At 65.0% G+C, this 54,864-nt stretch carries 57 protein-coding genes and 1 tRNA gene (1 of these 58 cut by a window edge); 36 read left to right on the top strand and 22 right to left on the bottom strand.

From position 1 onward, the window contains the following. Positions 1-7 precede the first annotated feature (7 nt). The 10 genes from BM171_RS01380 (at position 8) to BM171_RS01335 (ending at position 10,003) form a co-directional block, all read left to right on the top strand. Positions 8-820: an ABC transporter ATP-binding protein gene (locus BM171_RS01380; protein WP_093008996.1), complete on the top strand. Its 813-nt coding sequence runs from the start codon at positions 8-10 to the stop codon at positions 818-820. A 112-nt stretch (positions 821-932) separates the two neighbouring features. Continuing rightward, the gene (locus BM171_RS01375; protein WP_093008995.1) at positions 933-1,886 is read left to right on the top strand and encodes a branched-chain amino acid ABC transporter permease; all 954 of its coding nucleotides are present in this window, start codon (positions 933-935) and stop codon (positions 1,884-1,886) included. Between the two features lie 102 nt (positions 1,887-1,988). Beyond that, entirely contained in the window at positions 1,989-2,306 is a 318-nt protein-coding gene (locus BM171_RS01370; protein ID WP_093008994.1) for a hypothetical protein, read from the top strand. Positions 2,307-2,397: 91 nt separating this feature from the next. Continuing rightward, a complete protein-coding gene (locus BM171_RS01365; protein WP_093008993.1) occupies positions 2,398-3,474 on the top strand; it encodes a branched-chain amino acid ABC transporter permease in 1,077 nt (358 codons plus the stop codon). 57 nt (positions 3,475-3,531) lie between these two features. Beyond that, positions 3,532-4,830, top strand: coding sequence for an ABC transporter substrate-binding protein (locus BM171_RS01360; protein ID WP_093008992.1), 1,299 nt, complete (start codon positions 3,532-3,534; stop codon positions 4,828-4,830). A gap of 82 nt (positions 4,831-4,912) precedes the next feature. Continuing rightward, positions 4,913-5,677: a polysaccharide lyase family 20 protein gene (locus BM171_RS01355; RefSeq protein WP_093008991.1), complete on the top strand. Its 765-nt coding sequence runs from the start codon at positions 4,913-4,915 to the stop codon at positions 5,675-5,677. A 2-nt stretch (positions 5,678-5,679) separates the two neighbouring features. Then, complete coding sequence (locus BM171_RS01350) at positions 5,680-6,504, top strand: ABC transporter ATP-binding protein (protein WP_093008990.1); 825 nt, start codon at positions 5,680-5,682, stop codon at positions 6,502-6,504. Positions 6,505-6,639: 135 nt separating this feature from the next. Next, entirely contained in the window at positions 6,640-6,915 is a 276-nt protein-coding gene (locus BM171_RS01345) for an HdeA/HdeB family chaperone (protein WP_093008989.1), read from the top strand. A 194-nt stretch (positions 6,916-7,109) separates the two neighbouring features. Further along, positions 7,110-8,321 carry a phenylacetate--CoA ligase family protein gene (locus tag BM171_RS01340; RefSeq protein ID WP_093008988.1) on the top strand — a complete coding sequence of 404 codons (1,212 nt, stop codon included), beginning with the start codon at positions 7,110-7,112 and terminating at the stop codon, positions 8,319-8,321. Positions 8,322-8,332: 11 nt separating this feature from the next. After that, positions 8,333-10,003, top strand: a complete 1,671-nt coding sequence (locus tag BM171_RS01335; RefSeq protein WP_093008987.1) for a peptidoglycan-binding domain-containing protein — start codon at positions 8,333-8,335, stop codon at positions 10,001-10,003. 58 nt (positions 10,004-10,061) lie between these two features. Here the strand turns inward: BM171_RS01335 and ykgO are convergent, their stop codons facing one another. Together ykgO and BM171_RS01325 are read right to left on the bottom strand one after the other, a co-directional pair. Next, positions 10,062-10,187 (bottom strand): type B 50S ribosomal protein L36, encoded by a 126-nt coding sequence (ykgO, locus tag BM171_RS01330; RefSeq protein ID WP_028287243.1) that lies wholly within the window; start codon positions 10,185-10,187, stop codon positions 10,062-10,064. A 92-nt stretch (positions 10,188-10,279) separates the two neighbouring features. After that, a tRNA-Val gene (locus BM171_RS01325) sits at positions 10,280-10,354 on the bottom strand. A gap of 161 nt (positions 10,355-10,515) precedes the next feature. Here BM171_RS01325 and BM171_RS01320 point away from each other — a divergent pair. Then, positions 10,516-11,379, top strand: coding sequence for an N-formylglutamate amidohydrolase (locus BM171_RS01320; RefSeq protein WP_093008986.1), 864 nt, complete (start codon positions 10,516-10,518; stop codon positions 11,377-11,379). Here BM171_RS01320 and lpxK read toward each other — a convergent pair whose 3' ends face one another. The 7 genes from lpxK to rbfA form a co-directional block, all read right to left on the bottom strand. After that, on the bottom strand, positions 11,380-12,366 hold the full coding sequence (gene lpxK, locus BM171_RS01315) for a tetraacyldisaccharide 4'-kinase (RefSeq protein ID WP_093009270.1): 987 nt from the start codon (positions 12,364-12,366) through the stop codon (positions 11,380-11,382). Next, positions 12,366-13,574 carry a 3-deoxy-D-manno-octulosonic acid transferase gene (locus tag BM171_RS01310; protein WP_093008985.1) on the bottom strand — a complete coding sequence of 403 codons (1,209 nt, stop codon included), beginning with the start codon at positions 13,572-13,574 and terminating at the stop codon, positions 12,366-12,368. The genes lpxK and BM171_RS01310 overlap by 1 nt, the downstream gene beginning before the upstream one ends. Before the next feature lie 17 nt (positions 13,575-13,591). Further along, entirely contained in the window at positions 13,592-13,831 is a 240-nt protein-coding gene (locus BM171_RS01305; RefSeq protein ID WP_093008984.1) for a DUF4170 domain-containing protein, read from the bottom strand. 86 nt (positions 13,832-13,917) lie between these two features. Further along, positions 13,918-14,706: an inositol monophosphatase family protein gene (locus BM171_RS01300; protein ID WP_093008983.1), complete on the bottom strand. Its 789-nt coding sequence runs from the start codon at positions 14,704-14,706 to the stop codon at positions 13,918-13,920. Then, positions 14,693-16,039 carry a TldD/PmbA family protein gene (locus BM171_RS01295; protein WP_093008982.1) on the bottom strand — a complete coding sequence of 449 codons (1,347 nt, stop codon included), beginning with the start codon at positions 16,037-16,039 and terminating at the stop codon, positions 14,693-14,695. The genes BM171_RS01300 and BM171_RS01295 overlap by 14 nt, the downstream gene beginning before the upstream one ends. Positions 16,040-16,107: 68 nt before the next feature. After that, a complete protein-coding gene (locus tag BM171_RS01290) occupies positions 16,108-16,854 on the bottom strand; it encodes a phosphodiester glycosidase family protein (protein ID WP_093009269.1) in 747 nt (248 codons plus the stop codon). A gap of 5 nt (positions 16,855-16,859) precedes the next feature. Next, positions 16,860-17,258 carry a 30S ribosome-binding factor RbfA gene (gene rbfA, locus BM171_RS01285; protein WP_093008981.1) on the bottom strand — a complete coding sequence of 133 codons (399 nt, stop codon included), beginning with the start codon at positions 17,256-17,258 and terminating at the stop codon, positions 16,860-16,862. A gap of 84 nt (positions 17,259-17,342) precedes the next feature. Here rbfA and dapB point away from each other — a divergent pair, with 84 nt between their 5' ends. Together dapB and BM171_RS01275 are read left to right on the top strand one after the other, a co-directional pair. Then, entirely contained in the window at positions 17,343-18,155 is an 813-nt protein-coding gene (gene dapB, locus BM171_RS01280; RefSeq protein WP_093008980.1) for a 4-hydroxy-tetrahydrodipicolinate reductase, read from the top strand. A 96-nt stretch (positions 18,156-18,251) separates the two neighbouring features. Next, positions 18,252-18,602 (top strand): dihydrodipicolinate reductase, encoded by a 351-nt coding sequence (locus BM171_RS01275; protein WP_093008979.1) that lies wholly within the window; start codon positions 18,252-18,254, stop codon positions 18,600-18,602. Between the two features lie 9 nt (positions 18,603-18,611). Here BM171_RS01275 and BM171_RS01270 read toward each other — a convergent pair whose 3' ends face one another. Next, positions 18,612-18,800, bottom strand: a complete 189-nt coding sequence (locus BM171_RS01270; RefSeq protein ID WP_093008978.1) for a DUF1674 domain-containing protein — start codon at positions 18,798-18,800, stop codon at positions 18,612-18,614. A 65-nt stretch (positions 18,801-18,865) separates the two neighbouring features. Here BM171_RS01270 and BM171_RS01265 point away from each other — a divergent pair, with 65 nt between their 5' ends. Genes BM171_RS01265 through BM171_RS01255 form a run of 3 tightly spaced genes read left to right on the top strand, consistent with a single transcriptional unit; the run spans position 18,866 to position 23,145 of the window. Next, positions 18,866-20,116: an RsmB/NOP family class I SAM-dependent RNA methyltransferase gene (locus tag BM171_RS01265; RefSeq protein WP_093008977.1), complete on the top strand. Its 1,251-nt coding sequence runs from the start codon at positions 18,866-18,868 to the stop codon at positions 20,114-20,116. A gap of 54 nt (positions 20,117-20,170) precedes the next feature. Next, complete coding sequence (locus BM171_RS01260) at positions 20,171-22,282, top strand: 4Fe-4S binding protein (protein WP_093008976.1); 2,112 nt, start codon at positions 20,171-20,173, stop codon at positions 22,280-22,282. Then, positions 22,279-23,145: an FAD:protein FMN transferase gene (locus BM171_RS01255; RefSeq protein ID WP_093008975.1), complete on the top strand. Its 867-nt coding sequence runs from the start codon at positions 22,279-22,281 to the stop codon at positions 23,143-23,145. Before BM171_RS01260 ends, BM171_RS01255 begins: the two co-directional genes overlap by 4 nt. 38 nt (positions 23,146-23,183) lie before the next feature. Here the strand turns inward: BM171_RS01255 and BM171_RS01250 are convergent, their stop codons facing one another. Both BM171_RS01250 and rnhA read right to left on the bottom strand, forming a co-directional pair. Next, the gene (locus BM171_RS01250; RefSeq protein ID WP_093008974.1) at positions 23,184-23,810 is read right to left on the bottom strand and encodes a trimeric intracellular cation channel family protein; all 627 of its coding nucleotides are present in this window, start codon (positions 23,808-23,810) and stop codon (positions 23,184-23,186) included. Continuing rightward, positions 23,807-24,265, bottom strand: a complete 459-nt coding sequence (gene rnhA, locus BM171_RS01245) for a ribonuclease HI (RefSeq protein ID WP_093008973.1) — start codon at positions 24,263-24,265, stop codon at positions 23,807-23,809. The genes BM171_RS01250 and rnhA overlap by 4 nt, the downstream gene beginning before the upstream one ends. 171 nt (positions 24,266-24,436) lie before the next feature. Between rnhA and BM171_RS01240 the strand changes: the two genes are divergently transcribed. Together BM171_RS01240 and BM171_RS01235 are read left to right on the top strand one after the other, a co-directional pair. After that, positions 24,437-24,997, top strand: coding sequence for a type 1 glutamine amidotransferase domain-containing protein (locus BM171_RS01240; protein WP_093008972.1), 561 nt, complete (start codon positions 24,437-24,439; stop codon positions 24,995-24,997). A 237-nt stretch (positions 24,998-25,234) separates the two neighbouring features. Continuing rightward, complete coding sequence (locus BM171_RS01235) at positions 25,235-26,140, top strand: LysR family transcriptional regulator (protein WP_093008971.1); 906 nt, start codon at positions 25,235-25,237, stop codon at positions 26,138-26,140. 61 nt (positions 26,141-26,201) lie between these two features. On the opposite strand, the gene BM171_RS01230 is transcribed toward BM171_RS01235, so the two are convergent. The 4 genes from BM171_RS01230 to BM171_RS01215 all read right to left on the bottom strand — a co-directional run bounded on the left by BM171_RS01230 (position 26,202) and on the right by BM171_RS01215 (position 29,530). Beyond that, positions 26,202-27,092 carry a DMT family transporter gene (locus BM171_RS01230; protein ID WP_093008970.1) on the bottom strand — a complete coding sequence of 297 codons (891 nt, stop codon included), beginning with the start codon at positions 27,090-27,092 and terminating at the stop codon, positions 26,202-26,204. Between the two features lie 67 nt (positions 27,093-27,159). Further along, positions 27,160-27,558: a DUF2306 domain-containing protein gene (locus tag BM171_RS01225; RefSeq protein ID WP_093008969.1), complete on the bottom strand. Its 399-nt coding sequence runs from the start codon at positions 27,556-27,558 to the stop codon at positions 27,160-27,162. A gap of 133 nt (positions 27,559-27,691) precedes the next feature. Continuing rightward, the gene (rlmN, locus tag BM171_RS01220; RefSeq protein WP_093008968.1) at positions 27,692-28,876 is read right to left on the bottom strand and encodes a dual-specificity RNA methyltransferase RlmN; all 1,185 of its coding nucleotides are present in this window, start codon (positions 28,874-28,876) and stop codon (positions 27,692-27,694) included. A gap of 126 nt (positions 28,877-29,002) precedes the next feature. Beyond that, a complete protein-coding gene (locus BM171_RS01215) occupies positions 29,003-29,530 on the bottom strand; it encodes an invasion associated locus B family protein (RefSeq protein WP_175497466.1) in 528 nt (175 codons plus the stop codon). Between the two features lie 168 nt (positions 29,531-29,698). Between BM171_RS01215 and BM171_RS01210 the strand changes: the two genes are divergently transcribed. Then, positions 29,699-30,700 carry an asparaginase gene (locus BM171_RS01210; RefSeq protein WP_093008967.1) on the top strand — a complete coding sequence of 334 codons (1,002 nt, stop codon included), beginning with the start codon at positions 29,699-29,701 and terminating at the stop codon, positions 30,698-30,700. Here BM171_RS01210 and serB read toward each other — a convergent pair. Next, the gene (gene serB, locus BM171_RS01205) at positions 30,697-31,575 is read right to left on the bottom strand and encodes a phosphoserine phosphatase SerB (protein WP_093008966.1); all 879 of its coding nucleotides are present in this window, start codon (positions 31,573-31,575) and stop codon (positions 30,697-30,699) included. The two genes, BM171_RS01210 and serB, sit on opposite strands and share 4 nt — an antisense overlap. A 225-nt stretch (positions 31,576-31,800) precedes the next feature. Here serB and BM171_RS01200 point away from each other — a divergent pair, with 225 nt between their 5' ends. The 10 genes from BM171_RS01200 (at position 31,801) to dxs (ending at position 42,209) form a co-directional block, all read left to right on the top strand. After that, positions 31,801-32,955 (top strand): phosphoserine transaminase, encoded by a 1,155-nt coding sequence (locus BM171_RS01200; protein WP_093008965.1) that lies wholly within the window; start codon positions 31,801-31,803, stop codon positions 32,953-32,955. A gap of 113 nt (positions 32,956-33,068) precedes the next feature. After that, positions 33,069-34,664, top strand: coding sequence for a phosphoglycerate dehydrogenase (serA, locus tag BM171_RS01195; protein WP_093008964.1), 1,596 nt, complete (start codon positions 33,069-33,071; stop codon positions 34,662-34,664). A gap of 173 nt (positions 34,665-34,837) precedes the next feature. After that, on the top strand, positions 34,838-35,272 hold the full coding sequence (locus BM171_RS01190) for a universal stress protein (RefSeq protein WP_093008963.1): 435 nt from the start codon (positions 34,838-34,840) through the stop codon (positions 35,270-35,272). Between the two features lie 12 nt (positions 35,273-35,284). After that, entirely contained in the window at positions 35,285-36,817 is a 1,533-nt protein-coding gene (locus BM171_RS01185; protein WP_093008962.1) for an alanine/glycine:cation symporter family protein, read from the top strand. A 68-nt stretch (positions 36,818-36,885) separates the two neighbouring features. Further along, complete coding sequence (fmt, locus tag BM171_RS01180; protein ID WP_093008961.1) at positions 36,886-37,803, top strand: methionyl-tRNA formyltransferase; 918 nt, start codon at positions 36,886-36,888, stop codon at positions 37,801-37,803. A 6-nt stretch (positions 37,804-37,809) separates the two neighbouring features. Further along, complete coding sequence (locus BM171_RS01175; RefSeq protein WP_093008960.1) at positions 37,810-38,046, top strand: hypothetical protein; 237 nt, start codon at positions 37,810-37,812, stop codon at positions 38,044-38,046. Positions 38,047-38,205: 159 nt separating this feature from the next. Further along, the gene (locus BM171_RS01170) at positions 38,206-39,132 is read left to right on the top strand and encodes a histone deacetylase family protein (protein WP_093008959.1); all 927 of its coding nucleotides are present in this window, start codon (positions 38,206-38,208) and stop codon (positions 39,130-39,132) included. Continuing rightward, positions 39,129-39,377, top strand: a complete 249-nt coding sequence (locus BM171_RS01165; protein ID WP_093008958.1) for an exodeoxyribonuclease VII small subunit — start codon at positions 39,129-39,131, stop codon at positions 39,375-39,377. Before BM171_RS01170 ends, BM171_RS01165 begins: the two co-directional genes overlap by 4 nt. 6 nt (positions 39,378-39,383) lie before the next feature. Next, complete coding sequence (locus tag BM171_RS01160; protein WP_093008957.1) at positions 39,384-40,247, top strand: polyprenyl synthetase family protein; 864 nt, start codon at positions 39,384-39,386, stop codon at positions 40,245-40,247. Between the two features lie 36 nt (positions 40,248-40,283). Then, on the top strand, positions 40,284-42,209 hold the full coding sequence (gene dxs / locus BM171_RS01155) for a 1-deoxy-D-xylulose-5-phosphate synthase (RefSeq protein ID WP_093008956.1): 1,926 nt from the start codon (positions 40,284-40,286) through the stop codon (positions 42,207-42,209). Between the two features lie 139 nt (positions 42,210-42,348). Here the strand turns inward: dxs and BM171_RS01150 are convergent, their stop codons facing one another. Continuing rightward, a complete protein-coding gene (locus BM171_RS01150) occupies positions 42,349-43,221 on the bottom strand; it encodes an SDR family oxidoreductase (RefSeq protein ID WP_093008955.1) in 873 nt (290 codons plus the stop codon). Positions 43,222-43,346: 125 nt separating this feature from the next. On the opposite strand from BM171_RS01150, the gene BM171_RS01145 reads away from it, so the two are divergent. Continuing rightward, positions 43,347-43,856 carry a lytic transglycosylase domain-containing protein gene (locus tag BM171_RS01145; RefSeq protein ID WP_093008954.1) on the top strand — a complete coding sequence of 170 codons (510 nt, stop codon included), beginning with the start codon at positions 43,347-43,349 and terminating at the stop codon, positions 43,854-43,856. A gap of 3 nt (positions 43,857-43,859) precedes the next feature. Here the strand turns inward: BM171_RS01145 and BM171_RS01140 are convergent, their stop codons facing one another. Then, positions 43,860-45,119 (bottom strand): FAD-dependent monooxygenase, encoded by a 1,260-nt coding sequence (locus BM171_RS01140; RefSeq protein WP_093008953.1) that lies wholly within the window; start codon positions 45,117-45,119, stop codon positions 43,860-43,862. 45 nt (positions 45,120-45,164) lie between these two features. Here BM171_RS01140 and BM171_RS01135 point away from each other — a divergent pair, with 45 nt between their 5' ends. From BM171_RS01135 to BM171_RS01115, 5 genes are all read left to right on the top strand, one after another. Further along, positions 45,165-46,496 (top strand): amidase, encoded by a 1,332-nt coding sequence (locus tag BM171_RS01135; RefSeq protein ID WP_093008952.1) that lies wholly within the window; start codon positions 45,165-45,167, stop codon positions 46,494-46,496. 135 nt (positions 46,497-46,631) lie between these two features. Further along, positions 46,632-47,810 carry an aminotransferase class I/II-fold pyridoxal phosphate-dependent enzyme gene (locus tag BM171_RS01130; protein WP_093008951.1) on the top strand — a complete coding sequence of 393 codons (1,179 nt, stop codon included), beginning with the start codon at positions 46,632-46,634 and terminating at the stop codon, positions 47,808-47,810. A 36-nt stretch (positions 47,811-47,846) separates the two neighbouring features. Beyond that, positions 47,847-50,849 (top strand): DNA translocase FtsK, encoded by a 3,003-nt coding sequence (locus tag BM171_RS01125; RefSeq protein ID WP_093008950.1) that lies wholly within the window; start codon positions 47,847-47,849, stop codon positions 50,847-50,849. Between the two features lie 59 nt (positions 50,850-50,908). Further along, positions 50,909-51,550, top strand: a complete 642-nt coding sequence (locus tag BM171_RS01120) for an exopolysaccharide biosynthesis protein (RefSeq protein ID WP_093008949.1) — start codon at positions 50,909-50,911, stop codon at positions 51,548-51,550. A gap of 80 nt (positions 51,551-51,630) precedes the next feature. Beyond that, positions 51,631-52,227 (top strand): LolA family protein, encoded by a 597-nt coding sequence (locus tag BM171_RS01115; protein WP_093008948.1) that lies wholly within the window; start codon positions 51,631-51,633, stop codon positions 52,225-52,227. A gap of 60 nt (positions 52,228-52,287) precedes the next feature. Here the strand turns inward: BM171_RS01115 and BM171_RS01110 are convergent, their stop codons facing one another. Next, a complete protein-coding gene (locus BM171_RS01110; RefSeq protein WP_093008947.1) occupies positions 52,288-52,878 on the bottom strand; it encodes a transglycosylase SLT domain-containing protein in 591 nt (196 codons plus the stop codon). 253 nt (positions 52,879-53,131) lie between these two features. Between BM171_RS01110 and hspQ the strand changes: the two genes are divergently transcribed. Continuing rightward, on the top strand, positions 53,132-53,458 hold the full coding sequence (gene hspQ / locus BM171_RS01105) for a heat shock protein HspQ (RefSeq protein ID WP_093008946.1): 327 nt from the start codon (positions 53,132-53,134) through the stop codon (positions 53,456-53,458). Between the two features lie 7 nt (positions 53,459-53,465). On the opposite strand, the gene BM171_RS01100 is transcribed toward hspQ, so the two are convergent. Then, a complete protein-coding gene (locus BM171_RS01100) occupies positions 53,466-54,500 on the bottom strand; it encodes a threonine aldolase family protein (protein ID WP_093008945.1) in 1,035 nt (344 codons plus the stop codon). Between the two features lie 13 nt (positions 54,501-54,513). Further along, a protein-coding gene (locus tag BM171_RS01095) for a YcgN family cysteine cluster protein (protein ID WP_093008944.1) crosses the window boundary here: on the bottom strand, positions 54,514-54,864 show its 3' portion. It continues 126 nt past the right edge of the window; only the last 351 of its 477 coding nucleotides appear in the window; its start codon lies beyond the right edge, outside the window; it ends in the stop codon at positions 54,514-54,516.

The following is a 54,864-nucleotide window of genomic DNA, read 5'->3' as shown; positions in this document are numbered from 1 at the left end:
GGGCAGCATGAAAGACGCGCAAGGCTACGTCACCGCGGATGGCCGCCAGATCGGCGGCGTTCTGATGGAGATGAAGAACATCACCCTGCGCTTCGGCGGCGTGGTGGCGATCAACGACATCTCCTTCGACATCCGCGAGGGCGAGATCCGCGCCATCATCGGTCCGAACGGCGCTGGTAAATCCTCGATGCTTAACATCATCTCGGGCTTCTACACGCCAACCGAGGGCGAGGTCTTCTATAAAGGCGAGATACGCCCACAGATGAAGCCTTACGAGGTCGCCCGGATGGGCGTTGCGCGCACCTTCCAGAACATCGCGCTCTTCGAGGGGATGACGGTGCTCGACAACGTGATGACGGGGCGGCTCACCCACATGAATGCCGGGCTCTTTTCCCAGGCGCTGTGGTGGGGCCGTGCGCGCGACGAGGAAATGGACAACCGCGAACACGTGGAGCGGGTGATCGACTTCCTCGAGATCCAGAACATCCGCAAGACGCCGGTTGGCCGACTGCCCTATGGCCTCAAGAAGCGGGTGGAGCTGGCCCGCGCGCTTGCCGCCGAGCCGTCGCTGCTGCTGCTTGACGAGCCGATGGCGGGCATGAATGTCGAGGAGAAGGAGGACATGTCCCGCTTCATCCTCGACGTGAACGATGAGTTCGGCACCACGATCGCGTTGATCGAGCACGACATGGGCGTCGTGATGGACCTGTCGGACCGCGTCGTGGTGATGGATTACGGCAAGAAGATCGGTGACGGCACGCCGGACGAAGTGCGCGGCAACCAGGCGGTGATCGACGCCTATCTCGGGGTGGCGCATTGAGCCGGAGCGCCGCGTACCGCGGCGCCGGGGCTCTGCCCCGGACCCCGCGGTATTGTCGCCAACCCAAAGAACAGGATCCCGCGGGATCCAAGGGCAGGATGAAGGACGCTAAATGCTTTACGACTACCTGATCGCCCCCTTCGTGGACATGGCCGCCGCGCCGGACTTCCTGTTGCAGGTGCTCTGGGAGGGGCTCGTCTCGGGCATCCTCTATGCGCTGATCGCGCTTGGCTTCGTGCTGATCTTCCGCTCGAGCCGGATCTTCAACTTCGCGCAGGGCATCATGGTGGTCTTCGCCGCGCTGACCTTGGTGGGACTTCACGCGATGGGGATCCCGGCGTGGATCAGCGTCGGCCTCACGCTGGCGGTGATGTTCGTGCTGGCGGTCACGATCGAACGGGTCGTGCTGCGCCCGCTTGTCGGACAGCCCGACATAATCCTCTTCATGGCGACGATCGGGATCACGCTCTTCCTGATCGGCTTCGGGGAGATCATCTTCGGCGGCGAGAACAAGGTGATGATCTCCGACGAGCTAGGTATCCCGACGGGCGATACGGTGCTGGAGCCGTTCGGCGGGCTTTTGATCCTGCAGCATCTCGACATCACCGTCGTCGTCGTGGCGACGCTGCTGGTCGCGGCGCTTCTGGCATTTCTCAACTACACGCAGATGGGCCGGGCGATCCGCGCGCTTGGCGACGACCACCAGGCGGCGCTGTCGGTCGGGATTTCGCTTCAGACGATCTGGGTTCTGGTATGGTTCATCGCAGGCATTATCGCGCTCGTGACCGGCATTGCCTGGGGCGCGCGGGCGGGCGTGTCCTTCGCGCTCGAGGTGATCGCCTACAAGGCGCTGCCCGTTCTGATGCTGGGCGGGCTCGAGAGCATCACCGGCGCGATCGTGGGCGGTCTGATGATCGGGATGCTGGAAAAGCTTTTCGAGATCTACTGGGGCCAGCCCTTCCTCGGCGGTAATACCGAGACCTGGTTCGCCTTCGTGCTCGCGCTGATCGTGCTTCTCTTCCGGCCCCAGGGGCTCTTCGGGGAAAGGATCATCGAGCGTGTTTAGCGTGCATCGGGCCACATATTCCGCGCAGCAGGCCGTTGACCCGGCGGCCGCTCCGCGCGCTGATACAGAGGCGCAGTGCGGCTTTGGGCCTGAGGGTGCGGGATGGACAACGACAAGAAGCCAGGCCGGAGTTCTGATCGCGCCGATGTCCTGTCCTATCTCAAGGCCGGTACCTGGTACTGGATCCTGTGCGGCGTTGCCGGTCTTTGGGCTGCAGGCTTCCTGGCCTATGCGATCGCGCTTCTCATCGACTGGGGCGCTGACGACTGGCGGCTGCACGACGGGTTCGGAAAGGTCATCGGGATCGTTTTTGTCCTCATGCTCGCAGCGGCCGGCACGTCCGTCTCGGTCTGGGCCTATCTCGTCGCGGTGCCGCCGCGTGCATCGCGAGAGGATCGCAGGGCGGACCGGGTCGACTGAGCCCGCCAGCCAGTTCTTTCTTATACTTCACTCACCATCCTTGCGCTCCGGGCTTTCGGCCCGGATGCGGCAGGCCGTCTGAGGATCCGATATGCTCTACCGCACCGCTGGCCAGTTCAAGACAAGCTATACCGCCGACCAAGCGCTGTTCCCGGTCCGCCAGGATGCGGTGCTTCTGGGCGTGATCCTGCTCTTTGCTTACGTGATCTTCCCGCTGACCGCGTCGGAATTCGCCTACCAGACGTTGCTGATCCCGATCCTGATCTACGCGCTGGCGGCGATGGGTCTCAATATCCTGACGGGGTATGCTGGTCAGCTATCTCTCGGGACGGGCGCGTTCATGGGTGTCGGAGCCTATGCCTGTTACAAGCTCATCACGATCTTTCCGTGGATGAACCCGGTTGTCGCGATCCTTCTGTCGGGGGTGTTTTCTGCCGGCGTCGGGGTGGTGTTCGGTATCCCCTCGCTTCGGATCAAGGGATTCTACCTCGCCATCGCGACGCTGGCCGCACAGTTCTTCCTGGTCTGGCTATTCGAGAAATGGGCCTGGCTATACAATTACAACGCCTCAGGCGCGATCCAGGTGCCGAACCTCGAGATGTTCGGCGTCTATGTCTCGGGTCCGCAGGCCGGGAGCACGACGCAATACTATCTCGTTCTCGGGATCGTCACGCTGATGACGCTGCTCTGCATCAACCTCACGCGCGGGAACCTGGGGCGGACGTGGAAAGCGACGCGCGACATGGACATCGCGGCGGAGCTCATCGGCATCAACCTGATGAAATCGAAGCTCATCGCCTTCGCGGTCTCGTCGTATGTCGTCGGCGTCGCGGGCGCGCTCTACGTCTTCATGTGGAAGGGCGCGGCGGAGCCGAACGTCTTCGACATCCCGCTCAGCTTCCAGGTTCTGTTCATCGCGATCATCGGCGGGCTCGGTTCGATCCTCGGAAACTACCTGGGCGCCATCCTGATCGTCGGGCTGCCGGTGGTTTTGAACCTCGTGCCCGCTGCCGTCGGACTATCGATCTCTTCGGCGACGGTGGAACACCTCAACGTCATGATCGTCGGCGGGCTCATCATCTTCTTTCTGATCGTGGAGCCGCATGGCCTCGCGCAACTTTGGCGTCTCATTCGTGAGAAGCTCATCATCTGGCCGTTCCCGCATTGAGACCGGCCCAAAGGCAATAACCTGACGAACAGGGACTTCACCCAAGGGAGGAAAGACATGAAACACTTTACCAAAACGGCCGCGGCCGCCGTGCTGGGCCTCGGCCTCGGCACCGCTGCCGTCGCACAGGAGCTCTACGTTCCGAACCTCGCCTACCGGACCGGCCCCTTCGCCGCGACCGGCATTCCGCTGATGAACGGACAGGCCGATTATTTCACCATGCTCAACGAGCGCGATGGTGGCATCGGCGGCGTTCCGGTCAATGCGGCCGAATGCGAGACCGGCTATTCGACCGAGAAGGGTGTCGAATGCTACGAGAAGGTGAAGAGCGATGCGCTCGTCACGCAGCCCTGGTCGACCGGCATCACGCTCCAGGTTCTGCCCAAAACCAACGTGGACGAGATCCCGATCCTCGCGCCGGGCTACGGCTTCTCGCCGATGGCGGACGGCACGGTATTCCAGTGGGCCTTCAATATGCCTGCCGGTTACTGGGATGCGGCCTCCATGATCGTCCAGCACATGGAGAGCGAAGGCGATCTCGACGGCAAGAAGGTCGCGTTCCTGCATCTCGACCACCCATTCGGCAAGGAACCTCTTCCGATCCTCGAGAAACTCGCGGGCGAGAAGGGCTTCGAGCTACTGCCGATCCCGGTCGGCCTGAAGGAAATGCAGAACCAGTCCGCGCAATGGCTGCAGATCCGCCGCGAGCGTCCCGATTATGTCGTGATGTGGGGCTGGGGCGCGATGAACGCCGGCGCCATCACCGAAGCGGTGAAGACGAAGTACCCGATGGAGAACTTCATCGGCGTCTGGTGGGCCGGTCACGATGCGGACCTGCGTCTCGTTGGTGAGGACGGCGCGGGCTACAAGTCGATTTCCTGGTCCTTCCCGAACGCCGATGCGCCAGTGATGCGGGACATCCAGGAACTCGTGATCGATGCGGGCCTGTCCGAAACCAATCCCGAAGAGGCGTCCGGCGTGTTCTACTCTCGCGGCGTCGTCATCTCTGCGATCCTAGGCGAGGCGATCCGCACCGCCCAGGAAGAGTATGGCACGGCCGAGATCAGCGCGCCGCAGCTGCGTTGGGGCCTCGAGAACATCAACATGACCGAAGAGCGTATCACCGAGCTCGGTCTTGACGGGATGGTGCCGCCGTTCTCCACCTCCTGCGCCAATCATACCGGCCATTCAGGCGGCTGGATGCTGGAGTGGGACGGTGAGAAGTTCATCAAGGCGTCCGATCTCATGACCGCCAATCAGGATGACTACCAGGACCTGATTGCGGAGAAGGCCCAGGAATACGCGTCCTCGAACGCTCCCTGGCCGACGAACGAGGAATGCTCGGCCACGAACTGAGCCTGACGAACGCCGGTGGCGGCGCGGATATGCCGCCGCCGGTTTTCCACGACTTTCGGACCTGCCATCGGGTTTTCACTTCATGCGTTTTCTCGTCTTTGCAGCTCTCGTTCTTGCTCTGACCGGCTTCGCTCAGGACGCCGCCGCGCAGCGCAGCCTGTCGACCGGCGGGCAGATGGAAATCCAGTCGCCGAAGAAGCCCCACAGCTATGCGAGGGTCAATTTCAGCGACGGCACCAGCGGCGAGCGGTTTTCCTTGAAGGCGGGGGATTGCGTGAAGAACAACAACGATTGCCGCGACGACCGCGAAAGGGTCGAGTTCTTCGACAAGCGGCAATCTATCCGGCCGGGCGATGAGCATTGGTATGCCTGGTCCTTCTACCTGCCGCCCGACGCATTTCCGCGTCTCTCTGGCGCAGGTCCGGCCTATACGTTCGGTCAGGTACATCAGCGCGGAAGCAGCGGTCCGGAAATCCTGTTTCAGCTGTTTTCCGACGGGTTCTTCGTGAACCTTTCGAACCCCTACCGTCTCGACGACGACCCGATGAACCCGATCGGACCGTATCGACAGGTCCGTATCGCGCGCCAAAGCGATCTGACCAATCGTTGGACGCGCATTACGCTGCAGGCGAGATGGTCGCGGAATGAGGATGGGTTCATCAATGTCTGGATGAATGGCCGGCCGGTCTGGTCCTATACCGGCGCGACCACGAACGCCGACGATCCCTTGTATTTCAAATACGGTCTCTACCGGGCGTTCGTGTCCCGCTGTGGCGGACCGTGCCCCGATGCCACCGTCTTCTACCGAAATGTCCGCCAGGGACGCACGCAAGCCGAGGTACAATAGCCATGCTCGACGCCGCGAAAACCGACGAGGCCCTGATCGAGGTCAACAATGTCGAGGTGATCTACAATCACGTGATCCTCGTTCTTAAGGGCGTGTCGCTGACGGTGAAGAAGGGCGGCATCACCGCGCTTCTCGGCGGCAACGGAGCGGGCAAGACGACGACGCTCAAGGCGATCTCGAACCTTCTGCATTCCGAGCGCGGGGAAGTGACCAAGGGCTCGATCCTCTACAAGGGCGAGCGCGTGCAGCATCTCGATCCTTCCGCGCTGGTAAAGCGCGGGGTGATCCAGGTCATGGAAGGTCGGCACTGCTTCGAGCACCTGACCGTCGAAGAGAACCTTCGCACCGGCGCCTATACCCGCAAAGACGGGAAGGCTGCGATCGAGGCGGATCTCGAGATGGTCTATTCCTATTTCCCGCGCCTCAAGGAGCGCCGCAAAAGCCAGGCGGGCTATACCTCGGGCGGCGAGCAACAGATGTGCGCGATCGGCCGGGCGCTGATGTCCAGACCCGAGACGATCCTTCTCGACGAGCCCTCGATGGGCCTGGCGCCGCAGCTGGTGGAGCAGATCTTCGAGATCGTGAAAGCGGTGAACGAAGGCGAGGGCGTGTCTTTTCTGCTTGCCGAGCAGAACACAAACGTCGCGCTGCGCTATGCCCATACCGGCTACATCTTGGAATCAGGGCGCGTCGTGATGGAAGGCTCCGCCGATGGGCTTCGGGAGAACCCGGACGTGAAGGAATTCTATCTGGGTATGTCGGATGAGGGGCGGCGGTCCTTCCGCGATGTACGCTCCTACCGCCGTCGGAAGCGCTGGCTGGCTTAGATCGTTGCGAGGCAAGTTCCACTCACAAATACGTAAAAAGGCGGCATATTTTTTCGAAAGAGGGGGAACGTAACAAATCTCCAAAAGTTGGTGAGCCAGCGTTGCACTAGTGACGTAAGACGAAGGAGATTTATTATGAAACGTTCCACCACTCTTCTCGCCGCGTTCGGTATTGCTGTCACCGGCTCCGCCGCTTTCGCGCAGGACATGATGGCACCCGCCGAAATCACCTGTGATGACTTTGCCGGCATGGATGAAGCCGGTCAGATGGCTGTCGCAGAAGCTGTTGTCGCCGAGCTGGAATCTACCGCAGCTCCGGATGCGATGATGATTGAGATCGAGGCTGCATGCGAAGCCAACACCGAAGCTGCATCCGTACTGACTGCTGCAACGGTTGGCTCTACCGACTGATCGTTCGCAACAGAACGGCACGTATCAATCCGGCCCGCGTTCCGCGCGGCCGGATTTTTCTTTGTCAGTCTTTTATCGGCCATGTCAGGCCGACCATCTCCTCCGGCCTGTCGTGGCCCGTGTTATCTGATAGCGTCGGCCCGGTAATGGCATGACGGGCCTGTGCGGCCCATGTCCGACAGGAGGAGCAAGACATGACCGATCCCGATCAACTGGAAGCCCGAAGCCCCGAAGAGCGCGCAAGTGACCTTGCCGACGCGTTGCCGCACCAGATCGCACGCGCGCAGGCCCTCGAAGGCTTTGCAGCACTGCGGGAATTCGAGGCGAGCGAGATCACCTCGCTTGCCGATCTCGCTCGGCTGCCGGTCTTGCGGAAATCGGATCTTGTCGCGGCGCAGACCGATGCACCGCCCTTCGGTGGGCTGGCGGGCCCTCTTTCGACATTCAGCCACGTTTTTCAGAGCCCCGGTCCGATCTATGAACCCGGCCGGATCGATGACGACTGGTTCCGCCTTGGCCGCTTCCTGCGCGCCGCTGGCTTTCACGGCGGTGATGTCGTGCAGAACTGCTTCGGCTATCACCTGACGCCCGCCGGCATGATGTTCGAATCCGCCGCGCGAGCGGTCGGAGCGACGGTCCTGCCTGCCGGCACCGGCCAGACCGAGCTGCAGGCGCGCGCGGCTGCTGACATCGGCACTACCGCCTATGCCGGGACGCCCGATTACCTGAAGGTCATTCTGGAGAAAGCCGACGAGATGGGTCTGACGCTCTCCATCGCCAAGGCTGCCGTTTCCGGCGGGGCGCTCTTTCCGTCACTCAGAGACTTTTATGAGAGCCGCGGCATCGACTGCCTGCAATGTTACGCGACGGCCGATCTCGGGCTCATCGCCTATGAAAGCCCTGCCAAGGAAGGGATGATCGTCGATGAGAACGTCATCGTCGAGATCGTGACACCCGGCACCGGCGATCCGGTGGCCGAAGGCGAAGTCGGCGAGGTCGTTGTCACCACGCTCAATGCAGATTACCCGCTCATTCGCTTCGCAACCGGCGACATGTCCGCCATGATGCCGGGTCAAAGTCCGTGCGGGCGCACCAATATGCGGATCAAGGGCTGGATGGGCCGTGCCGATCAGACGACCAAGATCAAGGGCATGTTCGTCCGTCCCGAACAGGTCGCGGACCTCGTCGCCCGCCATCCCGAGATAGAGCGTGCCCGCGTTGTCGCCGCGCGCGAGGATGAGAACGACACGATGATCGTGCGGATCGAGAGCACGGCCAGCGATGCCGCACCATTCGAGGCCAGCGTCGCGGATGTGCTGAAGCTCAAGGGCCGGGTCGAGATCGTCGCGCCCGGCTCTCTGCCCCGCGATGGTCTCGTGATCGAGGATACGCGAAGTTACGACTGAAAGGAGCCGCCATGCGCCGCCTGACCCTCACCCTCGCCGCTTGTCTCTGGACCACGAGCGCGCTCGCCGACAGCGCAGCGCTGCTCGTCGAGAACGCGGCGCCCTCGGTGCTCGACCGACTGCGCGGCAGCGATGGTGTTGCCGCGGCGGTCACGCCGCTTCGCGAGGCGGGTGTCGATGTGCTGGCGTTGCGCGGCGCAGATGGGGCAGAGATGCGCGAAGGGCTCGGCCGTTTCATCGAGACGCTCGATCCCGAAACGGACCGCGTGGCCATCGTGCTTTCGGGGCGCTTCGTGAATACAGGCCGCGAAACCTATCTTCTGCCCGCCGATGGAGAGGCCGACGCGGGCGCGATCTTCGCCGATGCCATGCCGCTGTCGCCGCTCCTTGCGATCCTCGCGGACTATCCCGGTCAAGCCGTGCTGATGCTGGCCGAGGGCGCGCCGAACGCGCTCGATGCACGGTTTCTCAAGGATGGCGCGGGCCGGTTCGAGCTGCCGCAAGGCGTGACGCTGATCCGAGGTGCGCCGGACATGATCGCCCGCCTCGCGCGGCAGGATCTCGCAACCCCTGCCCGCACGATCGTCGCCACCGCCCGCGAGGAAAATCTCGGCGTGGAAGGCTTCGCGCCGTCGAGTTTCGCCTTTCTTCCGGCCGCGAGACCGCCGGAGACCGAGCCCGACCGCCCGGAAGAGCCTCAAGACCTCCCGCAGGTGTCAGACGCAGAGGCGGAGCTGCGTCTTTGGGAGGACGTCTCGGCGCGTGACGACGCGGACGCTTATGAGCTTTATCTCAAAGCTTTTCCCTCGGGTCCGAACGCGGGAGCCGCGCGTGATCGTCTGGCTGCCATAGAGGCGGAGCCGGGCCGCGAAGCGCGTCTGACCGAAGAGACCCTCGAGCTGACGCGCGAGGAGCGTTCAGAGATCCAGCGCGATCTGTCGCTGCTCGACTACAACACGCGCGGCATCGACGGCATCTTCGGTCCCGGCACGCGCAGCGCCATCGAGGCTTGGCAGGAGGATCGCGGCTTCGAAGTAACAAGCTATCTGACCGGCGCGCAGATCGACCGGCTGGACGATCAGGCGGCCGAGCGGGCTGAAGAGCTGGAGCGTGAAGCCGCCGCCCGCGAGGCCGAACGGGCGCGCAATGATCGCGCCTATTGGCAACAGACGGGCGCTTCGGGCGAAGAAGCGGATCTGCGCGCCTATCTGGAGCGCTACCCCGATGGCGATTATGCGGATCTCGCGGAAGACGAGCTTGGAGAGATCGAAGCCGCGCGCGCCGAGGCAGCGGCGCGTCAGGACCGGCAGGCCTGGGCCACCGCCGAGGAGACCGACACGACGGGCGCTTATCGCCAATACCTGTCGGACTATCCCGACGGAGCCTTCGCCGAGCAGGCCGAACGCCGTCTGTCGCAGCTCGAACAGCCAAGCGAAGAGCGGCAGGCCGAGGCACAGGCACAGGCGGAAGAAGCCGCGCTCAACCTCTCCCCGATGGCGCGGCGGCTTGCCGAGGCCAAGCTCGCCTCGCTCGATCTCGGTCCGGGGCGGATCGATGGATCTTTCGATGGCGACACCCGCCGGGCGATCCGGCGCTACCAGGATTCTCGTGGGCTGGGTGTCACGGGCTATCTCGATCAGCCGACGGTCGTGCGGCTTCTGGCTGACTCGATCCTGAGATGAGCCGAACGAAAAAGGCCGCACCCGAAGGTGCGGCCCTTTGCATCGAAACCTAGGCGGCTCAGCCCTGACGGGCTTTGAACCGACGCTGGGTCTTGTTGATGACGTAAACTCGGCCCTTCCGGCGCACAACGCGGCAATCGCGATGGCGGGACTTGAGCGAGCGGAGCGAATTCCGAACCTTCATGGCTGGTCTCCTCGTGTCGCGGCGCCAGGCGCGCCTTGGGGTTGCGTGTCACCCCTGGCAGCGCGCGCGGCACCCCGGGGGCAGTGAATTCATGGTGGGCGGTACTGGGATCGAACCAGTGACCCCTACGATGTCAACGTAGTGCTCTACCGCTGAGCTAACCGCCCACACCGGCCCGAGTTCCATCCGATTGCACCCCATTAACGAAATGGGGCGCGGATCTCACCGCGCCGGTGGACGGGTCTTTAAAAGGAGTCGGAACGGAGATCAAGGGCTTTTGGCCCGAGAATAATTCGGGCTATCTTACGCGCATCGTTGGGGAGCCAAAATGCCGAAATCGGCCTATCACCTTTACCGTCCGCAGGCGCTGACAAGCTGCGTCGTGTTCGCGTCGCCGCATTCGTCGCGCGATTATCCGTGGTCGTTCCTGCGGCACACGGTTCTCGACGAACACGCGATCCGCTCGTCCGAGGATGCCTACGTGGACCGGCTCTTCGAATGCGTGACGGATTACGGTGCGAGCTTTCTCAAGGCGGGTGCGCCGCGCGCCTTCGTCGATCTCAATCGCGCCTCCGACGAGCTCGACCCGGCCTTGATAGAGGGGGTGCGCCGCATCGGCCACAACCCCCGCGTGGCCTCGGGGCTCGGGGTCGTGCCGCGCGTCGTCGCCAACGGGCGGGCCATTTATCGCGGCAAGCTTCCCATGGCCGAGGCGGAACGCCGGATCGCCGGGTATTGGCGGCCCTATCACGACCGGCTGCAAACTCTGCTCGACGAGGCACGCGCCGCGTTCGGCACGTCGATCCTCATCGATTGTCATTCGATGCCGCACGAGGCAGCCGAAGGCGCGGCTCGTTCGGGCGGGATTCGCCCCGAGATCGTCATCGGTGATCGGTTTGGCGCGTCGGCAGACGGCGAGATCGTCGACAGGATCGAAGCCGCCTTCACCTCTGCGGGCCTCGCTGTCACGCGCAACACACCCTTCGCGGGTGCCTACAGCACGCAGCATTACGGGCGCCCGTCGCGGTCCCAGAATGCCGTGCAGATCGAGATCGATCGCGCCATCTACATGGATGAGCGCACGATCCGCCCCAGCGCCAATTTCCACGCCTTCCGCAAGGTGCTGCGCGGGATTATCGCGGATATCGCCGCGATCCGGCCCGGCGAGCCCTCGTCTCTCGCCGCTGAGTGATCAGAACAATCGGGAGAGTGCGGCCTCGAGCGGCGCGTCGTCCTTGAACTTCAGTCGCACCGGCAGGGTCAGCACCTTCATGCGGAAATCGGCTGGCAGACGCACTGCGTCCTTCTCCGTCGTCACGAGCTGTGCGTTGCGCGCCCGCGCTTCTGTTTCGATCCGGGTCATCAGGGCGGCGGTCAAGGGCTGATGATCGTCGAGCGCTTCGGCCCGGATCACCTCCGCGCCGAGACCGCGCAGGGTGCGGAAGAACTTCTCGGGATAGCCGATACCGGCGAAGGCGAGGGCGCGTAGGCCTTCCCACGACATGCCCGTCTGAAGAGGTTCGAGCGCGCCCCGAAGCCGCGGCAGTTCCGCGGGCAGCGGCCAGTTGCTGTCGAAACTCTCTTGGCTGGTATCGTCCCCGATCGTGAGCAGAAGATCGGCGCGGGAAAGACCCGGCCCGACCGGCTCGCGCAACGGACCTGCAGGAAGGCAAAGACCGTTGCCAAATCCCTGCACGGCGTCCGCCACGATGATGGACAGGTCTTTCTCCAGAGCCGGGTTCTGAAATCCGTCATCCAGCAGGATCGCTTGCGCGCCCTCCGCGATGGCGGCTTCCGCGCCCTCCGCGCGATCCTTGGAGACCCAGACCGGGCCGAAGGCGGAGAGAAGAAGTGGCTCGTCCCCGACCTCCGACGCATCGTGGCGCGACGGGTCAACGCGAACCGGACCTGCCAAGGTGCCGCCATAGCCGCGCGAGACGACATGCGCGGTGATGCCATGCGTTGCGAGACGCGGGACCAGATCCATAACCGTAGGTGTCTTGCCCGTACCGCCAGCGCTGAGATTGCCGACGCAGATCACCGGCACATCCAGCTTTTTGCCGGGACGAGAGACGCGGCGCGCCGTGGACCATTCGGTCACCCGGCCGAGCGGGGCAAGCGCGCGCGCGGCACGGCCAGGCGCATTCGGCGGATTCGACCAGAACGCTGGCGGCCGCATCATTTTGCCTCCGTACGCGTGCGGCCGGCATCGAGCATCGAGGAGATCTGCCCGACGATCCGATCCTCGGTTTTCGCGCCTGCCGTTACCACGTCCCAGCCGGCATGGGCCATCGTCGCCGCGCGATCGGGGGCGATCACCTGCGAGACCGCTGCCGACAGGGAATGTGCATCCCGGACGATGCGCGCGGCTCCGGCATCGACAAGCCGCGAATAGGTGGCGAGGTGATGTCCCACGTTCGGGCCGTAGAGCACCGCCGATCCCAAGGCCGCCGCCTCCAGCGGATCCGTTCCGCCATGCCCGGCGGCCAGCGATCCGCCGAGAAAGCTCAGAGGTGCGAGACGGTACCAAAGCCCAAGCTCGGCCGGGCTTTCGCAGAGGACGATCTGGGTGAGGTCGTCGGGCATGTCGCCGTCGTCCCACCGGGCAATCCGCATCTCGCTGGCCTCTGCAAAACGGGTGGCGGCCTCCGCATCGTCGCGGTCCTCGGGCACGAGAATGAGTAGCAGGCGATGAGCGAGGCGGCTCGCCCCGGCATGGGCGTCGAAGATGTCGCGCATCTCGCCGGCGCGGGCGCGGGCGGCGAGCCAGACAGGGCGCCCCCCGATCGCGGCGGCCACCTCCTCGTGCAGATCCGGCGGGCAATCGAGCGGCGGCGGCACGGACGTCAGATGCCCTGTCCGCTCGATCCGTGTCTCGGCCGGAAGCAGGCGGCGCAACCGGCGCTCCGCCTCGCGCGAGACGCAGAGGATCTGGCTGAAGCGCGACAGGGCGGCGGGAGCCGCATCCGGTAGCCAACGCGGGGCAGGCGTCGAGAAGGGCGCTTCGCGCGCGTTCACGAGGAGCGAGGCACGTCCTGCAAGCCGCATCGCCTCCATCAGGGCGGGCCTGAGATCCTGCCCGGCCCAGACCAGAAGGTTCGGCCGCCAATGGGCCAGAAAATCCTGTGCCTGGGCAAGGGTTTCCTCGGGCAGATCCACCGCGTCACCATCGGGCCAATACCCGGTTTTCAGCAATGACAATTCGGGCGATTGCTGCGTTATCCGGGCGGCGAGAGCAGCCAAGGGCGGCTGATCGGTGGCACTCGCCGCATGCAGCCACAACAGCGGGCCGTCCGGCCGGGCGGGCCGCTCCAATACGGGGCCAAGCGCTTCGGCAGGACGGGTCAGCGCCAGATAGGCGGACAGGGAAAAGGGACGCCTCGACATCGCGCGCGCGGTCGGGCTCAGCCGAGTTCCTCGGTCGGCGAGACTTCCTTCTCCTCGTCGCGGAGGCGGTGCAGATGGGCGATGAAATAGCGCATATGCGCGTTGTCCACCGTGCGCTGCGCCTCGCTCTTCCACGCGTCATAGGCGCTCGCGTAATCCGGGAATATCCCGACGATGTGGATGTCATCCACGTCGCGGAACTGGGTTTTTTGCGGATCGACGAGTTCGCCGCCGAAGACGAGGTGAAGGCGTTGCATGGTCGAGGGCTCCTTTGCGGGCCGTTATTCAGGTCGCACTGAGAACCGATTAGGCCACGGCAGGGCTGGAACGCAAGGTTCCGGCGTCAGACAGAGGGGCCGTGACCAAGCGCGGCCATCGTGCTGTCCCACATCGCAGGCCCGCCTGCGACGACGCCGTTCTGAAGGGCCGAGGGCAGGTTGAAGCGCATCGCCTGCCCGGCGCGGTCGGTCGCTCGCCCGCCGGCCTCCGCCACGATAAGCGTGCCGGCGGCGATGTCCCATTCCCAGGCGTCGCGGAAGGTCAGCATCCCGTCGAAGGAGCCATCCGCCACAAGGCACATCCGGTAAGCCAGCGACGGGCGGTGCGAGCGGTGAAAGGGCGGCACCCCTTCCGGCCAGTGCTTGGGGTCGATATTTGGCTTCGTCGCAAGGAACTGCGCGCCCGCGATCTCCGCGCGGCTCGTGGTGCGGATGGCGGAGCCGTTGAGCTCCGCGCCGCCACCCTTTTCGGCAGCGTAGAGCTTGTCGCGCATGGGCAGATAGACCACCGCGGCGGTGATCTCTCCGGCTTCCGCGATCGCCAAGGAATGCGCCCAGGTATCCGAGCCGTCGATGAAGCTGCGCGTGCCGTCGATCGGGTCGATGATGAAGGTCGAGGGCGAGGTCAGGCGGAGCGGATCGTGCGGGCTCTCCTCGCTCAGCCAGCCATAGGCGGGCCGCGCGGTACGCAACGTGTCTTCCAGAACCTCGTTCACCGCGATGTCGGCCGCGGTCACCGGGCCTTGGTCTCCCTCTTTTTCGCGCACATCGAGGTCGCCGCCGATAAAGGTCGTCGCCACCTCGGCAGCCGCCCGGGCCGCGCGCAGAAGGAGATCGAGATCACTCTCCGGCAAGGGTCAGCCCTTCGACGAGAAGCGACGGCACGACGCGGCTGAGCCATGGGCGCGCATCATTCGCGGGCGTCATGCGGCGCAGGAACTCGGGCAGGCTGCCAGCGACCGTCACGCCAGAGACCGGATAGGCGATCTCTCCGTTCTCCACCCAAAGGCCCGACGCCCCGCGCGAGTAATCGCCCGTATTGGGGTTGATCGTGGAGCCGATCATGGATGTCACGATGAGCCCGGTGCCCATCTCGCGGATGAGGTCCTCGCGGCTCTGCGTGCCCTGGGAAAGCGCCACGTTCCATACCGAAGGCGAGGGGCCAGACGCGACGGAGCGCGCGGCATTGGCGGTCGGCGCCAGATCGAGCTTGCGCGCGCAGGCCAGATCCAACGTGTAGCTTTTCAGAACGCCGTCCTCGACGATGGCGCGGGGCCGGGTCGGCAGACCTTCGGCGTCGAAGGGACGCGAGCCCATTGTGCGGGGGCGGTGCGGATCCTCGGTCAGCGACAGGCCGGAGGGGAGCACCTCGCGCCCGAGCGCGTCCAGAAGCCAGGAGGCCCCGCGCGAAATCGCGGTGCCGGAGGCCGCTTGCAGAAGATGTCCGATAAGCGACGCGGCAATGCGCTCGTCGAAGAGAACCGGGTAGGCCCCGGTCTTTGGCCGGCGCGGATTGAGCCGCTCCACGGTGCGTTCGCCCGCGCTGCGCCCGATATCCTCGGGGCTTCGCAGATCGTTCTGGAAGATACGGCCGTCACCGTCGTAATCGCGCTCCATCCCCGTGCCATCTCCCGCGATGGCAACGCAGGAGGTGGAGCGCTGAGTGCGGGTATAGCCGCCGGAAAAGCCGTTCGAGGCGGCAAGCTGAACGCGAGTCCGGCTATAGCCGGCCGAGGCGGCGTCCATTCGGGTGACGCCCTCCACCGCCAATGCCGCCGCTTCGGCTCGGCGGGCATCTTCTTCGAGCGCGGCAGGCGTCGGCTCGTCCGCCGGATCGGCCAGCTCCAGCGCGGCGATGTCCCAATCGCGGGCAAGCTGATCGGCATCCGCAAGGCCGATATAGGGGTCTTCCGGCGCTTCACGGGCCATCGCGACCGCGCGTTCTGCCATCTCAGCCATCGTCTCGGCCCGCACGTCCGATGCCGACACGGTGGCAGAGCGTTTGCCGAGAAGCACCCTCAGCCCGATCTCGACCGCTTCGGAGCGTTCGGCCTGTTCAAGGGCACCGCCACGCACGTCGACGCCGACCGATGTGCCGTCCACCGCCATCGCATCGGCACTGTCCGCGCCGGCCTTGGCGGCGGCGGACAGAAGGTCTTCGGTCAGGCGTGACAAGTCGTGAGACATAGGGTTCCCTCGTGCGATCGTGTGGTCTGGACCTAGGCCGCGGGCACGCCCTGCGCAAGTTCGGCCCGTCAGCGATCCTCGGAAACGACGACGCCGACGATCGGTCCCAACGGGCGGCCCAGATCGGCACGCCGGATCGCCGGGGCGTAAAGCCGCGAGATATTGCCATCGAGGAACAGCGCCTGAGGCATCTCCAGCGCGTCGCGGAAGAGCCGTCCGAACTCGTGGAACGTCACCGGGCGCTCGGAGATCGCGAAGATCGTCTTGGTGCCGTCTTCCGACGTGCCGACACCGTTGCGGATATAGCGGCTGTCGCTGTCCTCGAGGAATCGCGGATGCAGCTCCCCGTCGATCACGAGCATCGGCCCGGACTGCGTGGCATAGCGACATGACGGGGATTCCGCCTCGAAGCGCCGGGTCTCGATCACATCGGCGCGCCCGTCGCCGATGCAGAAGATGCCGTTCGGCAGGAGCCCGAAATTTCCCGGTCCCGAAGTCGAGATCACGCCGCGATATTGCTCGTTATCCTCGACGTAATGGCCGACCGGAGCGCGATCGGGATGATACATCCCGGCATTCATCGCGAAGGCCAGCCGTTCGCCCCCGGCGGACAACGCTTGATCGAGCCGCCCGAAATTTCCGAAGGGCCGCTCATCCTCATCATAAAGGAAAAGGCGCAGGTCCTCCGAGGCGCTGTCCACATGGCAGAGCGTGTAGGGCACGTCCTCGAAGACGAATTCGCGGCACTCGACGGCTTTTGCCGCGCCGGGCAACGCGCCGAAGATCAGCGGAACGAGAAGGGCGGGCCAGCGCATGAAGGTCACTCGTCGTCGAGGTCGCGGCGCACGTTGTCCTGATCGAACAGCCGCCGTGTCTCGTCGAGCCGGTCGAAGGTCTCGTCGACGCGAAACCGCAGCTCGGGCGCGAATTTGAGCTGCACGTTCTTCGCGACAAGCTTTCGCAGCTCGCTTGCGTTCCGCGCCAGGAGCTTGACCACCTGATCCTGCCCCTTGCCGCCAAGCGGCGTGACATAGGCGGTGGCGACCTTGAGATCGGGCGAGACACGCACCTCGCTAACGGTAATCGACATGCCCGACAGGTCGGCATCATGCACGTCACCGCGCATCAGCACGTCCGACAGGGTGCGGCGCACGAGTTCGCCCACGCGAAGCTGCCGCTGGCTGGGTCCGGGTCCGTCTTGGAAAGCGCGTTTGGCCATGCATCGCAGATACGCCTTCGCTGGCACTTTGCCAAGGCGAAGCAGGCGCGATAAGGCAGAGGAAATCAATCGGAGGCACGTGCGATGGGCGATCTTCCCGGAGTTGTCATCACCGGCGTTTCGGGCCGGATGGGTCAGATGCTGGTGCGCGAGGTGCAAGCCTCGGAAAAGCTGCGACTGACGGGCGCGGTCGACCGGGCCGGACATGACTGGATCGGCCGCGATCTCGGCCTGGCGATGGGCGGTGCGGAGACTGGGCTTCTCGTGACCGACGACGCGGAGGCAGCCTTCGCCGAGGCGCGCGCGATCATCGATTTTACCGCGCCCGCCGCGACGCTGGGCTTTTCGCGGCTCGCCGCGGAGCGCGGGCTTGTCCACGTCATCGGCACGACCGGTTTTTCGGATGAAGAACTGGACGAGCTGGCCGAGGTCGCGAAAGGATCTGTTCAGGTGCGTGCGGGTAACATGTCGCTCGGCGTGAACCTTCTGACAGTGCTGACGCGGAAGGTCGCCGAGGCTCTCGACACCGAGTTCGACATCGAGATCGTCGAGGCTCATCACAACCGCAAGGTCGACGCGCCGTCGGGCACCGCGCTGATGCTGGGCGAGGCCGCTGCCGAGGGCCGGGGCGTCTCGCTGGCCGATGCGTCGGATCGGGGGCGCGACGGTATCACCGGCGCGCGCAAGGCGGGCGATATCGGCTTCAGCGCGATCCGGGGCGGTGACATTGTCGGAGAACATGACGTGATATTCGCCGGTCCCGGAGAACGTATCATCCTCCGCCATGTCGCCTCCGACCGGGCGCTGTTCGCGCGCGGGGCCCTCAAGGCGGCGTCCTGGGCGCTCGACCAGGAGCCGGGCTTCTACGACATGCTGGATGTGCTCGGGCTCAACTGAGAACGTTTCAGGGGCTCACGACCGCGCCAGCACGCTGGAAAACGAAACCGATCGCCGCATCTCACCGTATATCAAGGTGTGTTTCAGGAGGCGATCATGCGCAAATCACTGGTTCTGACCCTGATCCTCGCCATCGCCGCGCCAGTCGCGGCCAAGGCGGAGCGTGTCGACACGCGCGACGAGTTCGTATCGGCAGTCCAAGGCAAGCGGCTCGTCCGTCCGCTGGTCGATCTGCGCGTGACTCCCGGCGGCGGTATCTCCGGCTCGGGGGCGGCATGGGACGTAACCGGTCAATGGAGCTGGGAAGACGGCTTTTTCTGCCGCAGCCTCAACTGGGGCGGCGACGACCTTGGTTACAACTGCCAGCTCGTGACGCTCGAGGGCAACCGCATCACCTTCACCTCGGATCGTGGCTCAGGCCGCTCGGCGGGCTTTACCCTGCGCTGAGGCGCGGCCTCAGAAGTCGATCGCAAGGCCCTTCTTTTCCCAGTCGCCGTAGCGGACGGGCTCCGGTCCTTTGCGGCCGCCGAGCTCTATCGGGCGCGGGTCGGCAGCTTCAGCTGCCTCCGCGAGACGGCGGCGCTCTTCTGCTTCGGCCAATGCGCGCTGTGCGGCGGGCGGCAAGTCGCTTTTCTCTTCGCTCATCTGCGGTTCCTCCGATCGTCTCCCACTGATATATCCGCGCGACAGCAGGGAACAAGGCAGGCGACATGGATCAGGCACGGCGCGCAAGCGTGGACCTACTCGACGGTGTATTGGGCGAAGGACGGCTTCTGAGCGACCTGATCGCCGCGCCCTCCTTTCGAAAGATGCCGCCCGAGGCGCGCGCCACAGCGCAGCGGCTCGCGGCAGAGACATTGCGGCATCTCGATCGCGCCGACCGTCTTCTGCGCCCGCATCTTCAGAAAAAACCGCCGCTTCGGGGGCAGAACATCCTTCGCCTCGGGACGGTGGAGCTGGCGCAAGGAGGCGCGGCGCATGGTGTGGTCGATGCCTGCGTGACGCTGGCCGACGGGCACAAACGGACGCGTGCGCTGAAGGGGTTGGTGAATGCCGTGCTTCGGAAAGTCGCGGGTCAGGCTGCGGGCGAATGGGCGACGCTGCCGCCCTCGCGTCTGCCGGACTGGCTTCGCGGACCGCTGCTTGAGGCGTGGGGGCGCGATGCGGTGCGCGGTATGGAAGCGGCCCATGCCGTCGGTGCGCCGCTTGATCTGACTGCAAGGACCGACCCCGAAACGGTGGCCAAGGCCGTGAATGGCGCACGTCTTCCCACCGGGTCCATTCGCTGCGATGCGCGGGTGCAGGTCTCGGCCTTGCCGGGATTCGAGACAGGCGAGTGGTGGGTGCAGGACGCGGCGGCCGCGTTGCCGGTGCGGCTGCTCGGAGACGTGCGGGGCAAGAGCGTCCTCGACATGTGTGCCGCGCCGGGCGGGAAGACGCTGCAACTCGCGGCAAGCGGGGCAAAAGTCACGGCGCTCGATCTGTCGGAGGCGCGGCTTCAACGCGTGAGCGAGAACCTCTCGCGTACCGGCCTCGACGCCCAGATTGTTGTTGGCGATGCGCTGACCCATGAGGGCCGCTACAACGCTATCCTTCTCGATGCGCCGTGCTCGGCCACGGGCACGATCCGTCGCCATCCCGACCTGCCGCACGCTCGCGACGGGGCAGGCATCTCGGAGTTGATCGAATTGCAGGCGGCGATGCTCGATCACGCGCTTGGCCTTCTGGCGCCGGGCGGCCGGCTGGTCTTCTGCACCTGTTCGCTCATTCCCGATGAAGGCGAGGTGCAGATCGAAGAGGCGCTTGACCGGCATCCGGGGCTTGCCGTGATCCCGCCCGAGGGCGACTGGATCGAGGAGAACTGGCGTTCCAGCGAAGGCGGGCTGCGCCTGCGCCCCGATTTCTGGACAGAGCGCGGCGGCATGGACGGGTTCTACATGGCCACGCTCGTAAAAGGCTAAGGGCGCACCAAGGTCGCATATGGCGGCCGACCGGCCCGCCTTAGTGTCGGCCCAATGGGAGGATTGCGCGTCATATTGGCTGCGCTTGCGTGGCTGAGCCTGTCGTTTCAGGCCACGGCGGAGCCGTCCGATCGGGACCGCATCGCCGAGAAGATCATCGCGCCGATGAGCCTTGGCGAGCGGATCAGTGAAGACGGTGTCTACGAACTTCTGAATTCCGGCGGTCAACACTCGGGCTACGTGTTCGAAACAGAGCCGCTCGCCCCGCTACCGGGCTTTTCGGGCGCTCCGATCAATGTGCTTGTGGTGCTCGATCTCGAGGGGCGCTTCATCTCCGTACGGCTCCTCGATCATAACGAGCCGATCTTCGTCTCGGGGCTTGGGCAAGCGCCGTTTCACGCATTCTTCGAGCAATATGAAGGCCATTCCATCTCGGAAAGCCTTGTGGTCGGCACGCCGTATGGCGGGGGAGGCGCCGGAGGCAGCCTCGTTTATCTGGATGGTGTGACCAAGGCGACAGCGAGCGTACGGATCGCGCATGAATCGGTGCTGGCCGCGACGCTGCAGGTCGCGCGCGAGAAGATGCAGGGCATTTCGGCAGGCCCGCCCGCACATCCCGATCCTGACTACAGCGAAGATCTCGATTGGCAGGCATTGGTCGACGAGGGCCTTGTCGGCCACTTGCGGGTGAGCAATGCCGAGATCGATGACCGTTTCGCAGGGACAGTCTGGGCCGATGACGACCCAGATGCCACCGACTACCCCGAAGAGACCTACCTCGATCTCTGGGTCGTCGATCTTGGTCCGCCGTCCGTCGCGCGGGCGGTGCTTGACGGGGATACCTTCGCCGATCTGCGGCGCTTCATGGAAATCTCGCAGACCGATGAGCCGATTCTTGTCGTCGAGACCGCACGGCACGGGCTCGTCTCGGAGGATTTCGTCCGCAACACCTCGCCAGACTGGATCTCGGCCGAGCAAGGAGGACTGCCCGTCGCGCTCAGGGACGCCGATCTCTATGTCGGGCTGGCCGAAGACGTGCCCGAAGAGCTGAAAGATGGTCGCGCGCTTATCCTGCGGACGGACCGCCGCCTCGGCTTCGATCCGGCGTCCGAATGGACGCTCAGCGTCCAGGCAGTGCGTGAGCACGGCATGTTCCAGCCCGAAATCGGCTCGGCCGAGCTGTCGCTGACCCATGCAACGCCCGAGCGCTTCTTCACCCGGCCGGGCCAGGTCGAACGGCTACCGCAATGGCTCGAGGCGATCTACAACCGCCAGGGCGATCTGATCATCCTCGGCGCGATGCTGGGCGTGATGCTGTCGGCGCTGCTGTTCGGTCAGGCGCGGCTGGCGGGGCTTTCCGCCTTCACGCCAATCCGCCTCGGCGTTCTCGCAGCGGTTCTGGGCTTTATCGGCTGGTGGGGGCAAGGGCAGCTGTCCATCGTGACGCCGCTCGCGACGCTGCAATCGACGCTGGCGGGCGGCTCCTTCAACTTCCTGCTCTACGATCCGTTCTCGCTCGCGATCTGGGGGGCGACGATCCTCGGCTTCGTGCTCTGGGGCAGGGGGCTGTTCTGCGGCTGGCTCTGCCCATTCGGCGCAATGCAGGAATTCGCGCACCATCTCGGCCGCCTGCTTCGCATCCCGCAGATCGAAATGCCCGCTCGCTGGGATGCGCGGCTGAAATGGTTGAAATATGTCGTGTTGGCGGCGCTCGTGGCGGTGACGCTCTGGCTGCCGCAGCATATGGACAAGGCCGCCGAGGTAGAGCCGTTCAAGACAGCCATCACCACGTTCTTCCTGCGCGAATGGTATTACGCGGCCTATGCGATCTTCTGGCTTCTGCTTGGCATGATGCTGTTCAAGGGGTTCTGCCGCTATGTCTGCCCGCTCGGCGCGCTCATGGCGATCGGCGGGGCGCTGCGCCTACGCCGCTGGATCCCGAGGCGCGTGGAATGCGGCTCGCCCTGCCAGCTCTGCCGGGTGGAGTGCCAGTACGGCGCCATCGAGAAGTCGGGGAAGATCGATTACGCCGAGTGTTTCCAATGCCTCGATTGCGTGTCGATCCACGACGATGAGACGCGCTGCGTGCCGCTTGTGCTGAAGGGCCGGGCCGAAAAGCGCCGCCCGCGCGTGACGGGTCATCCCAACACGGTGCCGGCGGAATGAAGCGGCGGCGGTTTCTTACCCTGGCTGCCGCCTTCGCTTGCGCCCCGAGTTTCGCGGTCGCTCAGACATGGCGCGGGCGGGCACTTGGGGCGGAGGTGTCGGTCGCGCTTTCGGGGCCACGGCCCGACGTCGACGCGGCGCTCGCGGCAATTCCCGGATGGCTCGAGGAGGTGGAAGCGGAGTTCTCGCTCTATCGTCCGAACAGCGCGCTCTCACGGTTGAACGCCGCGGGGCATCTGGACCCGTCGTCCGCCTTCGCCGCACTCATGACGGAGGCGGACACCGCGCACCGGCTTTCGGGTGGGCTCTTCGATCCGACCGTTCAGCCGCTCTGGCGGGCGCTGGCGGAGGGCCACGATGCCCAGAGCGCACGCAGCCTTATCGGGTGGGACAAGGTGCGGCGTGCAGGTGCGATCCGCCTCGGACCTGGACAGGCGCTGACCTTCAACGGGATCGCGCAAGGCTTTGCGACCGATCTTGTCACCGACCGGCTTGCTGCGCGCGGCTTCACCCATGCACTCATCGACATTGGCGAGACGCGGGCTCTTGGCGGGCCGTTCCGGCTTGGGCTCGAAGACCCTGTGCAGGGCTTTCTCGGCCAGCGGACGCTGACGGGTGGCGCGATCGCCACGTCGAGCCCGGGCGCGATGGCGCTCGGCGGCGGAGCGCATATCCTCGGCCCGCGTAAGGAGCGGCCCGTCTGGTCGACGGTCAGCATCGAGGCGGATCGCGCGGTAAGGGCTGACGCGCTCTCGACGGCGGCGGTGTTCATGGATCAGCACGCGCTTGGGCGGCTCAAGACGGAGGCGGGGCTCAGCCGGATCACCTGCGTCGCCGAAGATGGGCGGCTCTTGACGCTTTAGCGACACCTGCGCGGATGTGCTGGACTAGAAGACCTTGCCTACTTCCCCCGAGGCGGCCGCGACTTGTAGGTCGGCAGGCTCCAGCCCCGTGCCAGCGTTCCGGCCCGGAGCGTGAAGGTCACGAGCGCGCAGGCCAGCGCCGCGATCGCATCCCCGAAGCCCAGCCAATGCGCGGCGAGCGTCGCCAGCGACCCGGCGAGCGCACAGGTCACGTATAGCTCGCCCTGGCTCAGCACGACGGGCACGTCATTGGCAACGACATCGCGCATCAGCCCGCCAAGGCAGCCGGTGGCCATGCCCATGACCACCACCACCGGCGCGGGCTGCCCGGCCTCGAAGGCAATCCCCGAGCCCGCCGCAGCAGCCACGGCGAGAGCCGCACCATCGAGCCAGCGCAGGGTCACGAGCCGACTTTCGAGCCGGTGCGCCACGAAAAAGATCGCGAGAGCCGAGAGCGAGGCAACGGCAAGATAGAACGGATCGGCGATCCAGAAGACCGGATTGCGGTCGAGCAGCAAGTCTCGCACCGTCCCGCCCCCGAGCCCAGTCAACGCGCCGAGAAAGACAAAGCCCACCACGTCCAGCTGCGCGCGGCTTGCCGTCAGCGCCCCTGTCGCGGCAAAGACCAGCACGGCGGCGTAATCGAGAAGCGTAAAGAGCGTCATTTCGACGGCTTGAACGGGGCCATCCCAGAACGGGCCAGCTCGTCCGCCCGCTCGTTTTCGGGATGGCCGGCATGGCCTTTGACCCATTCCCAGCTCACATCGTGGCGCTTCTGCGCCTCGTCGAGCCGCTGCCAAAGCTCCACGTTCTTCACGGGCTTCTTGGCGGCGGTTTTCCAGCCGTTCCGTTTCCAGCCGTGAATCCAGCCGGTGACGCCGTTCTTCACGTAGGCGCTGTCGGTGACGATGGTGATCCGGGATGGACGCGAGAGACTTTCGAGCGCGTTGATCGCCGCCAGCAGCTCCATCCGGTTATTCGTGGTGCCGCTTTCGCCGCCCGAGAGCTCGCGCTCCTTCGCCACGCTCTCGCCGTCCTTGGCCTGCAGAAGGACGCCCCAGCCTCCCGGGCCGGGATTGCCGGAACACGCGCCGTCGGTGAATGCGAAAAGCTCTGCCATGACAGCCGGGGTTTGGCGCGGCCCCGCTCTCCCGTCAAGCCGGTGCAAGCCGCGGCGGTCACTTATCCGAGAGAGCGGCAATCCAGGGAACGCGCCGCGCGGCAGGGCGTTCTGTCGGCAAATGCTTCGGTCAGCTACCGGAGCCTCACAGTAAAACGAAAGGGCCACATCATGCCTGCCATATCCGACGCAAAGATCCTTCTCATTGCGACCCACGGCTTCGAACAATCCGAACTTGAAGTGCCGCGCGACAAGCTGCGCGAACATGGCGCCACGCTTCATGTCGCCAGCCTCGACGGCAAGGATATCAAGGGCTGGGACGGCGACGACTGGGGCCAGACCGTGCCCGCCGACGCCGCGCTCGGCGATATCGACCCGTCCGATTACGACGCGCTTGTCATTCCGGGCGGCCAGATCAACCCCGACATCCTGCGCGTTCAGGACGAAGTGATCGCAACCGTGAAAAGCTTCTACCAGGCTGGCAAGCCGATCGCCGCGATCTGCCACGCGCCTTGGGTTCTCGTCGAGGCGGGTATCCTGAACGGCCGCAAGGCGACGTCCTATCCGTCGGTGAAAACGGATGTCGCGAATGCCGGCGCGCACTGGGTCGATGAGACCGTTGTCGCCGACGAGGGCATCGTCACAAGCCGCAACCCGAACGATCTCGACGCCTTCGTCGCCAAGATCGTCGAGGAGATCGAAGAAGGCACGCATGCGCGCAAGGCGGCGTAATCGCGTGATCTTTTAAAGGCAAAGCCCTCTCGGTTCAGCCGAGGGGGCTTTTTCATGCACAGAGATGCCGCTGACACACGGTCAGGCCTCGCGAGTATGTCCGTCGCAGTGCGCCAGCGTTTCCAAGTCTCAAACAGAGCGGACAATTACCTTCCAATTGTCTGCGGGGTGCCGCGATTGTGCCCAACTTGGCCGCGATACCCAAAGGAGACGAATAACGACGCGAAGGAGCGGTCAATGGATCGGCTGACCGAAATGGAGGCTTTTGCCACCGTGGTGGATCAGGGTGGCTTTACCGATGCCGCCAAGAAGATGGGGATTTCCAAATCCGCCGTCTCCAAACACGTCTCCTCGCTTGAGGCGCGCCTCGGTGCACGGCTCCTCAATCGAACGACCCGCCGGGTCAGCCCCACGGAGATCGGTCTGGCCTATTACGACCGCGCCCGGCGCGTGTTGAACGATGCCGGAGAGGCGGATGCGCTGGTTACGTCGATGCAATCAGCGCCGTCGGGTCTTCTGCGGATCTCGGTCGCCACGGATTTCGGCGTCAATCATCTCTCGCCGATCCTGGGGCAGTTCCTTGCGGAGTTCCCGGACATCACCGTGAACATGGTCCTCAACAACCGTTACGTGGAGCTGATCTCCGAAGGCTTCGACATGGCAGTGCGGATTGGGGAGCTGGAGGATTCGACGCTGCGTGCCCGCAAGCTGACCGAATGCACCAAGCGCATGATCGCCTCCCCGTCCTATTTCGAAAAGTTCGGCCGCCCGACGCGGATCGACGATCTCAACGATCACAAGCTGCTGCACTATTCCAACCAATCCTCCGGCAACGTGTGGAAAGTGACCGCGCCCTCCGGTGAGAAGCGCCAGGTCCGCACAGCGGGCTGGCTCTCGGTCAATGACGGCCAGTCGCTGCTCAATGCCTGCATCGCGGGCCTTGGCATCGCATACCTGCCGTCCTTCCTCTACGGCGATGCACTCGCCGCCGGCCTGGTCGAAGACGCGATCCCCGATCTGCCGCAAGAGACGCAAGGCATCTACGCGGTCTATCCGCCGGGCCGTTTCACGCAGCCCAAGGTGCGCGCCTTCATCGACTTCCTCGTGCACGAGTTCGCCGAGAAAGGTCCGACCGACTGGTAAATTCCCGAATGCCTGTTCCGAGGCACACTGGCCCCGGTCGCCTCAGGGTGATCGGGGCATTTTAATGTGCCACGACAGTGCGCTTGCGGACGGGCCAGACCTCGAGGATTCCGGCGATCAGTACGAGCGCGCCCCCGACAAGCTCCTGGGGTAATGGCACCTCACCGGCAAGCCAGGCCGCCGATGCCGTGCCGACAAGCACCTCGATCATCAAAAGGATCCCGACGCGCGGCGGATCGAGGCGCACTGTCGCCCACATCAGCCCCGCCATGCAGGCCGCCCACCAGATCGTGCCCGCTGCCACCGCCCAGGGCAAAGCCGGCAAAAGCGCGTCGTTCGGCGTGGGCAAGCCGGAGAGGAAGGGCGCCAGCGCGAGCGCACAGAGCGTCGCACCCGCTGCGAACACGAAGGAGGCCAGCCCGGGCGGAACCGCTGGCCGCACACGGATGCCGATTGTCGCGATTGCCCAGGTGATGCCCGACAGCAAGGCCATCCATTCGCCGATGCCGCGCGGGACCGGCAGCCCCCCGCCCGCACCGAGCATGATGCCGAGGCCCAGTATTCCCGTCACGATGGCCGCGATCCGCAGGCGCGGTGTCGCCCATCCCATCACGACGCGCCCGATCAGCGTCGACCAGACGGGAGTCAGGAAAAACAGAAGGATGATGACCGCGATCCGGCCATAGACGAGCCCGACCGAGTAGAGGACGAAGCCTGCGCCGCCGAGCGCGATATAGGCAAGGGCCGCCCGGTCCGCTCGGCGCAGGGTGCCGAATTGCCGGATCGCGTGTGGCACGAGGGACAGCGCCGCGATGGCGACGATCAACGCCGTTCCCCAGGCGCCCGGCAGGCCCGCCGCGTCGAGCGCACGCACCGGCACCCAGTAGAACCCCCAGAGAGTTCCCGCCGCGATCACCATCAACGTGGCGCGTTTGGTCTGCGTATCGGTCATCTGCCCTGCCTCCGAACCTCGCGAGCGGCATACCCGGCACCGCAGAAAGCTGCAATTCGAGGCGGGTTCAGCCGCCGAACAGGACCGCATGCATGGTGCGGCCGGGCAGAAGCGTGAAAGCGCCTGTCAGCATGATGGCGAGCAGGAATAGGAAGGTCATGGCGGATTTATGTGCCGCGATCCGACCCGCACGCGCGGATCGCACGGCATAGACAAGCGTCGCGAGCGTTAAGATCGACAGAATATGGATCGGGCTGAACGGGCCGAAAACGCGAAACTCGTGAATCCAGAAGCTGGATAGCGCAACGACCGCCATAAGGCTCACCCACACCCATCCGACAAAGCGATGGCGCGCAGTGCCTTTCCGCATTGCGAATTGCGACGCCCCGATCGCGAAAGCTGCCAGCGCTGCGAGGGCGTGAACGGAGATGACGGGGCCGTCTGCCCAGAGCGGGGCGAAGTTCATCTCTGCCCCGGTCGAGGACGCCGAGCGACTGGTGAACTTTTGTTGGCGTGGTTCAACGGCAAGCGTAACACCGAGTGTGGATGTAAATATGATTTACATCCGAGCTACCCTTGCGTCAATAACGTCTCGGATCCTATCCGCGTGCGGCTTCGGCTTCGATCTCGCGGCGGCTCTTGCGCTCGCGCTCGGTCGCGGATTTGAGCTGACCGCAGGCCGCCATGATATCTTCTCCGCGCGGGGTGCGGATCGGCGAGGCATAGCCGGCCTTGTAGACGATGTCGGCGAAGGCCTCGATCCGGCTCCAATCAGAGCGCTCATAGGGCGCGCCGGGCCATTCGTTGAACGGGATCAGGTTAATCTTTGCCGGAATGCCCTTGATGAGCTGCACGAGGCGGCGCGCATCGGCATCGCTGTCGTTCACGTCCTTCAGCATCACGTATTCGAAAGTGATCCGCTCAGAGTTCGACAGACGCGGATATTCCTTGAGCGCGGTCAGCAGAGTCTCGATATTCCAGCGCTTGTTGATCGGCACGAGCTTGTCGCGCACCTCGTCGGTCGTCGCGTGGAAGCTGACGGCCATCTGGCAGCCGATCTCCTCGGCGCAGCGGGCGATCTCGGGCACGACACCCGAGGTCGACAGCGTGATCCGGCGGCGGGACAGGGCGATGCCTTCGCCGTCCATCGCGATCTTCATCGCATCGCGCACGTTGTTGAAATTGTAGAGCGGCTCGCCCATCCCCATCAGCACGATGTTCGACAGGAGCCGCGGGCCGTTCTCGCCTGTGCCGGTGCCAGGCGCGGGCCATTCGTCAAGGTCGTCACGTGCCAGCATGATCTGCCCCACGATCTCAGCCGACGTCAGGTTGCGAACCAGCTTCTGCGTGCCGGTATGACAAAAGGAGCATGTCAGCGTACAGCCGACCTGGCTCGAGATGCAGAGCGTACCGCGATCCTCTTCGGGGATGTAGACCATCTCGACCTCGTGGCCGCCGGCGATCCGCACGAGATACTTGCGCGTGCCATCCATCGACACGGTCTTGGACACCACCTCGGGCAACCGGATCGCGAAGTTCTCGGTCAGAAGGCGACGATAGTCCTTGGAGAGGTTCGTCATCGCCTCGAAGTCGCGCACGCCCCAGTGATAGAGCCAGGCCCAGACCTGGTTCACACGCATCTTCACCTGCTTTTCAGGTGTTCCGACGGCCAGCAGCGCATCACGGAGCGCAATCCGCGTCATTCCGACGATATTCTGCGGGCCCTCCTCCGCCTTGCGGGGGATGGTGACGAGGTCCTGCGTGATCGGTGCGTTCGAGGTCATGGCGGTCTCTTGGTCCCGAGGGGCGCGATACGTGCGAAAGTGGGCCTGATATAGGAAGAGCGCGCCGATTCCAAAAGAAAATCGACGCGCTGCGATGTTTGTCTCGAAGGAGCGGCTCGGGAGCGATCAGCTCGTGCAGCGGCGCTCCGCATCCTCGACCGCGGCGGTGAAGCCCAGAAGCGAGAACGTATCCTCGGTCGCTGTGCCGCGCGAGGAGCGTGCGGTCAGAACCGCGTCCGCGCCGCGCTTCATCGCCGTGATGATGCGATTGTCGTCCTGCGGTGTCGCCGGCCAGGCCCATTCGCCCTCGGTGAACATCTCGAATTCCGTGCCGCCGATATTGAGGTTAACCGTCGAGCCTTCCGCGAAGGGATAGCCCCCGGTGAATGCGACCTGGCCCATGACTTCCGCCTCGGGGCGGTAGAAGACCATCAACAGGATCTCGCCGCGCGTCACCGCCACGACGCGGCCGTCGCGGGTGTTCACGCTTTCCTTGTAAGTGGTCACCGCCCAGCATTCGCGCGGGTCCGATCCCTCGAACACCGACCAGTCCGTCATCGCATCGACGCGGTTGGTGCTTTCATCCTGTGCGTGGGCCATGCCGCCCCACGCGAAGAGCGCTGCGACGAGGCCGACCCCGATCTGAGCTTTCATTGCCTGACCCTCCAGAAAAACCTGACCCTCAAAGCTTCGGGTTGTGCCGAAAGCGCCCCGGTTTATGTTGCCGGTTGAAACCCGAATTCGCCGCGGACATTAGCCTGATTTTGCCATGGGCGAAAAGCCCTCTCGGCAGATAATCGCCAACCTGTGAGGACACTCCCGATGAGCCCATCCACCGCGCGCCTGTGTGAAGTTTGGCGCGGACCCATCGCCGAGTCGGTGCATTTCGGTCATGTCGTGATTGCCGGGCCGGATGGAGAGGTCGAAGCCGCCTGGGGCGACCCCGACGCGACGATCCTGCCACGCTCCTCTGCCAAGATGATCCAGGCACTGCCTCTTGTCGCGTCGGGAGCCGCCGACGCACGGGGGCTCGGGCCCGAACAACTCGCTTTGGCATGTGCCAGCCATCAGGGCGCGCCGCTGCATGTCGCAAAAGTGGCCGAGTGGCTGGCGGCCGAAGGTTTCGACGAGGCGGAGATGCGCTGCGGGCCCGAGCCGTCGCGCGACAAGAATCTGCGGTTCGAGATGATTCGGGATGGCAAGTCTCCCTCGCAGCTTCACAACAATTGCTCAGGCAAGCATGCAGGGTTCCTGACCCTCGCCGCGCAGCTTGGGGGTGGCGCGGAATATGTCGAGCCGGAACATCCCGTCCAGATCGCCGCCCGCGATGCCTTCGAGGTGGTCACCGATCGTGAAAGCCCAGGCTTCGGGATCGACGGATGCTCGGCGCCGAATTTCGCAACGACGATGTCCGCGATGGCGCGTGCAATGTCCTGGTTCGCCACGGCGCATCGCCGCGAGGATACCCTGTCGCGCGCCGGCGTCCGTCTGCGCGAAGCGATGATGGCACATCCATTGCTCGTTGCGGGTGAGGGTCGCGCCTGCACGCTCCTGATGCAGGCCGCGAAGGAGCCTGTCGCCCTCAAGACCGGGGCGGAAGGGTTCTTTATCGCGATTTTGCCAGAGCGCGGCCAAGGTATCGCGATCAAGGCGCAAGACGGTGCCACGCGGGCCGCGGAATGCGCGATCGCGGCGGTGCTCGTCCGGATGGGTGTTCTGGATGCGGATCACAGGGACGTGGCGCGGTTCCTGTCGCCCCAGATCACCAACCGGCGCGGCATCGTCACCGGGTCGATCAAACCGGCGGTGACGCTTCTGGGTTAAGCGGCAAATTCGGTTTTCGCGTAGCCCTGGATGTAGAGGAGCGCCGTCAGGTCGCCGAAGTTGATCCGGTGTTCGGCTTCGGCCTGAACCGACGGTTTGGCATGCAGAGCCACGCCCGTTCCGGCGCGCTGGATCATGCCAAGATCGTTCGCGCCGTCCCCGACTGCGATCACATCGCTCTCGTTGATGCCGAGCCGCCGGGTGATCTCTTCCAGAGCCGTCACCTTGGCCTCGCGTCCGAGGATCGGCCGAGCGACTTCTCCCGTCAGCGTGCCGCCGTCGATCAGAAGCGTGTTGGCGCGGTGTTCATCGAAACCGAGCGCCTCGGCGACAGCGCCCGTGAAGGCCGTGAACCCGCCGGAGACGAGCGCCGCGTAACCGCCATTGGCACGCATCGTTGCCACCAATTCACGTCCGCCCGGCATGTGCGAGATACGGGAGGCCAAAACGCGCGCGATCACCGCTTCGGGAAGTCCCTTGAGCAACGAGACGCGTTCGATGAGTGCGCCTTCGAAGTCGAGCTCACCGTTCATGGCTCGGGCGGTGATCTCTTTGACCCGCTCGCCGACACCGGCCTCGTCTGCCAGCTCGTCGATGCATTCCTGCTGGATCATCGTCGAGTCCATGTCCGCGAGGAGCATCCGTTTCAGGCGTCCTTCGGCGGGCTGGCAGACAAGATCGATCTTCAGAGCCTGAAGATCCTGCCAGACCTGCGCGAGGTTCACCGGACAGCCCGGCACTTCGAACTCGCAGGCTTCATCCGGGGCGAGCCAATGAATCGCGCCGCCACCCCAGGCATTGCGGAGCGCCTCGGCCGCCGCAGGTTCTAGCGATGGCGCGCTGGGCGCGGTGAGAAGCGTGACGACATGGGACATGGAGCTTAGCCTCGGATGGACATGATCGCGCTATAAACCGGCAGGCCCGCGCCTGAAAGGCTTGCGCCGAGAAGTTTCCGATCCGCTCCACCGATGCCGCTTTTGCGCTGCGAAAGGTCGCCGCACGGCTCTTTTGCGACTTGTGGAACAAAGGGGCGGGCAGTAGATGCGTCCGCGGGACACCCCTCCCCAACGAGGGGCTTCTATCTGGAAGGTTAGACAGATATGGCGTTGACCAAACCCGGCACGCGGCCGGAAAACCCGCGTTTTTCCTCTGGCCCTTGCGCCAAGATCCCCGGTTTCTCCCTCGATATGCTCTCGGATGCGGCACTTGGCCGGTCCCACCGCGCGAAGGTGGGCAAGGACAAGCTGAAAGCCGCGATCGATGGCACGCGCGAGATCCTGGGCGTTCCTGATGACTACCGCATCGGCATCGTGCCGGCATCCGACACGGGCGCCTATGAGATGGCGATGTGGACGATGCTGGGCGAGCGGCCCGCCGAAATGGTCGCCTGGGAAAGCTTCGGCGCAGGCTGGGTCACCGACGCGGTCAAGCAGCTCAAGATCGAGCACACGGTTCATACCGCCGAGTATGGCGAGATCGTCGACATGGCGTCGCTCGATTATGACCGCGACGTCTGCTTCACCTGGAACGGCACGACATCGGGCGTGCGGATGCCGTCGGGTGAGGCGATCCCCGCGGATCGCGCGGGTCTGACCTTGTGCGATGCGACCTCGGCGGCGTTCGCGCAGGATCTGCCCTGGGACAAGCTCGATGTGACGACCTTCTCCTGGCAGAAAGTGCTGGGCGGTGAGGCCGCGCATGGCATCCTCATCCTGAGCCCCCGCGCGGTGGAGCGGCTCGAGAGCTATACGCCGCCCTGGCCGCTGCCGAAGATCTTCCGCCTGACCAAAGGCGGAAAGCTCAACGAAGGCATCTTCATCGGTGAAACGATCAACACGCCCTCCATGCTCGCGGTCGAGGATTACCTCGTCGCGCTCGACTGGGCGCGCTCTGTCGGTGGCCTCAAGGGCCTGATGGCGCGGGCCGATGCCAACGCGCAGGCGGTCTGGGACTTCTGCGAGAGCCGGGACTGGATCGACAACCTCGCGCAGGATCGTGCGACCCGGTCGAACACCTCGGTCTGCCTCAAGTTCACCGACGGCGCGATCTCGGATCCCGCGGCTTTCGCCAAGTCGGTTCAGAAGCGGCTCGAGGCCGAGGGCGTCGCGCTCGATGTCGGCTCCTACCGCGATGCGCCGGCAGGTCTTCGGATCTGGTGCGGCGGCACGGTCGAGACCTCCGATATCGAGGCGATGCTGCCCTGGCTCGAATGGGCCTACCACACCGAATACGCGGCGCTTTCCGAAGCGGCCTGATCCCGGTTTCCGCCGGGTCCGAAATCCATATGGATTTCGTCCGAGACGTCACGTGACGTCTCGGGCGGCGGGCCCGGTCCTCTCCAATATCGTTCATTCAAAGGACCACTGACATGGCTCCCAAGGTTCTCATCTCCGACAAACTGTCTGACGCTGCGGTGCAGATCTTCCGCGACCGCGGCATCGAGGTCGACTTCCAGCCCGACCTCGGCAAGGACAAGGACAAGCTCGCCGAGGTGATCGGTGACTACGATGGTCTCGCGATCCGCTCGGCCACCAAGGTCACGCCGACGATCCTCGAGAATGCGCCGAACCTGAAAGTGATCGGCCGCGCCGGCATCGGCACCGACAATATCGACAAGGAGGCGGCGTCCAAGAAGGGCGTCATCGTGATGAACACGCCCTTCGGCAACATGATCACGACCGCCGAGCACGCCATCGCGATGATGTTCGCCGTTGCCCGCCAGATCCCGGAGGCTTCGGCCTCGACCCACGCTGGCAAGTGGGAGAAGTCGAAATTCATGGGGGTCGAGCTGACGGGCAAGACCCTTGGCGTCATCGGCGCGGGCAATATCGGCGGCATCGTCTGCGACCGCGCGCGGGGCTTGCGGATGAAGGTCGTCGCCTATGATCCGTTCCTCAGCCAGGAAAAGGCCGACAAGATGGGCGTCGAGAAGGTCGAGCTCGATGAGCTTTTGAGCCGCGCCGACTTCATCACGCTGCATGTGCCACTGACCGACCAGACGAAGAACATTCTCTCCAAGGAGAACCTCGAGAAGACGAAGAAGGGCGTGCGGATCATCAACTGCGCGCGCGGCGGGCTCGTCGACGAGTCGGCGCTGGCCGAGCTTTTGAAGTCGGGCCATGTCGCCGGTGCGGGTTTCGACGTCTTCGCCGAGGAGCCGGCCAAGGAGAACCCGCTCTTCAACCTGCCGAACGTCGTCTGCACCCCGCATCTGGGCGCGGCGACCACCGAGGCGCAAGAGAACGTGGCACTCCAGGTCGCCGAGCAGATGGCCGACTACCTGTTGACCGGTGCCGTGCAGAACGCGCTCAACATGCCGTCTGTGACCGCCGAAGAGGCCAAGGTCATGGGGCCGTGGATCAAGCTCTCCGATCACCTCGGCAGCTTCATCGGGCAGATGACCGACGAGGCGATCAAGGCGATCAACATCCTCTATGACGGTTCGGTATCCGAGATGAATCTCGAGGCGCTCAATTGCAGCCTGATCGCGGGGATCATGAAGAGCATCAATCCCGAGGTGAACATGGTCTCCGCGCCGCTCATCGCGAAGGAGCGCGGGATCAAGATCTCGACCACGCGGCAGGCGCAATCGGGTGCCTTCGAGGGCTATATCAAGGTGACGGTCGCAACCGACAAGCGCGAGCGCTCCATCGGCGGGACGGTCTTCTCGGACGGCAAGCCGCGCTTCATCCAGATCAAGGGCATCAATATCGACGCCGAGATCGGCCGCCACATGCTCTACACGACGAACGAGGACGTGCCTGGCATCATCGGCACGCTCGGCACGACGATGGGCAAGAACGGCGTGAACATCGCGAACTTTACCCTCGGGCGTTCGGCAGCCAAGGGCGAGGCGATCGCGCTTCTCTACGTCGACGAGGCGGTGAAGCCAGAGGCGCTGAAGGAACTGCACGAGACCGGTCTGTTCCGGCAGATCCGCAACCTGCAATTCGACGTCGCCTGACACGGGCGGATATCGCGTGGCCCTTCGGGGCCGCGCCGCGTATTTTCTGAGCGGTCTTGCCTTGCAAGGCCGCTCTTGCGTTCCTTGCGTCATGCGTTGGGAAAACAATTCTTTGGCCGCACTTCACATCTGCGCTAGGTGAACTCCATTGTTCCCACAGCCGGAGCCTTCCCATGTCAGATCCATTCATCGTCGGCTATGACGGCAGCCCCGCTTCGGATCGGGCGCTCGATGTCGCCATCGCGCAAGCGGTCGAAGCGTCCACGCCGATCATTCTTGTCCATGTTCTCGAATGGTCGCCGTATTCGTTTCTGACGCAGGAAGAGCTGGCCGAGCGCCACCGCCGCCGCAAGGAAGAGCTGGCCCGCGCCGAAAGCGCCGTGGTCACGCCTGCGCTCGAACGGGTCTCGGGACACGGCGTCGAGGTGTCGCCCGTGATCCGCTACGGCCATTCCGCCGAGATCCTGGTCGAGCTCGCCAAGTCCGAGAAAGCCCGGCAGATCTTCGTCGGTCGCGATGGCTCTTCGGCCTTCAAGGCCCGTCTTTTCGGCTCCACCGCCGCAACGCTGGTCCAGGTCTCGCCTGTGCCCTGCACCATCCTTCCCTGAAGGAGCCAGACCATGTCAGTCATCTCTCGCATCTTCGTTTTCTTCGCCGCGCTCCTCGCGGCCACGGGCGCGCAGGCGCAATCGCTCGACGAGACCATCAACGGCCTCTTCGAAAGCTCGACGGGCTGGTACGTGGACCTGATTTTCGCGAACTTTCCCGGCACCGAGGTGCCTTGGATCGTCGGCTGGCTGGTGATCGGCGCGGTGGTCTTCTCGCTCTATTTCGGCTTCGTGCAGTTTCGCTGGGTGGGACATTCGATCCGCCTTGTGAAAGGCGATTATTCCGACCCGAACGATGCCGGTGAGGTCAGCCATTTCCAGGCGCTCGCGACCGCGCTCTCGGGCACGGTCGGGCTCGGAAATATCGCGGGCGTCGCCGTGGCGATGAGCATCGGCGGGCCCGGCGCGATGTTCTGGATGATCCTGGCAGGTCTTTTGGGCATGGCGACGAAATTCACCGAGTGCACGCTTGGCGTGAAATATCGCAACGAGTTCCCGGACGGCAGCGTCTCGGGTGGGCCGATGTATTACCTCACCAAGGGGTTCAAGGAACGCGGCCTTCCCGGCGGCACTTTCCTTGCCGTGGGCTTTTCGGTCTTCACGTTGCTCGGCGCCCTCGGCGGCGGCAACATGTTCCAGGTCAACCAGGCGCACCAGCAGATCTCTGGCGTTGTAGGGGAATATCCCGGCTGGATTACCGGCATCGTCTTCGCGGTGATCGTCGGGGTCGTCATCATCGGCGGTCTTAAATCCATCGCCCGTGTCACGGAGAAGGTCGTGCCCTTCATGGGCATCCTTTACGTCCTTGCGGCGCTCGTCATCATCCTCGCCAATTTCGACCAGATCGGCATCGCCTTCAGCCGCATCATCGAGGGCGCCTTCACCGGGCTCGGTGTCGCCGGCGGCATGGTCGGGGCGCTGATCCAGGGCTTCCGGCGCGCCGCCTTCTCGAACGAGGCGGGCATCGGCTCGGCGGCCATCGCCCACTCGGCGGTGAAAACCAAGGAGCCGATCACCGAGGGCTTCGTCGCGCTTCTCGAGCCCTTCATCGACACGGTCGTGATCTGCACCATTACCGCGCTTGTCATCATCATCTCCGATCAACTCGTCACCGATCCCGAGACCGGGCTCTTCGTGGTCGAGAACGGTCAGATCGTGACCCAGTCGGGGGCAACGGGTGTCGCGCTGACCTCGGACGCCTTCGCGACGGCGTTCTCCTGGTTCCCGATCGTGCTGGCCGTCGCGGTGGTGCTCTTTGCCTTCTCGACGATGTTGAGCTGGTCTTATTACGGCCTCAAGGCCTGGACCTTCCTATTCGGCGAAGGCAAGGGCAAGGAGCTCGTCTTCAAGGCGATCTTCTGCTTCTTCGTCGTGATCGGAGCGGCGGCGAGCCTGGATCCGGTCATCGCCTTCTCCGATGCGGCGCTCTTCTCGATGGCGATCTTCAACGTGATCGGGCTCTACTTCCTGATGCCGCTGGTGAAGCAGGAGCTTCGGAAATATTCCGAGAAGCTGCGCTCGGGCGAGATCCGCAAGGTGAAATGAGGCCACCCTTTTCCTGATCCGCCCGGCGCGATAAGCCGGGTGGGACAGACAAAAGGAGTTGGTGCGCGATGCGCGTCGTATTCATGGGCACGCCGGACTTTTCGGTTCCGGTCCTGGAGGCGCTGGCGGCGGCCGGACACGAGATCGCCGCGGTCTATTGCCAGCCGCCCCGGCCCGCCGGGCGCGGCAAGAAAGACCGGCCGACCCCGGTCCACGCGCGCGCACTCGAACTTGGGCTGGAGGTGCGCCACCCGGCATCCTTGAAGGGAGCTGACGAGCAGGCGGCCTTTGCTGCGCTCGAGGCCGAGGTCGCGGTGGTCGTCGCCTACGGGCTGATCCTGCCCCAGCCGGTCCTCGATGCACCGGATTACGGCTGCCTCAACATCCATGCGTCCCTCCTGCCTCGCTGGCGCGGGGCCGCGCCCATCCAGCGCGCGATCCTCGCAGGCGACCGGATGACCGGCATCGCCGTGATGCAGATGGAAGCGGGTCTCGATACCGGCCCCGTCCTCATGGCCGAGGCGACCGAGATCGCAGCGGAGGAGACAAGCGAGACCCTGCACGACCGGCTGTCGGAGATGGGCGCGCGGATGATCGTCGACACGCTTTCGAGGCTGTCCACGCTCACCCCTGAACCGCAGCCCGACGAGGGCGTGATCTACGCGACCAAGATCGAGAAATCGGAGGCCCGTATCGATTGGACGCGGCCCGCCCGTATCGTCGATCGGCAGATCCGCGCGCTTGCCCCCTTTCCCGGCGCCTGGACCGAGGCGCGTGGCGAGCGGCTGAAACTTCTCGGGAGCCGGATGTCGGACGGGGAGGGCGCGCCGGGCGAAGTCCTGGGCGGGCCCGGCCTCCGCGTCGCCTGCGGCGATGGCGCGATCGAAGTTACGCGCTTGCAGAAGGCAGGACGCGGTGCGCAGGATGCCGATGCGTTCCTGCGCGGGGCAGGTCTTGTCCCGGGCGATCGGCTCGGAGAGGAGTGAGGCGAGGTGTTCCCAACCCTGATCGGCACCGTGGTGATCGCGGGCATCGTCGGATATCTCTCGGAGCGGTCCGGCTTCACGCATAACGGTGTGCTTGCCAGCGTCATCATCTGCGTCGGCGGCGCCTTCCTGTTCTATTTCGTTTCGATCATGTTCGGCATCGGTTTTGGCCGACAGGGCTGGAACGCGATTCTGGCTTCGGTTGGCGCGCTCATCATCGTGCCGACCCACTGGCGGCGCTAGCGCGTCCGGTCCCGGGGCATCGAGCCCCGGACCCGGCCGGCGAGAGCCAGCTCTCGCGCTCTCGCGGTATTTGTCCCAATCCAAAGGGGGCGCCGGTCACCGGGTTGCCAGCGGCGCCGTTTCGCGGTTTGTTCGAGCCCGTTCAGGAAAGGATGCGCCTTGGTCACTGCCCTTCTCACCCATGACGCCGCATTGCATCACGTCACGCCCGAAGGTCATCCCGAGCGGGTGGCGCGGATCGAGCATCTCCTGCATGCGCTGGCCGCCTTCCCGCTGATGCGCGTGCCCGCGCCGTTGGCGGAGGACAGCGATATCGAGCGCTGTCATCCGCCGAGCTATATCGGCTCGCTCGAGAGCCATCTGCCGTCGCGGGGCTTGCATCAGGTCGATGGGGATACCTGGCTGTCGCCGGGATCGCTCGATGCGGCGCGGCGCGCGGCGGGGGGGATCGTGAAGGCCATCGACATGGTGCTGGACGGCGAGGTCGCCAATGCCTTCGTTGCGATGCGCCCGCCCGGCCATCACGCGGAACGGACGACGGCGATGGGCTTCTGCCTGTTCGGGACCGCGGCAATCGGTGCGAAATACGCGCTCGAGTCGCGGGGTCTTTCGCGCGTGGCTGTCGTCGATTTCGACGTGCATCACGGCAATGGCACTCAGGATCTTCTTTGGCACGAGAGGCGGGCGCTGACGATCACCTCGCACCAGTCGCCGCTCTGGCCCGGCACCGGCGCGTCGCACGAGACCGGAGCCCATGACAACGTGCTGAACCTGCCGCTGCCGCCCGGGAGCGACGGGTCGCGGATGCGCGAGGTCTACGAGGACCGGGTCTTCCCGCGGCTGCGGGATTTCGCCCCCGAGCTCATCATCCTGTCGGCAGGGTTCGATGCCCATGCCGACGATCCGCTGGCCAACCTGAACTGGCAGACCGAGGATTTCCGCTGGCTGACCGAGCGGCTTTGCGAGCTGGCCAGCGAGGTCTGCGGCGGCCGCGTGGTCTCGACACTCGAGGGCGGCTATGATCTTCAGGCGCTGTCCGAGGCCGGGGCGGCGCATGTGCGCGCATTGATGGAGGCAGGCGAATGAGCGACGAAGGCAAGCCCGTCGAAGAGATGAGTTTCGAGGAAGCGATGCGCGCACTTGAAGAGGTCGTGGGGCAACTCGAACGCGGGGACGTGCCGCTCGAGCAGTCGATCGCGCTTTACGAACGCGGTGCGAAGCTCAAGAAGCGTTGCGAGCAGAAGCTGAAAGAGGCCGAGGAAAAGGTCGCGGCGATCACGCTCGACGCCGAGGGCCAGCCCAAGGGGACGACCCCGGTCGAGGGGCTCTGACCTCGCATGTTCGAGGCCGGACTGACGGAGGCGCAGACCCGGATCCAGGGCGGGTTCGACAGGCTTTTCGAGGCCCGCGCGGATCTGCCGCTTCACCGCGGGATGGCCTATGCCACGCGCGGCGGTAAACGCCTGCGCGGCTATCTCGCACTTGAAGGCGCGCGGCTGCACGGCGCGGGCGATGCGCTGAATGCCGCGCTCGCCATCGAGGCCGTGCATGCCTACAGCCTCGTTCATGACGATCTGCCGGCGATGGATGACGATGATCTGCGGCGCGGTCAGCCGACCGTGCATCGAAAATGGGACGAGGCGACCGCGATCCTGGTGGGGGACGGTCTGCAGGCGCTGGGCTTCGAGCTCTGCCTTGCGCCCGAGGCGCATCCCGATCCGTCGGTGCGTGCGGATCTCGCCCTGAGCCTCGCACGTGCGAGCGGGGCGGAGGGCATGGTTCTGGGCCAGGCGCTCGATATTGCCGCCGAGAGCGCGGGCACGCCGCTAGACCTCGAGGAGATCACGGCCCTCCAGGCGGGCAAGACCGGCGCGCTCATTCGCTGGGCCGCGGAAGCGGGTCCGCGCCTTGCCGGGGCTGATTCCGCGCCGATGCGGGCCTATGCCGATGCGCTGGGCCTCGCTTTCCAGATTGCCGACGACATCCTCGACATCGAGGGCGACGCAGCGGCGATGGGCAAGGCGGCGGGCAAGGATGCCGATCGAGGCAAGGCCACCTTCGTCTCGCTCCTGGGGCTGGGTGGCGCGAAGGCGCGCGCGGCCGAGCTGGTGGACAGCGCCGAGACGGCCCTATCTGACTACGGCAAGGAGGCACGCGGCTTGATCGAGGCCGCCCGCTTCGTTATCGCCCGGAAAGCCTGATCCATTCCGGGCAGACCGAACCAGATGTGAGTGACGATGTCCGACCGCCCCCAAACACCGCTGCTTGACCGCGTCCATACACCGGCAGACCTCAAGGCCTTCTCTGATACCGAGCTCCGACAGGTGGCGGACGAGTTGCGCGCCGAGACGATCTCGGCCGTCTCCGAGACGGGCGGGCATCTCGGCGCGGGGCTGGGCGTCGTGGAACTGACCGTCGCGCTGCACGCGGTCTGGGATGCGCCGCGGGACAAGATCGTCTGGGATGTGAGCCATCAGAGCTATCCGCACAAGATCCTCACGGGGCGGCGCGACCGTATCCGCACGCTGCGCCAGAAGGACGGGCTGTCGGGCTTCACCAAGCGTTCCGAAAGCCCCTACGATCCGTTCGGGGCGGCCCACAGTTCGACGTCGATTTCAGCGAGCCTGGGGTTCGCGGTGGCGCGCGATTTGAACGGCGCGTCCGAGACGGGGCATGGCGATGCCATCGCGGTCATCGGCGACGGCGCGATGTCGGCGGGCATGGCCTACGAGGCGATGAACCATGCCGGCCACCTCGGCAAACGGCTGATCGTGATCCTGAACGACAACGAGATGTCCATCGCGCCTCCCGTGGGAGCGATGTCGTCCTATCTCTCGCGGCTCTATGCCGAGGCGCCGTTCCATTCACTGAAGGATGTCGCCAAGGGAGCGGTGAGCTTTCTGCCGGAGCCATTCCGCGAAGGGGCCAGGCGGGCCAAGGACATGATCAAGGGCATGGCCGTCGGAGGCACGCTCTTCGAAGCGCTCGGCTTTTCCTATATCGGACCCATCGACGGGCATGACATGGAAAGCCTGCTGCCGGTCCTGAGGACCGTGAAGGCGCGGGCGGATGGGCCGATCCTCATTCATTGCATCACCAAGAAGGGCAAGGGCTACGCGCCCGCTGAAGGCCGCCCGGACCGGGGCCATGCGACGGCGAAATTCGACGTGAGCTCGGGCGAGCAGAAGAAGGCGGCCTCCAATGCACCGGCCTATACCAAGGTCTTCGGTCAGACGTTGGTGGAGCTTGCCGAGGAGGACAGCCGGATCTGCGCGGTGACAGCGGCGATGCCGGATGGGACCGGACTCAACCTGATGGCCGAGCGGTTTCCGTCGCGCTGCTTCGACGTGGGTATCGCCGAGCAGCACGGCGTGACCTTCTGCGCGGGCCTCGCCGCGGGCGGGATGCGGCCGTTCGCGGCGATCTATTCGACCTTCCTCCAGCGCGGCTTCGACCAGGTCGTGCACGATGTCGCCATACAGCGGCTGCCGGTGCGGTTCGCCATCGATCGTGCGGGGCTCGTCGGTGCCGACGGGGCGACCCATGCGGGCAGCTACGACGTGGCGTATCTGGCCAATCTGCCGGGTTTCACCGTGATGGCCGCGGCGGACGAGGCAGAGCTCAAGCACATGGTCGCAACAGCCGCGGCGCATGACGACGGGCCGATCGCGTTCCGCTATCCGCGCGGCGAGGGCATGGGTGTGGAGATGCCGGAACGGGGAGAAATCCTCGAGATCGGCAAGGGCCGGATGATCCGCGAGGGCGCACGCGTCGCGATCCTGTCCTACGGGGCGCGGCTGAAGGAAGTGTTGCAGGCCGCGGAGGCTCTGGAGGCGCGGGGCATCAATCCGACTATCGCCGATGCGCGCTTTGTGAAACCTCTCGACCGCGAACTGATCCTCGGCCTTGCGCGGGATCACGAGGCACTCGTGACGATCGAGGAAGGCGCGATCGGCGGCTTCGGAAGCCATGTCGCGCAGCTGCTGGCCGAGGAAGGCGTGTTCGATACCGGTCTGAAATACCGCTCCATGGTGCTGCCCGACACGTTCATCGACCAGGCGAGCCCGGCGGACATGTATGCCGTCGCAAGGCTGAACGCCTCTGATATCGAGGCGAAAGTTCTCGACGTCCTGGGTGTTGCGCGCATGGAAAAGCGCGCCTGATACAGCGGTCCCGCGCGTGCCGCGCGGGGCATGTCTGGCCCGCTGATCGTGCCGATCATCGGGCAGCGAAGGGGGCGCTGCCCCCTCTTGGCGGCGGGGCCGCCAATTCACCCCCGCGGTATTTGTCCCAACCCAAAGATCAGGGCGTGCCGCTGTCCCCTTCGGTCTCGCGCAAGAGGGCGGCGAGGCCTTCGCGGTAGGTCGGGTAGCGCATTTCAAGGTCAAGCATGTGCTTCACCTTCTCGTTCGATGTGCGTTTGTTATCGGCATAGAAGCTGCGGGCCATGGGGCTCATGTCGGCTTCGTCGAAGGGGACTTCGGGCGGGATCGGCAGGCCGAGCAGTTCGGCGGCATGGGCGATCACGTCCTGTGGCGGGGCGGGTTCGTCATCGCAGACATTGAAGGCCTCGCCCGGGGTCGGATGTGCGATGGAGGCTTCCAGCACGCGGGCGATGTCCTCCACGTGGGTGCGCGAGAAAACCTGTCCGGGTTTGACCACCCGCTGTGCGCGTCCCTCGCGGACCTTGGCGAACGGGCCGCGGCCCGGCCCGTAGATGCCAGCAAGGCGGAAGATATGGATCGGCAGGCCGGGTATCGCGGCCCAGTCGGCTTCGGCTTTCACGCGCGCGCGCCCGCGCCGGCTATGGGCATTGAGAGGTGCCGTCTCGTCGATCCACGCGCCGTCCGCATCGCCGTAGACGCCGGTGGTGGAAAGATAGCCCGCCCAGCGGATATTTGGTGCCCGCGCGGCGATGGTGTCGCGTGCGAGCGCAAGGGCCGGATCGCCCTCGTCGCCTGGGGCGGCGGACATCAGGAGATGATCGGCGCGGGCCAAGGCCCGCTCGACCGCTTCGCGGTCCCAGAGAATCGGCTCGATCCCGGTCTCGGCGAGCGAGCCCAGCTTATCGGGAGCGCGGGTCGTGCCGATCACGGTCCAGCCTTGCGGCAAAAGCCGCGCTGCCAGCGCGCGCGCGGAATAGCCGTGACCCAGTGAAAGAAGCGTGCCTGTCATGGTCGCGAAACTGGCGCGCGCCCGCGCATTTGGCAAGGGATGGGCGGCGCCCCGCCTACCGCGCAAGGCCGGGGTCGCGCGAATCATGGGCAGAGGGCACAAGCGAGGCAGTTCAACAATTCCGGATGACGGATATGCTTCGTTTCGCCTTGGCTCTTTTACTCGGTTCCGTTCTGTCTGCCTGTTCTCTTCCCGACCTTGGATCGACCGAGCGGCTGCAATTCGCCGCTGCGCCCGAACCGGTCGACAGCTACAATCCGCCGCTTCACCCGAACGAGACCGAAGAGCTGCGTGCACTCATCAACGAATATGCCGACTATTATCAGGTTCCGCGCAAGCTGGTGCATCGCGTCGTCATTCGCGAGAGTACGCATCGGCCCTGGGCGCGGAACGGGCCGTATTACGGGCTCATGCAGATCCTGCCCGCGACCGCACGAACAATGGGCTTCCGCGGCGCGCCCGAGGATCTCTTGGATGCGGAGACGAACCTCAAATACGCGGTGAAATACCTGCGCGGCGCCTGGCTTTTGTCGGACGGCGATCACGGCACTGCGGTCAGTTGGTATGCGCGCGGTTACTACTACGAGGCCAAGCGGCAGGGCATGCTCGTCGAGACCGGGCTGCGCCCGGGCTGAGGATCAGCGCTCGCGGGCCATGAGTTCGGGCAACTCGCCCGAAAGGCCTGCCGCCTCGCGCATGAAGACCCGGCGCAGACCGGGCGCGGCATTGACCGCCTGCATGCCGAGATCGCGGATCGCCCGAAGCGCCGCGCTGTCGTTCGAGAAGAGGCGGTTGAAGACATCGGTCGCGAGCCCGAGGCTTGACGTGTCGAAGCGCCGCCACCGCGCGTAGCGGTCCAGAACCTGCGGCGCACCGATATCCTCACCCCGGCGGCGGGCGGAGGACAGAACGTCGGCCAGCGTCGCGACGTCTTTCAGACCTGCATTGAGGCCTTGGCCCGCGATCGGATGCACGCCGTGCGCGGCATCGCCCACGAGCGCGAGGCGGGGCGCGGTGAGGCTGTCGGCCAGCGTCAGGTTCAGAGGATAGCTGTAGCGCGCGCCGGCGAGTGAAACCTCGCCGAGGAAATCCCCGAAACGGGGTCGCAGCACGGTCAGGTAATCTTCTTCGGACAAGGCGTTGATGTCTTCCGCAAGGCCGCGCCGTTCGCTCCAGACGATGGAGGAGCGGTTGCCGGTCAGTGGCAGGATCGCGAGCGGACCGGAGGGCAGGAAGAGCTGGTGGGCGGTGCCGCCATGATCCCGCTCATGGGCAATGGCGCAGACGAGCGCGGTCTGGGGGTAGTCCCATCCCGTGCGCGTGATGCCGGCGCGACGGGCAGTGCCGCTCTGGCGGCCATCGGCGGCGATCACGAGGGGCGCGGTGATGTCACGTCCATCCTCAAGCGCCAGCGTCGCGCCATGTTCCGCCGCGCTTTGGTTCGTGACGCGCGTGCCGGTGCGGTGGTCGATTCCCGGCGCGGCGTCCAGCGCATCGAGCATAGCCGCGCGCAGGTGCCGGTCCTCGACCATGTGGCCCATCGGCCCTTCCTCGAGTTCCGCGCTGTCGAACTCGAGGCCAAGTGCGACCGAGGCATCGCCGACGCGCCCGTCGGTCACCTTGATCCGATTCATCGGCTGGCTATCGGGGCCGAGCACGTCCCAGAGCCCGAGATTCGCCAGGAGACGCTTCGACGTCAGCGCGAGCGCATAGGACCGTCCGTCGAAATCGGGCGCGCGGTGGGTCTCCGCCGGAGCGGCATCCAGCAAGGTGACGCCAAAGCCCGCGTGAGCCAGCGCAAGGGCCAGCGTGCCACCGGCAAGGCCGCCACCGATTATGGCGATATCGCAATCCATCTTCATGGGGCGAAATATGCTCTCGTGCGCGGCATTGTCCATGAGGCGTCCCGCCGCTAGCGTCTCGAAAGGTCAACGGAGGACGGCATGAGCGATTGGACGGAGATGAACGCCCTTGCGTTGGGCGACGGCATCGGACGCGGTGAGATCGACGCGGACAAGCTGACGGAGACCTTTCTGGAGAAGATCGACGAACATCCGCTGCGTGACCGGATCTATGCGCGCGTGACCGCGGATCGTGCCCGCGCGGAAGCGAAGGCGGCGGCGGAGCGCGCGCGCATCGGGCGGCGGCGCTCGCGTCTCGACGGTGTGCCGGTGAGCTGGAAGGATCTGTTCGACACGGCCGGGATCGCGACGGAGGCGGGCTCTGCCATGCTGGCGGGACGAGTGCCCTCTGCGGATGCGCGCGTGCTGCGGAACGGTGCCGCGATGGGGCTCGTCTGCCTTGGCAAGACGCATATGTCCGAGCTCGCCTTTTCGGGGCTGGGGTTGAACCCGGTGACAGCCACCCCGCCTTGCGTGAACGATCAAGCTGCCGTTCCGGGGGGATCTTCGTCGGGAGCAGCGGCTTCGGTCGCGTTCGGGCTCGCCGCCGCGGCCATCGGATCGGATACCGGCGGATCGGTCCGCGTGCCCTCGGCATGGAATGACCTTGTGGGGCTCAAGACGACCTCGGGGCGGCTGCCCCTCGAAGGTGTGGTGCCGCTGGCGAAAGGGTTCGACACGGTCGGGCCGCTCTGCCGCGACGTCGCCGATGCGGCGGCGCTCTTCGCGGCGCTGGACGGCGTGCAGCCGCCGGTGCCGGGGAGGGCAGGGGGCCTTTCAGGACGGCGCTTCGCCCGGCTTCGCACGATCGTGGAAGACGATCTCTCACCGGCAATCGCCGAGGCCTACGAGACCGTGCTCGCGAAGCTTCGGGCGGCGGGCGCAGAGATCGTGGATTTCGACTTTCCAGCGCTTGAAGGTCCGATGGGCGATGCGGGCGTTCTCTACACCGCTGAGGCCTGGGCGGAATGGGGCGCGCTCATCGACGAGAAGGGCGATCTGATGTTCGGCGCGGTGCGGTCGCGCTTCGCAGCGGGCAAAGAGGTTGCGGCGGCGACCTTTCTGCGGGCGGTCGAGCGGATGAAAGCCGTGCGCGCGGAATGGGCGCGGGCTACCGCCGGCGTCGATGCGGTGCTCTGCCCCACGACGCCGAACTTGCCGCCCGAGGCGGAGCGGCTGATGACGGATGGCGAGTATTATGTGTCGGAGAACCTTCGCACCCTCAGGAATACGCGCGTCGGCAACCTCATGGGTCTGGCGGGGGTGAGCCTGCCGACGGGCACACCCTCGGCGGGGCTTTTGCTCAACGGCGCGCCTTGGGGCGAGTCGCGGCTTTTGCGCGTTGCGGCAGAGACAGAACGCGCCCTTGCATAGACTTTTCTGTCAATGCGGATTTCCTGCCACAGCTCCTTGAGAGTTCTGGGAATTTCTGGACGACCCTCCCCCTGACAGGGTATCGTCCCCTCAAAGCGGGGCAGGAACGATCCCGCATTCACGAGGCAGTCGAGCATGTTTCCCGAACGGTTTTCGGACCTTCCGGCCTATGCGTTTCCGCGCCTTCGGGCGCTTCTCGACGCGTATGAGCCCGGCGGGCCGGTCGTCCACATGACGATCGGTGAGCCGCGCCACGCCTTCCCGGATTGGGTGGGCGAGGTGCTAGCGCGACATGTGAACGAGTTCTCGCGCTATCCCGTGAACGAAGGCAGCGAAGAGCTACGCCGCGCGATCACCGATTGGCTGGGTCGCCGCTATGGCGTCGATCTCGATCCTGAAACCCGCGTCATGGCGCTGAACGGCACGCGGGAAGGGCTCTACAACGCGGCGATGGCGCTTTGCCCCGAGACGAAGGGTGGCAAGCAGCCTGTGATCCTGACGCCGAACCCGTTCTACCAGGTCTACGCGGTCGCGGCTCTTTCGGTGAACGCAGAGGCTGTCTACGTGCCCGCCACGGCCGAGACCGGGCATCTGCCCGATTATGCGGGCCTGCCGCGCGATGTGCTGGAGCGCACCGCGCTGTGCTACATTTGCTCGCCAGCGAACCCGCAGGGCGCGGTGGCCGATCGCGCTTATTGGGAGCGGCTCATTGGCCTCGCCGAGGAACACGATTTCCAGATTCTCGCGGACGAGTGCTATTCCGAGATCTACCGCGACGTGCCGCCGATCGGCGCGCTCGAGGTGGCGCGCGACATGGGCGTCAGCCCCGAACGGGTTGTCGTGTTTCATTCGCTCTCCAAGCGGTCGAACCTGCCGGGCCTGCGCTCCGGCTTCGTCGCGGGCGGTCCCGAGAGCATCGCGCGCATTCGCCAGCTTCGTGCCTATTCCGGCGCACCTCTACCGATGCCGCTTCAGCGCGTGGCGGAAAAGGTCTGGGCGGATGAAGCGCATGTCGAAGAGAGCCGCCGGCTTTACGTCGAGAAATTCGATATCGCCGATCGCGTGTTCGAAGGCATCGACGGCGCCGGGGCACCCGAGGCCGGGTTTTTCCTATGGCTGCCTGTCGAGGATGGCGAAGCGGCGGCGCTGAAGCTTTGGCGCGACACGGGCGTTCGGGTTTTGCCCGGCGCCTATCTCTCCCGAGAGACGCCTTCGGGCAATCCGGGAACAGGGTATATCCGGGCGGCGATGGTCGCCCCGAGAGACGAGATGCAGGACGGGCTCGAGAGATTGCGCGCCTGCCTCTACGACTGAGTGCATAATTACAAAAGACCGAAGACGAGGCGAGGAATGGCATATCCGGCACGGGGACGCGAACCGCTCTTTGACAGCGACATGCAGGCGGCGATCGAGAAACGGAGCAAGGAGCTTGTGGGCCTTGCCCTGGTATTGGTGGGGCTGATGGCCGCCGCGATGATCGGCTCCTACTCGCCGGACGATCCGTCCTGGATCTCTTCGACGGATGCGCCCGTGCAGAACTGGATGGGCCGGTTCGGGGCCGCCGTTGCGGCACCGCTCTACATGATCGTCGGGCGCGGCGCCTGGGCGATCGCCGCGGTGCTGATCGTCTGGGGCCTGCGGCTCGTTCTTCATCGCGGCGAGGAGCGCGCGGTCTCCCGCGCCCTTTTCGCGCCGATCTGGATTGCCCTCATGTCGATCTTCGCGGCAGGCCAGCTGCCCGGCGACGGCTGGAGCCACAGTTTCGGAATGGGCGGACTTTTCGGCGACATGGCGATGGGATCGGTTCTGACCTTCCTGCCGTTGGGCGCGGGGGCATCGCTCAAGCTTGCCATGCTGGTCTTCGGGCTTGGCGTCCTTGCGTTCGGTGCGTTCGTTCTCGGCTTCACGCGTGATGAGCTGGCGCGCGGAGCGCAGCTGGCGCTCGTCGGTGTGGTCATGGCCTATGCCGCGCTTCTGAAAGTATTCGGCAAAGGCGCAGCCGGCGCGGTGCGCGGTGCGCGTGCGATGCAGGCGGCGCAGGATGCGCGCCGTGCCGCGCGTGCCGAAGAGGCCGAGTATGCACAGGTTTGGGCGGAGCCGCGTGCAGCGGCGGCTCCCGCGGCTGCATCAGCCGGGCAGCGCGTCGTGCGTGCCGAGCCGAGCCTGACCGCCCGGCGTCCCGCGCCCTCCGTTCAAGCCCAGGCGCATCCGGCACATGCCGCGCCTGCAACCGAAAAGTCCGGTGGTTTCCTCTCGAGGCTCATGCCGCGCAGCCAGCCCGAAGATCTCGAACCCGAGCTGATCGAACCCGATCTCGCGCCGGATGCCGCCATGCCCGAAACCGCGCGGGTCAGCGCAAAGATCTCGGACGCGGTGAAGGCCAAGCTGCGCCGTGTGCCCGAAGCACGCATCGCCGAGGAGATGCCGCTCACCAAGGGTCGTGGCCGAGGCCCCGATCCTCTGATCTACACGCCCGCACCGGTCGGTTTGCGCGCCGAGCCGCCGCTTACCGCGCGTTCCGGCGCGCCTGCGGCGCCCGAGGCACCGGCAGCGCCCGCACCCGCCGCGGAGCCCGCACGCATTTCGAGCCGCGCCGCGCCGCGCGCCGATGAGGTGCCCGAGGATCGCTTCATCGCGGTCGAGGATGACGAGGACGACGCGGACAGCGATTTTTCGGCCTATGCCGAAGCGCCCGCGCCTGCCTTCGAACGTCCGGCGATGCCCGCCGCGCAGCCGAAAAAGGTCGTTCAGACGGCGCAGCGCAAACCCGTGCAGCCGTCGCGTCGCGCGCAGGAAGAGGCGCAGCCGCGCCTGTCCTTCGAGGACAACCAGACAGATTTCGAACTCCCGCCCCTGTCGCTTCTGATGAACCCCGAACGGATCGAACGGCTGCACCTCTCGGATGAAGCGCTCGAAGAGAACGCGCGGATGCTGGAAACCGTGCTCGACGATTACGGCGTGAAAGGCGAGATCGTCAGCGTGCGTCCCGGTCCTGTCGTGACAATGTACGAGCTTGAGCCCGCGCCGGGACTCAAGGCCTCCCGCGTGATCGGTCTTGCCGATGACATCGCGCGGTCGATGTCGGCGCTCTCCGCGCGAGTCTCGACCGTGCCGGGCCGCAGCGTGATCGGGATCGAACTGCCGAACGACAACCGCGAGATGGTGTCCTTCCGCGAGATCCTCTCCTCGCGCTCCTACGGGGACGGCAACCAACGCCTGCCGCTCGCGCTCGGCAAGGATATCGGCGGCGATCCGATGGTCGCGAACCTCGCCAAGATGCCGCACCTGCTGATCGCGGGTACGACGGGTTCGGGTAAGTCGGTAGCGATCAACACGATGATCCTGTCGCTTCTCTACAAGCTCACGCCCGAGGATCTGCGGCTCGTGATGATCGACCCCAAGATGCTGGAACTCAGCGTTTATGACGGCATCCCGCACCTGCTGAGCCCGGTTGTGACCGACCCCAAGAAAGCGGTCGTCGCGCTGAAATGGGTCGTCGGTGAGATGGAAGACCGGTACCGCAAGATGTCCAAGATGGGCGTGCGGAACATCGACGGCTATAACGGCCGGGTCGAGGACGCCCAGAAGAAGGGCGAGATGTTCTCCCGGACAGTCCAGACGGGCTTTGACGACGAGACTGGCGAGCCGGTCTTCGAGACCGAGGAATTCGAGCCCAAGAAGATGCCCTATATCGTCGTCATCGTCGACGAGATGGCCGACCTGATGATGGTCGCGGGCAAGGAGATCGAAGCCTGCATCCAGCGCCTCGCGCAGATGGCACGGGCCTCGGGCATCCACCTCATCATGGCGACGCAGCGTCCCTCGGTCGATGTCATCACCGGCACGATCAAGGCAAACTTCCCGACGCGCATCTCTTTCCAGGTGACGTCGAAAATCGACAGCCGCACGATCTTGGGCGAGATGGGCGCCGAGCAGCTTCTGGGGCAGGGCGACATGCTCTACATGGCGGGCGGTGCGAAGATCACCCGCTGTCATGGCCCGTTCGTTTCGGACGAGGAGGTCGAGGAGGTGGTGAATCACCTCAAGGCCTTTGGTCCGCCCTCCTATGTCGGCGGCGTGGTCGAAGGGCCCGAAGACGACAAGGCGGACAATATCGACGCGGTTCTCGGCCTCAATACCGGCGGGAATACCGGCGGCGAGGATGCCCTTTACGACGAGGCGGTGGGCATCGTCATCAAGGATCGCAAGTGTTCGACCTCCTATATCCAGCGCAAGCTCGGCATCGGATACAACAAGGCCGCGCGGCTCGTGGAGCAGATGGAGGATCAGGGCGTCGTCTCCTCGGCGAACCATGTCGGCAAGCGCGAGATCCTGGTGCCGGAACAGCAGTGATCGGGCTAGGTGGCTCCGCCGCACCGGAACCCCTCACGCAAGCGTGACGTTGGGCCTGCATGTCAGGGGCCGACGCGACAGAACAGATCAAGGCATTCGCCGCGCCGGGTGGCTCGGAGGTGTGCGATGTCGTGAACCATCTTCGCGATCGCGTGTCGCAAGAAGATGAGACGCGCAAGACCGTGACCGTGGGCGATGTCGTCGAGGCCATCGGCGAGCGCGGCTTCGGGCCGGTCTTTCTGATCCTCTCGGCGCTCATCCTGACGCCGCTCGGAGGCGTGCCGGGTGTGCCGACCTTCACGGCCGCGATCATGACTTTCGCTGCCCTGCATATGCTGTTCGGCAGCGATCATATCTGGACGCCGCGCATCATCCGCCGCCAAAACGTGCCCGATAGACGTCTCTGCGCCGCGCTCGACCGGATCGAGCCTGTCGCCGCGCGGATGGATCGCTGGTTCGGACAGAGAATGAGCATGCTGGCAGGCAAAGCGGCACGCAAGGTCGCGGCGGTCTTCATCCTGGCGCTTTGCGCGACGGTTCCGCCGCTCGAGCTTGTGCCCTTCGCGGGGATCATCCCGATGATCGGAATCTTCATCTTCGGGCTTGCGATCACCGCCCGCGATGGTGCGGTCATGTTCCTCGCGATTTGCGCGGCGGTTCCCGCGTTGATTGGCGGGCCATTGCTGCTTTTATCACAATGAAATCACGCGCTATCGCATATCAGGCCGCCTCGGCCCATATCGAAGCTCAGAACGACACGACGCAAAGAGGATCACACGCCATGCGTTTCACTGGTTTCATCGCGGCCCTTGGTATCGGGCTTCTTTCCGCAGGGCAGGCGGCGGCGGACAAGCTGTCGCTGAACGAGGTCTCGAACTACCTCAACGGGATCCGCACGGCAGCGAGCGATTTCACCCAGATCAACGGCGACGGCACGATCTCGACAGGTGAGCTTGCGCTGTCCCGGCCCGGCAAGATGCGCTTCGACTACAATCCGCCCGAGCAGGCGCTTGTGATGGCGGGGCGGGGCACGGTCGTCATCATCGACAAGAAAGTCGGCGGGGTGCCCGAGACTTATCCGCTGAACCAGACACCGCTGTCGATCATCCTGGCGCAGAACGTCAATCTCGCGCAGCAAGGCATGGTCGTGGGCCACACCTTCGATGGCACCGCGACCACCGTGACCGCGCGCGATCCCCGGCGACCCGAATACGGCACGATCCAGATGAAGTTCACCGACAACCCGGTGGAACTCAAGCAATGGGTCGTCACCGATCAGAACGGGCAGACGACCACCGTCGTGCTGGGCGCGTTGCAGAAGCAAGAGCTGCCGAACTCGCTGTTCAATATCGACCGGGCGGTTGCGGAGGCCAATTAAGCGAGATCGCGACGTCTGCCGGAGCGCCTTCATGGGCGGTCCGGCAGCCATTTGATGCGTTCAGCGCGCGTAGCGGCATCCGACGAGCTGCGCTTGATAGGTCGTCGCGCGGGAGCCGACGGAATCGGCGACCCGCAACAGCCACGCTTTCGAATTGTAGCTGCCTCGGCGAAATCCGGCCCGGCCTTCGTGATAAGCAAGGTACTGGTTCCGGGCATCCCACATGGACAGCCCCAGGTCACGCTGCGATTGGGCCATATACCACCCCATGAAGTCGGTCGCATCGTTGATGTCGTCGCGGCGTGTACGGAACCCGCCATGCTGCTCCTGGTACTCTTCCCAAGTGCCGTCGAGCGCCTGGCCGTAGCCGAAGGCAGAGCTTTGCCGTCCTACGGGGATCACGCCCAGCCGATACTGGAAAGGCGTCCGGGCATCGCCGATGAATTTACTTTCCTGGTAGATCGTGGCCATCTGAACGTGGACGGGGACGCCCCATTTCCGTTCGGTGGCGCGGAAAGCGCGGGTGTAATGTGGGCGCTCGCGCAGGATTTCACAGGCATCGTCCAGATTGGACGGCGCGGTCTTCGGACCGCCGCCCCCGCAGGACGCCGCCAGCAACACGATCACAAGCGCGCGAAGGAAACTGCTCATTTGCCTCTCGCTCTGAATTGGCCGTTATCGGCTCTTGGCGTCCACTCTAGCGGAACACGGCGCGCGAGGAAATCACGAATGGGCCATAATTCGTCGCGCCTCTTGTAAACGGCGGCTTATCGCCCGACATGCGCTCAAAGCGAGTCCCGTTTGTCCGACTCACCTGCACAGAGTGTTTCCGGCGAGAATGGGGCGGAAAAATGGACAAACCGGCGTTGAAAGCGCTAGGTGTCAAGGGTAGAGGATCACGCCCATGAACACACAACGCGCCAAATACAAGCTCGGTCAGGTCGTACGGCACCGCAAGCATCCCTTCCGCGGAGTCGTGTTCGATGTCGATCCGGAGTTCGCGAATACCGAGGAATGGTACGAGTCCATCCCCGAGGAAAGCCGCCCGGTAAAGGACCAGCCGTTCTACCACCTGCTCGCGGAAAACGATCAGAGCTTCTACGTGGCTTATGTATCCGAGCAGAATCTCGTGGCGGATTATTCGGGCGAGCCGGTGGATCACCCCGACATCTCCGAGCTGTTCGGCCAGTTCCATGACGGCTCCTACGAGCCGCATTTTCAGATGAACTGAACCGGGCTCAGCCCGTGACGATCTCAAGGTATCTGTCGATCTGGTCCTCCGAGATGGACCAGTCACAGACATAGCGCGCCATGACTGGCTGATCCTGGTCGCCCGATTCCACGTCGTCCATGCAGTAGTAATAGGCTCCGGCCGCGAACGCCTTCGCATGGAGCTTTCGCGGCAGCTTGGCAAAGATCATGTTGACCTGCGGAGTGCCGGCGATCTCTGCCACGCCCGTGAGCCCGTCGAGGAGCCTCTTGGATTTGGCATTGGCTTCCCGCGCGAGATCCAGCCACAGATCGTCTTGGAGGTAACCCTGCATCTGCGCGGCGAGATAGCGGTGCTTGGAAAACAAGTGCCCACCCCGTTTGCGCCGCAGCTCGAATTCCCGCGCTTTCTCGGGATCGAAGAAAATCACGGCCTCTACGCCCATCAGACCGTTCTTGGTGCCACCGAATACCGCGACATCGACTCCCGCCTTCCACGTCATCTCTGCCGGCGTGCAGTCTAGTGCGGCGCAGGCATTGGCGAACCGCGCGCCGTCGAGGTGCAGCGGCAGGCCGTAATCGCGGGCAACCGCGCTCAGCGCGGCGATGTCTTCCAGAGTATAGACATGACCTTTTTCCGTCGCTTGTGTGATCGACACGGCGCCGCGTTGCGCGTTGTGAACCGCACGGCCCGACCGGTCGATCGCGGCGCGCAGATCGTCTGCATCGAGAAGGTCGCTGTCTCCCACGAGCCGCAGTTTCGCCCCACCGGTATAGAACTCGGGCGCGTTGCACTCGTCTTCCTCGATATGGGAGGGCGGCGTGCAGAAGATCGCGTCGTAAGGCTTCACGTAGCTTGCCAGAGCAAGACTGTTGGCGGCTGTGCCGGTTGCCACGAGATAGACGGCGGCGTCGGGCGCCTCGAAAAGCGTGCGGAGGCGATGGACAACCTCTTCACTGAGCGGGTCGTTGCCGTAGGCCTTGGCCGGTCCTTGGTTCGCCCGTGCGAGCGCGTCGAGGATTTGCGGCGGCACGGGGCCGGAATTGTCGGATGCGAAGAACATGGGGGTGCGGCTTTCAGTTGGGCTCTTCGATGATATGGTCTTCCCATTCATCGCTATCGACTTCGAATTCGGGCACGGTCATATCGCGGACGGAGACGCCTGCCTCGTGCACGCTCTCGGGCGTGCCGGTCAGAAGCGGATGCCAGTCGTAGAGATCCCGCCCCTCCCAGAGCAGGCGATAGGCGCAGGTGCGTGGCAGCCAGTAGGCGTGTTGTTCGATGGTCTTCGGGGTCAGGACGATACATTCGGGCACGAAGGAGTGCCGGATGTCGTATTGGCTGCAGCGGCAGGTCTCGTCATCGAAGAGACGGCAGGCGACGCGGGTCAGCGCGACCTCGCCCGTATCCTCGTCCTCCAGTTTGTT

The organism is Roseivivax halotolerans (assembly GCF_900115815.1).
Lineage (GTDB): Bacteria > Pseudomonadota > Alphaproteobacteria > Rhodobacterales > Rhodobacteraceae > Roseivivax > Roseivivax halotolerans.
This window is presented reverse-complemented; position numbering and strand designations above follow the sequence as displayed.

What these genes read in the sequence shown, in the direction of transcription:
- BM171_RS01125 (WP_093008950.1), top strand. Translation starts at nt 47,847, where the DNA reads ATGGCATATCCGGCACGGGGACGCGAACCGCTCTTTGACAGCGACATG.
- dapB (WP_093008980.1), top strand. Translation starts at nt 17,343, where the DNA reads ATGGGCGATCTTCCCGGAGTTGTCATCACCGGCGTTTCGGGCCGGATG.
- BM171_RS01350 (WP_093008990.1), top strand. Translation starts at nt 5,680, where the DNA reads ATGCTCGACGCCGCGAAAACCGACGAGGCCCTGATCGAGGTCAACAAT.
- BM171_RS01160 (WP_093008957.1), top strand. Translation starts at nt 39,384, where the DNA reads ATGTTCGAGGCCGGACTGACGGAGGCGCAGACCCGGATCCAGGGCGGG.
- BM171_RS01150 (WP_093008955.1), bottom strand. Translation starts at nt 43,221, where the DNA reads ATGACAGGCACGCTTCTTTCACTGGGTCACGGCTATTCCGCGCGCGCG.
- BM171_RS01270 (WP_093008978.1), bottom strand. Translation starts at nt 18,800, where the DNA reads ATGAGCGAAGAGAAAAGCGACTTGCCGCCCGCCGCACAGCGCGCATTG.
- BM171_RS01370 (WP_093008994.1), top strand. Translation starts at nt 1,989, where the DNA reads ATGGACAACGACAAGAAGCCAGGCCGGAGTTCTGATCGCGCCGATGTC.
- BM171_RS01340 (WP_093008988.1), top strand. Translation starts at nt 7,110, where the DNA reads ATGACCGATCCCGATCAACTGGAAGCCCGAAGCCCCGAAGAGCGCGCA.
- rlmN (WP_093008968.1), bottom strand. Translation starts at nt 28,876, where the DNA reads ATGACCTCGAACGCACCGATCACGCAGGACCTCGTCACCATCCCCCGC.
- BM171_RS01320 (WP_093008986.1), top strand. Translation starts at nt 10,516, where the DNA reads ATGCCGAAATCGGCCTATCACCTTTACCGTCCGCAGGCGCTGACAAGC.
- BM171_RS01335 (WP_093008987.1), top strand. Translation starts at nt 8,333, where the DNA reads ATGCGCCGCCTGACCCTCACCCTCGCCGCTTGTCTCTGGACCACGAGC.
- BM171_RS01255 (WP_093008975.1), top strand. Translation starts at nt 22,279, where the DNA reads ATGAAGCGGCGGCGGTTTCTTACCCTGGCTGCCGCCTTCGCTTGCGCC.
- BM171_RS01235 (WP_093008971.1), top strand. Translation starts at nt 25,235, where the DNA reads ATGGATCGGCTGACCGAAATGGAGGCTTTTGCCACCGTGGTGGATCAG.
- BM171_RS01310 (WP_093008985.1), bottom strand. Translation starts at nt 13,574, where the DNA reads ATGTCGAGGCGTCCCTTTTCCCTGTCCGCCTATCTGGCGCTGACCCGT.
- BM171_RS01165 (WP_093008958.1), top strand. Translation starts at nt 39,129, where the DNA reads ATGAGCGACGAAGGCAAGCCCGTCGAAGAGATGAGTTTCGAGGAAGCG.
- BM171_RS01145 (WP_093008954.1), top strand. Translation starts at nt 43,347, where the DNA reads ATGACGGATATGCTTCGTTTCGCCTTGGCTCTTTTACTCGGTTCCGTT.
- BM171_RS01265 (WP_093008977.1), top strand. Translation starts at nt 18,866, where the DNA reads ATGGATCAGGCACGGCGCGCAAGCGTGGACCTACTCGACGGTGTATTG.
- lpxK (WP_093009270.1), bottom strand. Translation starts at nt 12,366, where the DNA reads ATGCGGCCGCCAGCGTTCTGGTCGAATCCGCCGAATGCGCCTGGCCGT.
- BM171_RS01120 (WP_093008949.1), top strand. Translation starts at nt 50,909, where the DNA reads ATGTCAGGGGCCGACGCGACAGAACAGATCAAGGCATTCGCCGCGCCG.
- BM171_RS01115 (WP_093008948.1), top strand. Translation starts at nt 51,631, where the DNA reads ATGCGTTTCACTGGTTTCATCGCGGCCCTTGGTATCGGGCTTCTTTCC.
- BM171_RS01190 (WP_093008963.1), top strand. Translation starts at nt 34,838, where the DNA reads ATGTCAGATCCATTCATCGTCGGCTATGACGGCAGCCCCGCTTCGGAT.
- BM171_RS01380 (WP_093008996.1), top strand. Translation starts at nt 8, where the DNA reads ATGAAAGACGCGCAAGGCTACGTCACCGCGGATGGCCGCCAGATCGGC.
- BM171_RS01345 (WP_093008989.1), top strand. Translation starts at nt 6,640, where the DNA reads ATGAAACGTTCCACCACTCTTCTCGCCGCGTTCGGTATTGCTGTCACC.
- BM171_RS01360 (WP_093008992.1), top strand. Translation starts at nt 3,532, where the DNA reads ATGAAACACTTTACCAAAACGGCCGCGGCCGCCGTGCTGGGCCTCGGC.
- BM171_RS01200 (WP_093008965.1), top strand. Translation starts at nt 31,801, where the DNA reads ATGGCGTTGACCAAACCCGGCACGCGGCCGGAAAACCCGCGTTTTTCC.
- BM171_RS01210 (WP_093008967.1), top strand. Translation starts at nt 29,699, where the DNA reads ATGAGCCCATCCACCGCGCGCCTGTGTGAAGTTTGGCGCGGACCCATC.
- BM171_RS01215 (WP_175497466.1), bottom strand. Translation starts at nt 29,530, where the DNA reads ATGAAAGCTCAGATCGGGGTCGGCCTCGTCGCAGCGCTCTTCGCGTGG.
- BM171_RS01185 (WP_093008962.1), top strand. Translation starts at nt 35,285, where the DNA reads ATGTCAGTCATCTCTCGCATCTTCGTTTTCTTCGCCGCGCTCCTCGCG.
- BM171_RS01260 (WP_093008976.1), top strand. Translation starts at nt 20,171, where the DNA reads ATGGGAGGATTGCGCGTCATATTGGCTGCGCTTGCGTGGCTGAGCCTG.
- BM171_RS01275 (WP_093008979.1), top strand. Translation starts at nt 18,252, where the DNA reads ATGCGCAAATCACTGGTTCTGACCCTGATCCTCGCCATCGCCGCGCCA.
- BM171_RS01250 (WP_093008974.1), bottom strand. Translation starts at nt 23,810, where the DNA reads ATGACGCTCTTTACGCTTCTCGATTACGCCGCCGTGCTGGTCTTTGCC.
- fmt (WP_093008961.1), top strand. Translation starts at nt 36,886, where the DNA reads ATGCGCGTCGTATTCATGGGCACGCCGGACTTTTCGGTTCCGGTCCTG.
- BM171_RS01305 (WP_093008984.1), bottom strand. Translation starts at nt 13,831, where the DNA reads ATGCAACGCCTTCACCTCGTCTTCGGCGGCGAACTCGTCGATCCGCAA.
- serB (WP_093008966.1), bottom strand. Translation starts at nt 31,575, where the DNA reads ATGTCCCATGTCGTCACGCTTCTCACCGCGCCCAGCGCGCCATCGCTA.
- BM171_RS01140 (WP_093008953.1), bottom strand. Translation starts at nt 45,119, where the DNA reads ATGGACAATGCCGCGCACGAGAGCATATTTCGCCCCATGAAGATGGAT.
- BM171_RS01130 (WP_093008951.1), top strand. Translation starts at nt 46,632, where the DNA reads ATGTTTCCCGAACGGTTTTCGGACCTTCCGGCCTATGCGTTTCCGCGC.
- hspQ (WP_093008946.1), top strand. Translation starts at nt 53,132, where the DNA reads ATGAACACACAACGCGCCAAATACAAGCTCGGTCAGGTCGTACGGCAC.
- BM171_RS01110 (WP_093008947.1), bottom strand. Translation starts at nt 52,878, where the DNA reads ATGAGCAGTTTCCTTCGCGCGCTTGTGATCGTGTTGCTGGCGGCGTCC.
- BM171_RS01100 (WP_093008945.1), bottom strand. Translation starts at nt 54,500, where the DNA reads ATGTTCTTCGCATCCGACAATTCCGGCCCCGTGCCGCCGCAAATCCTC.
- BM171_RS01355 (WP_093008991.1), top strand. Translation starts at nt 4,913, where the DNA reads ATGCGTTTTCTCGTCTTTGCAGCTCTCGTTCTTGCTCTGACCGGCTTC.
- dxs (WP_093008956.1), top strand. Translation starts at nt 40,284, where the DNA reads ATGTCCGACCGCCCCCAAACACCGCTGCTTGACCGCGTCCATACACCG.
- BM171_RS01135 (WP_093008952.1), top strand. Translation starts at nt 45,165, where the DNA reads ATGAGCGATTGGACGGAGATGAACGCCCTTGCGTTGGGCGACGGCATC.
- BM171_RS01290 (WP_093009269.1), bottom strand. Translation starts at nt 16,854, where the DNA reads ATGCGCTGGCCCGCCCTTCTCGTTCCGCTGATCTTCGGCGCGTTGCCC.
- BM171_RS01365 (WP_093008993.1), top strand. Translation starts at nt 2,398, where the DNA reads ATGCTCTACCGCACCGCTGGCCAGTTCAAGACAAGCTATACCGCCGAC.
- BM171_RS01375 (WP_093008995.1), top strand. Translation starts at nt 933, where the DNA reads ATGCTTTACGACTACCTGATCGCCCCCTTCGTGGACATGGCCGCCGCG.
- BM171_RS01295 (WP_093008982.1), bottom strand. Translation starts at nt 16,039, where the DNA reads ATGTCTCACGACTTGTCACGCCTGACCGAAGACCTTCTGTCCGCCGCC.
- rbfA (WP_093008981.1), bottom strand. Translation starts at nt 17,258, where the DNA reads ATGGCCAAACGCGCTTTCCAAGACGGACCCGGACCCAGCCAGCGGCAG.
- BM171_RS01225 (WP_093008969.1), bottom strand. Translation starts at nt 27,558, where the DNA reads ATGAACTTCGCCCCGCTCTGGGCAGACGGCCCCGTCATCTCCGTTCAC.
- ykgO (WP_028287243.1), bottom strand. Translation starts at nt 10,187, where the DNA reads ATGAAGGTTCGGAATTCGCTCCGCTCGCTCAAGTCCCGCCATCGCGAT.
- serA (WP_093008964.1), top strand. Translation starts at nt 33,069, where the DNA reads ATGGCTCCCAAGGTTCTCATCTCCGACAAACTGTCTGACGCTGCGGTG.
- BM171_RS01230 (WP_093008970.1), bottom strand. Translation starts at nt 27,092, where the DNA reads ATGACCGATACGCAGACCAAACGCGCCACGTTGATGGTGATCGCGGCG.
- BM171_RS01240 (WP_093008972.1), top strand. Translation starts at nt 24,437, where the DNA reads ATGCCTGCCATATCCGACGCAAAGATCCTTCTCATTGCGACCCACGGC.
- rnhA (WP_093008973.1), bottom strand. Translation starts at nt 24,265, where the DNA reads ATGGCAGAGCTTTTCGCATTCACCGACGGCGCGTGTTCCGGCAATCCC.